The organism is Alloalcanivorax xenomutans, assembly GCF_900217905.1.
GTDB classification, from domain to species: Bacteria; Pseudomonadota; Gammaproteobacteria; order Pseudomonadales; family Alcanivoracaceae; genus Alloalcanivorax; species Alloalcanivorax xenomutans.
On the sequence record NZ_OBMO01000002.1, the window covers coordinates 124,922 to 182,592 of the forward strand.

A 57,671-nucleotide genomic window follows, 5' to 3' on the forward strand; every position below is an offset into this window, starting at 1 on the left:
TCTGACCTGCCCCCAGTCTTTAATCCAACTGCTCCCTAGTAATGTCCGTTACTTTTGAATCAGTTTTTCCAAGTCGGAGAGCGGAGGCAAACTCCAGGGGTGTCTGATACCCCAAGGATGAATGCGGTCGCCGCTCATTGTAGTCCAAGCGCCAGTTGCTGATCTTTTCGCGGGCATGAGCAAGATCCCGGAACCAATGTTCATTCAGACACTCATCCCGGAATTTTCCGTTAAAGCTCTCGACGTAACCATTCTGCATCGGCTTTCCAGGCTGGATCAGCTTCAGCTCAACGCCATGATGGTAAGCCCATTGATCCAATGCTCTGCCAGTAAATTCCGGCCCCTGATCGGTTCTGACGGCCTTTGGATAGCCTCTGAAGGCCGCTATGCCATCCAGGGTGCGGACCACCTGTTCGCCTGAGATTCCCATAGCAACGGGAATGTCGAGGCATTCCTTGGTGAAATCATCCACGATCGTCAGGCATTTGATCCTGCGCCCGTTGGTCAAGGAATCCATGACGAAATCCATAGACCACGTATGATTCGGCGCATCGGGCAGAACCAAGGGCTGCCGTTCGACCATCACCCCTTTACGGCGCTTGCGTTTGCGGACGGCCAAGCCTGCTTCCCAAAGTCGATAAACCTTTTTGTGATTCACCTCAGCACCCTCACGACGCAGCAACTGATGAACACGCCGGTACCCGAACCGGCGACGTTCGAACGCAATGGCTTTGATGCGCTCTGTCAGTTCACGCTCCTCGGGAGAACGCTGAGACTGATACCGCATCGTTGCGCGGGATAACCCGACGAGTGAACAGGCTTTGCGCTCGGATATCGTCGTCTCCGACAGCATGGTACGCACAGCCTCGCGCTTGTTCCCGACGGTCAGTACTTTCGGTTGAGAGCCGCCTTCAGAGCTTCTGTGTCCAGCATGGACTCGGCCAGCAGTTTCTTGAGCCGGGCGTTCTCTTCCTCCAGGGCCCTCAAACGACGGGCCTCAGAGACCTCCAAACCACCGTATTTCTTACGCCAGGTGTAGAAGGTTGCGTCCGAGATGTTGTACTTGCGACACAGCTCTTTGACCGGCAGGCCAGCCTCGGCTTCCTTCAGAATGGGAATGATCTGTTCTTCGGTGAATCGCTTCTTCATGTTCATCGTCCTCTCTGGTGATGAACATTACTAAGATCAGAATGGATTAGAAAGTTGGGGGCAGGTCAGCCAGCTCGAATATCCAATGAACGCGCCGGCGTTATACCCCTTTACTTGACTCCCTATGAGACTTGAAATAAAGCAGAAAAATCAGCCGCTTACAAACCCCACCGCAGACAGTCTCTTGATATCTTGACCAACGCTTCCTCCCAAACGCAAAAAGGCCGCCGACGCTCCCGCGCCGACGGCCTTTAACTAAGCCCTTACTAGCAACCTAAATCAAATCACTCCCACTCGATTATATTCTGCATATTTTTTTATTTAAAAATCAATAAGATACAAAAATAAAGATGTTCAATGCCATGAAAAATACCATTGGGAAATTTTCAATAAATGAATGCATGAGATACGGCATCGGCTAAGAAACTCGAAAACCGCTTTAAAGCTCCTCGCGATGAAATGCCCCGAACCTCAATCTGCATCCCAACTATCTGAACAGCATCCACTTGAACCCTCTCAAAGATTGTACAAGCCCCTGTCTCCTGCAGGGCGCCTCGGGGCTGCGCGGGGTACGCAAGCACTACCTTAGTAGCAGCAGCGGCTTTCGCAAACGCCAATGCCTCATAGACATCGGACTCGGAGATACGGAGCCTTCCTTTCTCAACGTGCCCTTTATATTTAGCGTCTAAAAGTATCCGCGGTCTCAATCCATCGGATTCGATCACACAGTCGGGATAGACTGATACGGGAGTAACTGCCCCGGTACTAGGTCTAGTCTTCGTCCCTAGCAGAAAACCTTTTTGTGACATTACAACTGAGGCGCCAAAACCCAAACGCGCTGCGACCGTTAGCAAATCCTCCCACACTCGCCACGTTGTTACCAAATACCCTGGGGCATGAGCTCTACCTTGCTGATAGCTGAGCCCCAAACCATCCAGCACATCCAGTGAGAGGCTGTGTAAGGGTTGCCAAGCTTGGTGCCTCGATGGAATTGGTCTACGTCGGCTCGTCGCTCCCCGTTGAGGGGAAAGCTCCTCAATTAGTCGCACCAAAGAGCCAACTACTGTCGGATCACGCACCTCGGGCAATAGGGCCTTAGCGGCACCCATGATATCAGCATTCCAACTATTCCATCGATCGAAACGAATCACCTCTTGCTCAAACCCTTCAGAGGAAGGAAGAACCAAATCCACCGGATCAGGATCGCCGTCAATATAGAAATCCACCTCTCTAACCCTGCGATAGCTGCGCAAAGGTCGTCGTTTTAGGTCTGCATACATCCCCGTGAGTGATCTAGCAACCAAAGTCGCAAGGTCGCGAGGTGTGCCACCCGATGCTAACAAGCGCTCCGACGCTAGCAGACGCCCATGGCGTGAAAGGGTGGAAAGAAAGAAAAAATCTTCGCGCCATCGAGCATCGAGCTCATCCAACCCAAGAAACTTAGGTGCCACCTCGAGTTCAAGAGAAGGTGCTAACCGAATAAGTCCCGCAAAATCAGTTGCTCTTGCCCCTTTTTCACTCACACTTATCGGGTTATATCCCAGCCCCAAGCTTAACGCTGCTCGATTCCCCGCATCCATCAGCATTGCTTTTGCTTCGGCACGACCAATGCCTATAGCCGCAGCTATTTTTTGTACGACCTCAACTGGCGAGCCGTACTCCACGAGAGATAGCCGCTTCCTAGCATACGCCACGACTACTCCTGCGCGAACGCACGTAAGGCCGAATAGATATCGGCCTCTGACAAATTGGAAGGGCCCTCGAGCATGAACCTCAGGTCATCAGCAAAGGTGGTTTCAGTGAGTCGGAATGGATTGAAAGATGGCCCATCCAAGGCATTCAATGCAGCTGCGATGCCTCTAATATCACCAAAGAAAACCTCCTCTACATGAGCTCTAACTTTTGACCAGCCAATGCAGAGGATACTAAGTACTTCATCTAAAGATAGCCCTTGAAGATCACCGTCTGACATTAAGACCCCGTGACCGATTTGGTACTCACCTCCCCGCCCTAGCGATATACGTTTGTTCACCGCTACCCAAGCACGTACTGATGCTTCCAATGCTTGATTAGCATGCTCAGGCTGGTCGGGAAGGTCATCCTCTGTATAGGCTGGTAACGCATAAAATGCCCGTAGCGCCGCCTCTTCAGGCTCAAGTCGTAGTGGTTCCCACCGCCGTAAAAAGGCCACATCTAACGGTTCTACAGAAGCATCAGCTTGATTCATTGCCGCTAAAATATACAAATCGGACGGCAGCGCATACTCAACGATCTCACCTGTATCAGGATCGAGCAGTTCAAAGTATTGGGTTTCAGCTCTCGCGACACCATTGGGGTCAAGACGCTTGTCTGACTCTATAGCTACAATTGCACCACCAAAAGCTTGAACTGCAGGCCCCCGATTAATTTCATCTATTATCAAGAGTGCCGCGCCATTTGGTGATTTTGCATGTTCGCTAGCCCTATAAAGAGTTCCCTTTACGATAGTAAAATCACCGTCACCCTCGGACTTATTAATTGCCGGAGTTATACCTGAAACAAAGTCACGATATTTAGTATTCTGATGAAAGACTGTACGAAACACCTTTCTATCAATTCTTTTTGGTGCAGGAATATCGCTTGAATCCGTGCCAGACGAAGGTGGTATAGGTATACCTCCGATAGGATTAAGCTTTGGCTTCCCATGTTTCATCGTGACTCCAAAACCTGTTTCGAATGCCAAAGCGACTTCAGCAAGTAGCTTAGACTTTCCTGTTCCTGGAGGCCCTGATATCAAAACGTTACGCGAACGCGCCAAGAGCTTCAATGCTTGCTTGCAGGCCTCACTTACCATTGCAATACCTATCTAGGCTGGAAAAGTCCCGATACCCAATCACAGCACGATTTGAAGGCCGACTCGCATCTATACAACCTAATATCTCATCGGCCACTACAGGGTCCCATACTCCTTTAGTACGCAAAGTCTTTTCCTCTGCATAATATGGCCACACTGTCCCATCATATAGCTGTATAAGAAGCAAGATGACACGATTACCTACCCCGCCTACAGGCAAGCGCTTCGTATCAAAACAACCGTACTCATGAACACGTGCTATGCGCCCTTCAGCAGGCCGGACATCAGTAGGTGGTTCAAAAAAGGACTCCTTCGATTCCTCATTCCCAACATCGTTTAGCCAAAAAAACCTGCCTTGAAACACGTCAATCTCGACAGTCGATCCTCGCTTTCGCTTTTGCTTAACGACGTTGGGGAACATCATCTTAATAATGGGTAGAAGCTTGCTGTATGAGCCGAACCGGAAATCTCGAGCACCGCCCCCCGAATCCGAGTCATTGGATTGGGCTAATATTTTCCTTATATCGCCAGGCACGATTTCTTTATACAAAATTCGGGCTACATCCTTTGATCCATTAGCCACCCCTTCTCTCTCCTTTTTTTTGGTCTTCATTCATTCGCACGAGTTCAGACGGGACATAAGCTATTGCCCCTAAATTCTGAGCATCAACAACCCGCTGGCTCCATAACTTGGCGTCTTCGGCAGTTCGTTTTGCAACAGTCGCCAGAACCGTATCACGAGTGATTGTCGACTTTGCTTCTGCCGGAAGCGGAGGCTGCCCGCGATCCAATATTGGAAAATCTTTCAATATCAGGTTCATATCCTGCAAGCTCAAGCCATAAGCTACTGCTATTTCAGCATCTATTTCAGCCCGAAGCTCAGCCACGCGCTTCCATACTTCATCTGAAGCCCCACTAAAATCGAGAGTTTGCAGCTCCCGCGAAGCATTTTCGAGCCTTTTCCATGGCAAACCACCTTTCGCAAGCTTCGGCATCGGGACGCTTTGAAGCAAAAAGTAATTCACTGTGGTAGTGAGAACTCGTCTGAGCATCCAGTCAAACACAAAGCTGTTCGCGATAGCCAACCATACATAAAGCCGATCTTCCGACGGATCTTCTGGAAATACAATAGTAGGAACCTTGTTCCCACAAACAACGCCTGGTGGTATTAATGCAGCCATGAGCGATCGCTCATTTGTCTGCCCAGCGATATCGCAAAAACCAACGCGCACTAGCCCCACTCGGTGCTGATTAGCTGAAGGTATATCGGCAGGAGATATCCAAAACTGAGGACGCAAGCGTGAGGCACCAATCGCGTAGGCTTCCCACTCGGCGCTCCGCCCGCTACCAGCCACATGACCTTTTACGCCAAAGCGGTGCGCTTGCACCATTCGCCCCTCCACAAGCGGGAGCGCCCCGTGTAAAGGACGGTCAGTAAACTTTGACCGTTCCTTTGTCATATCTACCTCTCGGCAAAACTTAGGTGCCCAACCATTACCTGGGCTCGTCCAAGAGATTCCCGCCTCCGTAATTTTGGTAAAAAGCCTCCATTCAGCTCCGCTACGAACCTCCGGAATACTCAAATCCTCTCGCGTAGCAGAGAGCGCAGCACGTCCAATTGTTGCTGTCCCTGTAACCTCCACACCATTAGGTGTGCCTCGCTCATGTAGAAGCTGGATCGGATCACGCTTTCTCTTGTCGGTACCAGATTTAACTAATGCTACAGCCAAGAATTTAAAGCGAGTATCTATCGCAAAGAATCGCGCCCTGTTATCGAGAATTGATATCGATATGCTTTGACAAGCATCAAATACTTTACGACGTATTCCTTGAGTTCCTTGCGAACGAATCAACCCGCCGGGCACTAAGGCGGAAACTATTCCTTGATCTTTGCAAAGACTAAAAAACAAGTCAGTGAAGGCAATATACAAGTCTGGATCACCACTACCGAGGATAGGGTAACGCTCGAGTAACCGGAGAGAATAAGTAGCAACCTTTTCACGTTGCACCGAGAACTTGTCTTCGTCCATGCTCTCAATATTCGCTCCGTAGTGGCGTTTTTGGCCCGAAGACTTGAGAAACTCATGCCGAGAGATCTTTACTTTTTCCCAAGGCGGATTTCCGATTACAGCGTCGAAACCACCTGGAGCCATAGACTCCCAAACTTCGGGCGGTGCCATCAAGCTATCGCCGCAGTACCAGTTGGACCGCATAGCCTTCAGAACAGACAGATCATCTGTAAAAACAGCGAGACTTAAAATGGCCCCACGCAACGAATTTTCAGATAAATCTGCTGCATATACGCAATTGGCCAACCAGTAAGCCGCTTTGGCTCGGTCCATACCACATACAGCATAGGTCAATGCTGCCAAGAGCATTCCCGCGCCACCCGCCGGGTCTATGACTTTGCTCTCATGTGTAAGCTTTGGGGCGGCTAGTTGAGCTAGTCTACTAGCTAGTCGGAAATCTGTATGGTATGCACCAGTTCTTTTCCGATCACCTTCATGCAACGACTCTCTTGCCAGCGCACTTAGTGCTAACGCTGGAGCGATAGGAGTACGTTCAATTGCGCTGACAACTCCAGCAGCCAAGCCCAACAGCTCACCTGTAGGGCATTGATTTTTCACTCCAAAAACTTCTTGAAACTTCCCTAGGTCAAATCCACCAAATCGTGAAGCTACCGCTTCCAATATCTGAAGCCGCAACTCATATCCTGAAGCTCCTCGCTCATACCCCATCGCCTCCAAAAGAGGCTTCTCTACTGCCGCCAAATACTCCATTTCCAACGGTTTTGGTGAGCTCATGCAAAACTTCCTACTAAGCCATCAGCAGAAATACTTTTCTTCGGTCTGAAATCCGCTTCACGTTCTTTAACCCGTTCTACCACCACAAGAAACTCGCTGACTTCCGAAGCTGTTTCGCTTGCAACCTTATTAGGGCGGTATCTCCCGATACTACCTAACGGGTACATCGTCGACTTGCCTGCCTTAGAAAGTTCCACCTTCATATCAGGCATTGATATATGTCCTTCACTACTATAGGAGAGAAGTATTTTTTCAGCCTTTAAGCTATTAACTAAATTTGAAAGCGCTTTTAAAGCTCTTGTTTTGTAGCAGAAGTCGGATGCGAGCTCTTTCCATGGCCTTAGACCCGCAACCCCTTCAACCTCGGGCCGATCACCTATCGCCAGAGTCTCTAGAATATGGTAATAGCTGGCGTACTGACGTTTAGTATAAGGCGGATCTAAGTACACAACGTCCTGCGATCTATTTGGAACGTCAAACACATCCCCAACTACGGCCTCAACACGCACCGTCTTTTCTTTGAGTTCGCGGCAACGAACCGCAATCTCCCCTTGCGACTGTGTGGTCCACTTGGAAAGAAAACAGCCGAAGGTCCCTGCTATATTAGCTACCCGATTCAAAGCTCCAAAAAGGTCAGCAATCAACAGCCTCTCTTCTAATTCATCAATACTACCTGAATCCCTCCATTCAGCTATAAGGTCTCGCATAGCATCGATACGCGCGGCATTTGTTTCTGTAAAATAACGTCTTTCTATACCACAAAAATCGTAAGACGCAGGGCTATATTCACGCCATATAAACCCTTTCTTCGGAGGCGCATTATTCAATCTATAAACCGCTGACTCATAACCACCTAGCCTTTTGAAGGCTGCTTGCTTTTTACTTATTAGTCGAGCACCGGCTGAAATCACAGCAGAATAAAGATTGTCATTAATTCTGACATTCCAGCCTAGCTTAGCAGCGGCCTCAGCCACTACTCCCGTGCCACAAAATGCATCCACAAAAAACGCCCCGTCTTTAGGTGGGGGCATATGATCTACAATCTGATCAATCAGCCGAGATTTTGATCCAAGGTATCGAAAGGTCATTTTACTCCCCTCACGTAAGACCTATGCTTCTCCTCACCCCAACTTCTCGCGACTGGAGTATTACTTTCATCAATTGCGATACCTTTTCGATCGCAATACTCGCTAAGCAACACTTCGAGCATGTTTACCATGCTGCGCTGCTCGCTGCTCGCAACCTTTTTCAATGCCCATTTAAAGCTGGGGGAAACACGTAAATTCAATGTCTCACTCTTGATTTCAGAAAACTTCATAGAGAGCCCCGCAAGTGTCTGTGCAATTGCGTTACTTTAGCAAACTTAGCTTTAAAACGCCATCCTGACGGGGCTTCAACCTTTCGTTTCTAGCGTCTGTTCAGCCTCGCTTATTCACAAATTCTTCAACCTCCCCTGACCTGCCCCCAGTCTTTAATCCAACTGCTCCCTAGTAATGTCCGTTACTTTTGAATCAGTTTTTCCAAGTCGGAGAGCGGAGGCAAACTCCAGGGGTGTCTGATACCCCAAGGATGAATGCGGTCGCCGCTCATTGTAGTCCAAGCGCCAGTTGCTGATCTTTTCGCGGGCATGAGCAAGATCCCGGAACCAATGTTCATTCAGACACTCATCCCGGAATTTTCCGTTAAAGCTCTCGACGTAACCATTCTGCATCGGCTTTCCAGGCTGGATCAGCTTCAGCTCAACGCCATGATGGTAAGCCCATTGATCCAATGCTCTGCCAGTAAATTCCGGCCCCTGATCGGTTCTGACGGCCTTTGGATAGCCTCTGAAGGCCGCTATGCCATCCAGGGTGCGGACCACCTGTTCGCCTGAGATTCCCATAGCAACGGGAATGTCGAGGCATTCCTTGGTGAAATCATCCACGATCGTCAGGCATTTGATCCTGCGCCCGTTGGTCAAGGAATCCATGACGAAATCCATAGACCACGTATGATTCGGCGCATCGGGCAGAACCAAGGGCTGCCGTTCGACCATCACCCCTTTACGGCGCTTGCGTTTGCGGACGGCCAAGCCTGCTTCCCAAAGTCGATAAACCTTTTTGTGATTCACCTCAGCACCCTCACGACGCAGCAACTGATGAACACGCCGGTACCCGAACCGGCGACGTTCGAACGCAATGGCTTTGATGCGCTCTGTCAGTTCACGCTCCTCGGGAGAACGCTGAGACTGATACCGCATCGTTGCGCGGGATAACCCGACGAGTGAACAGGCTTTGCGCTCGGATATCGTCGTCTCCGACAGCATGGTACGCACAGCCTCGCGCTTGTTCCCGACGGTCAGTACTTTCGGTTGAGAGCCGCCTTCAGAGCTTCTGTGTCCAGCATGGACTCGGCCAGCAGTTTCTTGAGCCGGGCGTTCTCTTCCTCCAGGGCCCTCAAACGACGGGCCTCAGAGACCTCCAAACCACCGTATTTCTTACGCCAGGTGTAGAAGGTTGCGTCCGAGATGTTGTACTTGCGACACAGCTCTTTGACCGGCAGGCCAGCCTCGGCTTCCTTCAGAATGGGAATGATCTGTTCTTCGGTGAATCGCTTCTTCATGTTCATCGTCCTCTCTGGTGATGAACATTACTAAGATCAGAATGGATTAGAAAGTTGGGGGCAGGTCAGATCCGCATCAAACGCGCAACTGGTGGGGCGAGGGACCGGCAATGAGATCAGGTGCTCCAGGCCACCGCGCGGACAGATCCGGGCGATCGCGGCACCGTCGAAGAGCACACTGAGCAGAAAGCCCTCCCGATCGATCGTCAGCCCGTCCGGTTTGCCCAGGTTCGCATCAATATGGAGCCATTCCCGGCGATCACGGACGCTCCCCGAATCGGGATCATAAGCGTAGGCATGGATGAGGCCTCGCCGTGAATCCGTCACATAGAGGGTTCGCCCGCCACGGCTCCACTGGAGGCCATTGATGAGCGTGAACCCGGAATCCATAACGCGCCATCGCAGGTCCGGCTCCAGGCAATAGAGATAGCCGCTCCCCTCACTCAGTTGTTCATCCATCAAGCCAACCCACAGGCGGCCGGCCGGATCCAGACGGGCATCATTCAATCTGTAGCCGTCCCGCGCGTGCGGCGCCGTGGCGACTCGCCGCACCACGCCGGATTTATCCACCGTTGCCACATCACAGCCAATCCCGATAATCAGTTCGCCAGCCTGATTCTCGGTGACGAAACCCAGTGGGCCAGGCATCGGTTGTCGGACGTTCTCGCCGGTCGCCGGACAGTACCTGTTGAGGGAGGCAGCCATCGTATCCACCCACAGCAAGCCGTCGCCGAAGCGGCTCCAGACCGGGCTCTCGCCCAGCATTGCCTGCCCCGGAAACGCCACCGATACGGCGCTCACGAACGAGGTTCCTCGTTGCCCACGGCAATGCGCGACCAGCGCGCGGCGACTTCGTCGGTGGTTGCAGCCCGGACCGCGCGCAAATCGCGAGGGTAATCCACACCCGCGGCTTCCATCGCCCTGGTGGCATGAAACTGACCGTTCGCGGCGCGCAATACCCAGCCGCCTTCCGTGCAGTTTCGGGACGCCAGGAACGCCACGCCGGGTGCGACCTCGGCGGGAAGCAATTCGTCCGGTTCATCCTCGATCCCCCACATGCGGGTTTTCGCCACCGGCGACACCGCATTGACGACGATGCCGTGTCGCCGGCCTTCGGACGCCAGCACGTTCATGATGCCGACCACGGCCATTTTCGCGGCAGCGTAGGACGCCAGCCCTTCCTGAACATACTGGGGATAGAGTGCCCTGCAGGAGGTGGTCAGGACGATACGGCCGTACCCCGCCGCCTTCATCGCGGGCCAGACAGCCTGAGCAAGCCACAGGGAAGCCTTGGCGGTAACCGCCATCATCCGATCAAAGGACTCTTCTTCCAGCACCTCGATCTTTTCGTAGGCGACCCATCCCGCATTGTGGATCAGGGCGTCCAGACGTCCTCCTCCGACGGCCAAAGCCCTGTGCAGCAGTTCAATGCACGCCTGCCGGGTATCGATGGTCCCCGGTAGGGCATGGACATCCAGCCCTTGCGAACGCAGTTTTGCCGCCACGTGCTCCCCCACCTTCAGGTCCCGTCCATGGCCGCCAGTGTCCGCACCGGAATCCTGGATCAGAACCTTCGCGCCCTGCTCGGCGATGCATCGAGCGTAGGCCAACCCAAGACCGCGCCCGGCTCCGGTGATGAGCACGACTTGCCCGTCAAAGTCCGTCATTGCTTACTCCCACAGCCTCTTGAGGATTCTCAAGGAGCTTAGGAGTCGCTGTTTGATATATCCAATACCATTAAAGTAGCCTGTTAATATATTGAAAGTATCAAGCGAAGAGCCCTCCGGAGGTGAACCATCACCACTACCGATCCCCCTCGCATCAGCCTGCGCACGCTTGAACAGTTTGTCGTGGTGGCGGAAGAGCTGCACTTTCACCGGGCGGCGGCGCGGCTGAACATGTCGCAGCCTCCCCTCACCCACGCCATCAGAAAGCTGGAAGACGAACTCGGCGTCATCCTGATCAAACGGGACAAACGCGTGCTTGGTTTGACCGACGCCGGCCGGACTTTTCTTGAACAGGCCCGTGAGACATTGCGCCAGGCGGAACAAGCGGTCACCGCCACACGGGATGTGGCGGCCGGCCGCACCGGAGTGGTGCGCCTCGGCTATGTAGGAAGTGCGCTCTATGGACGGTTGCCGACGGTCATTCGCCAGTTTCGTTCGACTTATCCAAAGGTGCGCCTGGAATTACGCGAAGCGACCACCGCCGCGCAGATCGCCGCGCTGCGAGACGGAGAGCTGGACGCGGGCGTTCTCATTCCACCTCTGACCAACGCCCAGGATATTGCTGTCACTCCATTTGACCACGACCGTCTGTGCCTGGCCCTTCCCCGGGACCACCCGCTGAGCCGGCGCTCCGACCTTGCCCTCACCGAACTGGCGGACGAACCGTTCGTACTCTGACCCAGCGTTGAGGGAAGCGGCTTTTATCTTCAAGTTGTCCATCTCTGCGCCGATGCCGGTTTCGTTCCCAGGGTCGCGCAGGAAGCACACGGCATGCACGCCGTGCTGTCCCTGGTGGCCGTCGGCGTTGGCGTCGCCATCGTGCCCGAAAGCATGAAGGGCTTTCGCGAAGACTGGATCCGCTACCACCCACTGCCGGCCCCCGGAGCCGCTTTCGAACTGGTACTGGCCACGCGCGATCCCTCGCCACCGGTGCGGGCCCTGGTCCGCTCCTTCGGGGCCTCCGGCTAATCCACCCCCAAACCAACGCGGGCTACTCGCCCTGCAAGGTCGCCACTATTCCGCGCGCGCCGCCGTGATCACGGTGCTCGCACAGATAAATCCCCTGCCAGGTTCCCAGGGCCAGGGTCCCATCATGGAGCGGCAATGACAGGGACGGCCCGATCAGCACGCTCTTGATGTGCGCGGGCATGTCGTCCGGCCCTTCCAGGGTGTGCTCGTAGTGCGGCGCGTCCTGCGGCACCATCACATTGAAATGGCGCTCCAGATCTCCGCGCACATCCGGGTCCGCGTTTTCGTTGACGGCCAGGGACGCGGAGGTGTGCTGGATGAACAAATGCAGCAGCCCCACCCGGTAACGCCCCAACTCCGGCAGTGCCTCGACCACTTCACGGGTGATCAGGTGAAAGCCCCGGGCACGGGGCTTCAGGGTGATCGTCTGCTGGTACCACATGGCTCATCCTCCCTGGTTGACGACATTGACCGGCTGTCCGTTCCGCCAGGCATGGATGTTCTCCACGACCTGGTCGACCATACGCTGACGGCATTCGGTGCTGACCCAGGCGCTGTGAGGGGTGACGATCAGATTCGGCACATCGCCACCGAGCAGAGGGTGATCCGCCGGTGGCGGCTCCTGGCTGAGCACGTCGAGGGCGGCACCGCCCAGATGCCCGGCCCGCAATGACCGCTCCAGTGCCGCTTCGTCCACCAATGGCCCGCGGGCGGTATTGATCAGGAAAGCACCGGGGCGCATGGCGGCCAGGAAATCATCATTAACCAGTCCCTGGGTGTCTTCGGTGAGTGGACAATGCAGACTGATAACGTCGGCGCGACGGAGAAACTCGGGCAGCGGCACCCGGTCCGGCGCCGGGCCCGCGCCGGGGCGCAGTGACGCGGCCACCAGCACGTCCATTCCCATTGCCCGGGCGATGGCCGCCACCTGCCGTCCCAAAGCGCCGTAGCCGATAATGCCGAGGGTACGGCCTGCCAGGTCCACCACCGGGTAGTCCATGCGACAGAACATGGTGGATTCGCTCCAGCGGCCCTGTTGGGCATCCCGGTCGTATCGATGCCATTGCGTGGCGAGGCCCAGCATCAGCGCCACCGCATGCTGTGCCACGGTGGCGGTGGAGTAGCCCACCACATTGCTGACCACGATGCCTTTTTCCCGCGCCGCGCCCAGATCCACGTTATTGGTGCCGGTGGCGGAGATACCGATAAACTTGAGGTCCGGACACGCGTCCATGGTGGCCCGGTCGATGACCACCTTGTTGGTCACCGCCACGGCGGCGCCGGCGAGACGTTCGGCCACCTGCTCCGGGGCGGTGCGGTCATGGAAGGTCCAGCCGGACAGCGCGGCCCGCAGCGCCGACAAATCCAGCTCGGAGGGCTTGATGGTTTCGATGTCGAGAAATACGCCTTGCATGGGAGATCCTTCGTTGTGAAACCGGACGGGCCCACTATGCTAACGGAATTGCTCAGAGAAATGGGCTTCGAGCCTTCCCAGGGACGCCCGGAGCGGCCACGGGTGGCGGCCAGCGCCTGCCTGCTGGGCCAGCCAGTGCGCTACGACGGCGGCCACAAATACCATGCCGGCGTGGCCAACACCCTGGCGGCCCGGGTTACCCTGGTGCCGCTGTGTCCGGAAACCGCCATCGGCCTGCCGGTGCCCCGTCCTCCCATCCAGGTGGTGCTTGTGGGCGAGGCGCAGCGCGTGCGCGGCCTGGCCACGCCGAACGATGATTTCAGTGATGCGCTGGCGGAGTACGCCGACAGTCTGGCGCCGGCACTGGATGGCATGGTGCTGAAGTCGCGCTCGCCCAGTTGTGGCTTTGGCACCACACCACTGCACAACGAGAGCGGCGCGGAAGTCGGTGTCACCAGCGGCGCTTTCGCCGCCCGGCTTCATGCCCGCCTACCGGCCTTGCCGCTGTGCAACGACAGCGATTTGGATGGCGAGGGCGCGCTGGCCAGTTTCCTGCTGCGGGTCCACTGCCATCATCACTGGCGCCAGGGAAGGTCTCTCGCCGATCTGCGACAGCGGACACAACACCTTGCCCGGGACCTGCGACAGCCGCTACAACGGTATTTACAGCGTTTTTCTTGAGATCGGCAGCCAGCGCCGCCACTCTTTCAAGATCCCCTTTCGTCAAGCGAGGCCTCCCCATGACACAGCACAGCGACCGACAACTCTGGATCAACGGCGCCTATCGGCCGGCCCGCAGCGGGGAATTCTTCGACACCCACAATCCCGCCACCGGCGAAATAATCTGTCGCGTGGCTCTGGCCGGCGCGGACGATGTGGATGACGCCGTGGACGCCGCCAAGGCCGGCCTTGAGCAATGGCGCAGCCAGAGCGGCGCCGCCCGTGGCCGCGTGCTGCACCGCGCCGCCGCTCTGCTGCGCGAACACCGCGACGAACTGGCGCGTCTGGAATCCCTGGACGCCGGCAAGCCGCTGGCGGAAACGCCGGAAGCGGATGTGGATTCCGCCGCCGATTGCCTGGAGTACTTCGCCGGCCAGGCATCCTCCCTGCAGGGGGAGTATCAGCAGGTGGAAGGCGGCTTCTTCTACACCCGCCCGGAACCACTGGGTATTTGCGCGGGTATTGGCGCCTGGAACTACCCGTTACAGATCGCCGCCTGGAAATCGGCACCAGCCCTGGCCGCCGGGAACGCCATGATCTTCAAACCAGCGGAGCTGACGCCGCTGTCGGCGCTGCGACTGGCGGAGCTGTTCAAGGAAGCGGGCCTGCCCGATGGCGTGTTCAATGTGGTGCAAGGCTTGGCCGAAACCGGCCAGGCACTGAGCCGGCACCCCGATATCGCAAAAATCTCGCTCACCGGAGAAGTGGGCACCGGCAAGGCGGTGATGCGCGATGCCGCCGGCACGCTGAAAGCCGTTACCCTGGAGCTGGGCGGCAAATCACCGCTAATCGTGTTCGAGGACGCCGACCTGGACAACGCGGTCTCCGGCGCCCTGCTCGGCAACTTCTACACCCAGGGCCAGATCTGCACCAACGGTACCCGGGTGTTCGTGCACCGCTCGGTGAAAGACGCCTTCGTGGAAAAACTGCTGGCGCGCACCCGTGCCTTGAAAGTCGGCGATCCACTGGACGTCGACACCCATGTCGGCCCGCTGATCAGCGAAGCCCACATGCGGACGGTGCTCGAGTATATCGAGACCGGTAAGCGCGAAGGGGGGCAGCTGCTGATCGGCGGAGGCCGGGTCACCGTGCCCGGTCTGGAAAACGGCCATTTCGTTGAGCCCACCATTTTCGACGGCCTCGACGACAGTATGACCATCGTACGCGAGGAAATTTTCGGCCCGGTGATGTCGCTGCTGACCTTCGATGACGAGGACGAGGTGATCCGGCGCGCCAACGACACCGTTTTCGGTCTGGCCGGTGGTGTGTTCACCGCCGATTTGAGCCGTGGCCATCGCATGGCCGATGCACTGCAGGCCGGGATCGTCTGGATCAATCACTACAACGTGACCCCCATCGAAATGCCGTTCGGTGGCATCAAACAATCCGGCATCGGCAAGGAAAACAGCCGCCGGGCCTTCGATCACTACACCCGGTTGAAAACCGTGTTCGTGGCCCAGGCTCCGGTGGACTCGCCTTACTGATCGCCGCCGGCCTCGCCGGGGCGCTCGGCCATGCCGGCGCGCTGTCGATCCCGCCAATCCTCATCGAAATACACCGGCACCCCGGCGGCGGGAAGGCTGCGCCCCAGGATAAGATCCGCCGCTTTTTCACCGATCATGATGGTGGGCGCGTTGAGATTGCCGTTGGTGACCGTGGGCATGATCGACGAATCCACCACCCGCAGATTCTCCATACCATGCACCCGGCACCGCGGATCGACCACGGCCATGGGATCGGTGCCCATGCGGCACGAACCCGCCGGGTGATAGGCGGTCTCCGCACTTTGCGCCAGCCAGTCGTCGATTTCATCGTCGCTGTTTACATCCGGTCCTGGCATCAATTCGCGGCCCCGATAAGGATCGAAGGCCGGCTGATTGAAAATCTCACGGGTAAAACGCAAGCCGGCTCGAAACGCTGCCTTGTCTTCTTCCTCGGCGAAATAGTTGAATTGAATGCGCGGCGGCGCTTCCGGATCCGCCGACATCAAAGTGACTTCGCCCCGGCTTTTCGGCTTATTGGCCCCCAAATGCACCTGGAAGCCATGTCCTTTCACCGCGCTTGAACCGTCGTAGGCGATGGCACCGGCGAGAAAATGATACTGAATATCCGGATATTGCAGACCGGCACGGCTGCGAATGTAGCCGTTGGACTCAAACTGATTGGAAGTGCCAAGACCACGCCGCAGGAACAGCCAGTTGGCGCCAATCCAGGCCTTGGCCAACGGATTGAGCCAGGCGTTGAGGGTAATTTTTTTCGTGCACTCCTGCTGCACCCAGACTTCCAGATGATCCTGCAAATTCTGTCCAACACCGGGCAGATCATGCACCACCGGAATCCCCTGCGCCTGCAACTGCGCCGCCGGGCCGATACCGGACAGCATCAGCAGCTTCGGCGAGTTGAAACTGCTGGCGGAGAGAATCACTTCCTTGCGAGCTCTCACCCGGCGGGTGGTGCCACCCTGCCGGTACTCCACGCCAATAGCCTTACGCCCTTCCAGAATCACCCTGGTGGTCAGCGCATGGGTTTCCACATCCAGATTGGCTCGCGCCATGGCCGGCTTGAGATAAGCCACCGCGGTGGAACAGCGAATACCGTCACGCACCGTCATGTCCATGCGGCCGAAGCCTTCCTGGCGATACCCGTTATAGTCTTCGGTATAGCCGTATCCAGCCTGCCTGCCCGCTTCGATGAAAGCCCGATACAGCGGGTTCTTCATGTTGTTGCCGTTGCAGGTGGTCAGGGGCCCCTCGTCGCCGCGGTACTCATCGGCGCCATAGACACACCCTTCCGCCCGCCGGAAATAGGGCAGAACATTTTGATAGTCCCAGCCTTCCGCGCCCAGGTCCGACCATTCCTCGAAATCGCCGGCGCAGCCACGCACATACACCAGACCATTGATGGACGACGAGCCGCCCAGCACCTTGCCACGGGCCTGATGAATACGCCGCCCTTTCAACCCCGGCTCCGGCTCCGAATGGAACCCCCAGTCGTAGCGTTTCATGTTCATCGGGATGGAAAAGGCGGTGGGCATGCGGATGAAGATGGAATTGTCCTTGCCACCGAATTCCAGCACCAGCACCTGATGCCGGCTGTCCTCGCTGAGACGGTTGGCCAGCACCGCGCCGGCGGACCCGGCGCCGACGATCACATAATCCGCTTCGCGATCAAACGTTACCTCGTTCATGGCTCCTCCCGGTATCAGCGAGTCATTGAGAACCGCCATCGGTGCCGGGTTCCGGCAACGTATTGGCGCCCATTTCACGACTGAGGTGCAGAAATTGCAGATGGCTTTCGAAATGATCGACAATGTCCTCGATCAGTTGCTCACGGGTATACCCCATGACGTCGTACCCAACGCCGCCTTCACGCAAATGGACTTCCAACCGGTAGTAAACCGATCGGGATGGCTGCGCGCGAATAGTGAATGACGGCATGGCGCAACGTCGCGGCCACAACTGATAGGTGAAGTTCTGTTCGCCACCCAGATCCACGTTGAGCTCCATATGACGAGGCGCCTCGTCGCTGGTCACCACGGCCACCGGATAGCCCTTTTCGGCCAATTCGCTTTCCACTGCCTCGAACGCTGGGCGCACGGTGCGTTCCAGGAACTGGTCCACCTGTTTTTGACTGGGGAAACTGATGGCCCGGGCCAGTCGGTGGCTCCAGGTGCTGTGCCCGGTGCGTGAACCGATCCGCGCGGAAAGATGACCGGCCAGGGCGTCGCGCATACTGGCGGATTTCACGCTTTCCAGTTTCAGTGCTTTATACAGACCGATCATCATCAGAAACAGTACGAAAGCGAACGGCAGTCCCATTACCACCACCGCGCTTTGCAGCGCACCCAGGCCACCGGTCACCAGCAGGGCCAAGGTAATCACTCCAATCACCGCCGCCCAGACGATACGCATCCAGGCCGGCGCATCATCGTTGGGGTCACGGATGTAACAGGTCAGATTGGAAAGCACCAGAGAGCCGGAGTCGCCGGAGGTGATGAAAAAGACGATGGCCAGCATTGTCATCACCACCGTGGTGATCTGCTGCCAGGGCAGGTTCTGCAGGAACAAATAAATTGCGGAACCCGGGTTGCTTACCGCGGATTGCGCGAAGTCATTGGCGCCGTTCATGACCATATCTATGGCACTGTTCCCCATGATCGACATCCACGCCATCATGAACGTCAACGGCAGGATCAGAGTGCCCGCGACAAAGGTCCGGATGGTGCGGCCACGGGAAATGCGCGCCAGGAACAACCCCACGAACGGTCCCCAGGCGATCCACCAGGCCCAGAAGAACAGGGTCCAGGTGTTGAGCCAGTCCACCGGCTGATCGAAGGCGTAGGTATCGAAAGACATGGCGACGAAATTGGCGAAGTAATCACCGACATTGGTTACCATGGCGTTCAGCAAAAACATGGTCTTGCCGGTGACCAGCACAAAGATCATCAGCAATACCGCCAGCAACATGTTGAACTCGGACAAACGGCGAATGCCTTTTTCCACCCCCGAGGCCGCGGAAATGGCGGCGAACAAGACAATCACCACCGCCAGCGCCGCCTGAGTGGCGACCCCTTCCGGTATACCGAACATGTGATTCAGCCCGTAGTTAAGCTGAATGATGCCGATCCCCAGACTGGTGGCCACGCCGAACACCGTCCCCAGTACCGCCGCGATGTCCACCGCATGTCCCAGCGAGCCATAAATACGCTTGCCAAAGATGGGATACAAAGCGGAGCGAACGGTCAGCGGCAGCCCGTGGCGATAGCTGAAAAACGCCAGGGCCATACCCACCAGCGTGTAAATGCCCCATCCCGACAGCCCCCAATGCAGATACGTAATCTGCATCGCCTGGCGAGCCGCTTCGATGCTGCCGCCCTCACCCACCGGCGGCTGGGTGAATTGCGTCAACGGCTCGACGATACAGTAAAAAATCAGGTCAATGCCGATACCGGCGGAGAACAGCATGGCGGCCCAGGTCACCACGTTGAATTCCGGTTCCGCGTGATCCGGCCCGAGTTTGATGTCACCGAAGCGGGACAGGGCGACGACAATGACGAAAACCAGATAAGCCACGACGGCGACGAAGTAAAACCAGCCGAAAGAACCGGAAATCCAGCCCAGGGCGCCATTTATGACGCGCCCGGCGGAAGCGGTGAAGAACATCGCCCAGAGGGCGAAGAGCACGATGCCGATAACGGATCCGTAGAATACCACCGGATTGATGCGGTCCCGGGGCAGATCCGTCTGAGCATCATCGGGCGGGCTAAGGTCAGCCATCTGACAGTCCTCCTCTGGCAAGCCAAAAAAAGTCCTTGATGCCTTACTTAACCTACTACATCCAAACCCCTATGCCGGTGTGAAAGATGTAAAAACCACGTCACCGTCCCTTTACCAAATCCACATCACCACAGCGGTGATTACCGCGAACAACACGCACAGCCCAAGGAAAGGCCACCACGGAAACCGTTGCTTCGGTTCTTCTTCCAACTGCTCATAAAGGTACTCACGCAGCAATCGGGTATTGCGCGTATTCGCTTTGAACACCGCGTCGAAGGCATCACCGACCACTGGCAGCAGGCCGCCGAGAAAGTCCACCAGGATGTTGCGCACCATGCGCCGTTTGACCTTGCCGCTGGCGCCCACTTTCTGTGCTTGCAGCAGCACATAGCCGGACAACAGCAAGCCCACCACATCGCCGATACCGGGAATCAGGCCGACAATGGCTTCCAGGCCGATACGAAAACGGGTGAAAGGAATACCGATACTGGAATCGGTCCAGGTGCTGAACCGGTCAAGCCGCTCCAGCACCGCCTGATAACGCTGACGTTCCTGTTCATCCATGCACTGATCTCCTTTCCAATCTATGGAGGCGATTATTCCAGATAAGTGTAGCCAGCCAGACCATCGCGAATATCGTTCAGAAAGACCTGCCGGCGTGATTCGTCCAGATGGGCGTCCCGGCACCGGTTCTCCAGGGTTTCCAATAACCGTTGCGGATCGAAATTGACGTAACGCAACACGGTGCTGACGGTATCCCCCTGAATCGCGTGGGCCAGTTCAATGTCGCCATTCTCCGTGACAGTGACATCCACCGAGTCGGTATCACCGAACAGGTTATGCATGTCACCAAGAATCTCCTGGTAAGCGCCAACCATGAAGATGCCAAGATGGCCATTCAGGGTCTCCGGCAGCGGCAGGCTGCTCTCCACGCCCTCGCCGTCCACGTACTGATCAATACGGCCATCCGAGTCACAGGTGATGTCCTGCAAGACCCCCCGGCGGGTGGCCGGCTGATCGAGCCCGGACAAAGGCAGCACCGGAAATACCTGATCGATACCCCAAACGTCCGGTACCGACTGGAACACGGAGAAGTTCACGAACAACTTATCCGCCAGACGCTCATTGAGCTGATCCAGCAACTCCCGCTGCTGCCGGCGGCGCGGATCCAGGCGCTGGCGCAAGCGCAGCAGCGCATTCACGTACAGCTGCTCGGCGCGGGCACGCTCAATGATGCCGAGGTCGCCATTGAGGTAACGCAGCTGCAGATCCTGCCAGGCACCCATCAGCTCAGGATACAGCTCCAGCAGGTTGCCTTCCCCACGTTCCAACTGGCCGTTCAGCCGCCACAGTTCATGCAGTTCCACACTGTCGTCGTCACCGGGCAGCTGCACCTCCGCCACGGTCTGGCGCTCTTCGTCCGTGATATTGAGCAGCAGCACCGCATGATGGGCGGTGAGCGCGCGGCCGGACTCGGAAATCACGTCGGGGTGAGGCAAGTCATGGGCGGCGCACTGTTCGGCCAGGGTATGGACAATGTGCCAGGCGTAATCGGCCACGCCATAGTTCATCGAGCAGTAGGAGCGCGAGTGCGTGCCTTCGTAGTCCACGCCAAGGCCGCCGCCCACGTCCACGGTATCCACCGGCGCGCCCAGGCCACGCAGTTCCACGTAGTAGCGGGCCGCCTCGCGCATGCCGGCCTTGATGTCCTGGATGTTGGCCACCTGTGAACCCAGGTGAAAATGGAGCATGCGCACACAGGACAGCTTGCCGGCGTCCCGGCAGTGCGCCACCGCCTCGATCAGTTGCGGCGCGCTCAGACCGAATTTGGATTTCTCACCCCCGGTGTTCTGCCAGTTGCCCTTGCCGATGTTCATCAGGCGCACGCGCAGGCCAATGATCGGCTCCACCCCGATCCGGTCCGCCTCTTCCAGCAACAGCGGCAGCTCCGAGAGCTTTTCCACCACGATATGCACTTTGAATCCCAGGGTCTGACCCATCAGCGCCAGGCGCAGATATTCACGGTCCTTGTAGCCGTTGCAGACCACCGTGTCACCGGGATTGGACAGCGCCAGCACCGCCAGCAGCTCGGGCTTGGAGCCGGCTTCCAGACCGACCCGGTCGCCGTCTTCACGGGCGCGGATGATCTCATGCACCACCCGGCGCTGCTGGTTCACCTTGATTGGATATACCGGCGTGTACTCCCCCCGGTATTGCAGATCCTCGATGGCGGCCGCGAAGGCGCCGGACAAACGCCGCACCCGGTCCTTGAGAATGCCGGAAAACCGGGCCAGCACCGGAGGCCGCAACCCGGCCTGCCGGCAGGCCTCCAGCACCGTTTCCAACGGCGCTTCCGCGCCTTCATCGCCCTGCGGCCGCACGCACAGGCGCCCCCGGTCATCGATGCGGAAATAGCCATCCCCCCAGCGATCCACATTGTAGATGGCGTCAAAGGGGCGTTCCGGGGTGGTGCTCATAGGCTGGTGATCCTTGGTGTAGAGGATGAGGGCAGCCCCAATTATGGGCCATCATGGAGGGGTGGCAAATCCTTGCTTGGGTGTGATTTGGCGGGCAGCGGCTTCGCGCCCCCCGCGGGAAGCCGCCCTGGCAGCGATTGAATGATTTCCCGTAGGCGCGAGGGCCGAGGGCCAGTACAATCGGCGCCGTTCCCATTTACTGTTTTTCTCCACCATCCATCAGCGGGAAGAGTCCTATGAGTGCCCAAGACGGCAATTGGTTCATCGAGCATTTCGACTCCGCCGGCGTGGCCTTCGGCCTGCGGCTCAAACAAAAGCTGGAAGCGGTGCAAACCCCCTACCAGCACATCGAAATGTGGGAAACCGACACCTTCGGCTATCTGATGACCATCGACGGCGCCACCATGCTGAGCAGCCGCGACAACTTCCTCTACCACGAAATGATGGCGCACCCGGCCCTGTTCGCGCACGCGGCACCGCGCCGGGTCTTGATCATCGGCGGCGGCGATTGCGGCACCTTGCGCGAGGTACTGCGCCATGGCGGTGTGGAAAAAGCGGTGCAGATCGACATCGACGAACAGGTCACCCGCTTCTCCGAGAAGTACTTCCCGGAATTGTGCGGGTCCAACGACGACCCTCGCGCCGAGTTGCGCTTTGAGGACGGTGTCAAATTCATGCAGGACTGCGAGCCCGGCCAGTTCGATGTCATCATCGTCGATTCCACCGATCCGGTGGGCCCCGCGGAAGGGCTGTTCAAGGCGGAATTCTTCCGTCACTGCCACCGCGTGCTCGCCGATGGCGGGGTATTGGTACAGCAGTCGGAATCACCGCTGCTGCACAGCGACACCATCATTCGCGACCTGCACGTGAACATGCGCGAGGCTGGCTTTGATCACACCCAGACCCTGCCGTTCCCTCAGCCGGTCTATCCCAGCGGCTGGTGGAGCTGCACTCTGGCCGGCAAGGGCTGTGACGTAGGCGCCTTCCGCGAGGCGGACGCCGCCGGCAAGGACTTCGACACCCGCTATTACAGCGACGCCATCCATCGTGGTGCCCTGACCCTGCCGCCATTCATGAGCGCCGCCATCGGCGCCTGATCCCGCCACGGCTCAACCACGGCGCCCCCGGGAAGAAGGCTTCTCCAGGGGCGTCGAATCACGGAAGCAATGACCGATTCCCGCCCGACACCGGGCGCCAGCGCCCCGCTCTGGGGGCTGGCGCTACTGACCTTCAGCGGCACCCTGGCGATGCACATCTTCGTGCCGGCCCTGGCTTTGGCTGGCGACGACCTCAATGCCTCCGCCAGCGCCATGCAGATGACCGTCAGCCTTTATATTCTCGGCCTCGCCGTGGGGCAGCTGGTCTATGGGCCGCTGTCCGACCACTTCGGCCGCCGGCCGGTGCTGATGGTGGGCCTGGGCCTGTACACCCTGGCCGGACTGGCCGCGGCCCTGGCCCCGGAAGCCAAGGCGCTGATCGCCGCGCGTCTGTTTCAGGCCCTGGGCGGTTGCGCCGGCCTGACGCTGGCGCGGGCCATCGTCCGCGACACCACCGCCCCCCGGGAGGCGGCGCAACGGCTGGCGATGATGAATCTGATGGTAACCCTGGGCCCGGGCATCGCCCCGATTCTCGGCGGGCTGCTGGCCAACGAATTGGGCTGGCGCTGGATTTTCTATCTGCTGGTGGGACTGGGCGTGGCCAACGTGCTGTTCACCTGGCGGCTGCTGCCGGAGACCCGACCGCGCGACAGTGGCGGCGGCAACGTCAAAACCCTGGTCCGGGATTATCAAGCGCTGCTGCGCTCACCGGCGTTCCTGGGCTTCGCCCTCGGCGGCGGCTGCGCCACCACGTCAGTCTACGCGTTTATCAGCGCGGCGCCGTTTGTGTTCGTGGACCAGTTGCAGGTGCCGGCGGAACACGTGGGGCTATATCTGGCCCTGTTGGTGTCCGGCATGTCCATGGGCAATGTGTTCGCCAGCCGTCTGCTGGCGCGGTTCCCCATGCGCACGGTGCTGATGCGCGCCAATCAGGTCAGTGTGCTGGCGGCGTTCGTGTTTCTCGGTGCCGTGCTCAGCGAGCATCTGTCACTGACCGTCTTGTTGCTGTCCCTGTTCGTGTTCGCCACCGGCCTCGGTATCGCCGCGCCGGCCACGCTCACCGAAGCGATCAGCGTGATGCCCAGCGTCACCGGTTCCGCCTCCGGCCTGTACGGCTTTACCCAAATGGCCATCGGCGCACTCTGCTCGGCACTGGCGGTGCTCGGCGACGACCCGGCCCTGGCCGCCGCGGTGGTCCTCGCCAGTGCCGGCGTCATCGGCCAGATCGCGTTTCATGTCGCGCTGAGAAGCAGTGAATAGTGAATAGTGAATAGTGAATAGTGAATAGTGAATAGTGAATAGCATCAAAATCGGACAAACTGCTTATCCGCAAGCTGTATTTGCGAATAAGCAGGCTCTGTTTTTCTGTTAACTATTCACTGTTAACTGTTAATTTTTACTTAGCTCTTCTTCCACCCAATCCAGACGGTCCTGGCCGAAGAACATTTCATCGCCGACAAACATGGTCGGGGCGCCGAAGATGCCGCGGGACACGGCTTCTTCCGTGGTCTTTTTCAGCGCGTCCTTAACTTCCGGCTGCTGGGCCCGGGCCGCCCACTCCTCTGGATCAAGACCGGCTTCCCGGAGGGTCGCGCCGAGCACGTCCAGCTCATCCAGTTTGCGTTCCCGCAGCCACATCCCTTCGAACAGTGCGCGCAGCATGGTGTCCCATTGCGGCGTGTTCAAGGCGGCGGTGAGCAGGCGCATGCAATTCAGCGTATTCACCGGGAAATGCGGGTTCTGCTTGAGGGGCACACCATAACGCCGGGCATAGCGCTGCATATCCTTTCGGGTGTACAGGCCCTTGAGCGGAACCGCCGCCGGGGAGACGTTACCGGTGGCCTTGAATACCCCGCCAAGCAACATCGGGCGGTACACCAGTTCGGCGCCATGACGTTCGGCGATTCCGGGTAATTGGGTCCAGGCCAGATAGGTGGTGGGGCTGCCCACGTCGAAGAAGAATTCCACGGTTTTGCTCATCTCAAAAGGTCTCCATCCAGGGTCTCAGATCCAGCTCATGGGTCCAGGTATCACGGGGCTGTTGATGCAGCGTCCAGTAGGCGTCGGCGATGTGCTCGGGGTTGAGGATACCGTCCTGCTCCTTGAGCGCGTAACGCTGGGGAAAGTTGTCACGGATAAAGGCGGTATCGATGGCGCCATCGATGATGCTGTGCGCCACATGGATGCCCTCCGGTCCCAGCTCCCGCGCCATGCTTTGGGCCAGTGCGCGCAGCGCGAACTTGGCGCCGGCAAAAGCGGAGAAGCCTCGACCACCGCGCAGCGACGCGGTGGCACCGGTAAAGATGATGGTCCCGCGCCCTCGGGGCACCATCACCCGCGCCGCCTCACGCCCGGCCAGGAAACCGGCGAACGCCGCCATCTCCCAGACCTTGCGGTAGACCCGGGCGGTGGTGTCACGGATCGGGAAGTTGACGTTGGCGCCAATGTTGAACACCAATACCTCCAGAGGTCCCACCTCCTGTTCGATGGTATCCACCAGGGCCACCGCCTGCTCTTCATCACGGGCGTCGGAGCCAAAGGCGCGGGCCTCTCCGCCCTCCGCTTCGATCCGTGCCACCAGATCCGCCAGGGATTCCTTCTTGCGGCGGCTGACACAGGCCACATAACCCTCGCGGGCGAAGCGCCGGGCGATGGCACCGCCGGTAGCATCACCGGCCCCCACCACCAGCATCGCGGGTTTACTCATTACTCTCTCCCAATTGCGCCACGGCCGGCCCATCGCACCGCGATCAACGCATGCACCGCGATCAACGCATGCACCACGATCAACATAACGGCACCGACCATCGACATTGAAGGTTCCAAAAAGGAACTCAATAGTCCATTCTTTTTCAGAACCTGTCAAACCCCTATACTGCGGCGTCATTAGGGAGAAACTTATGCGCTGGCAAGATCTGGATCAGGAGCCCTGCTCCATGGCCCGCACCCTGGCGGTGATCGGCGACCGCTGGACGCTGTTGATATTGCGGGATTGTTTTCTCGGTGTGCGCCGGTTCGAGCGCTTCCAGGAACGGCTGGGCGTCACCCGGCATGTGCTCAGCGACCGGCTGCGCAAGCTGGTGGCAGCCGGTGTACTGGAGAAGCGGGCTTACCAGGAACGGCCCCCGCGGGAAGAGTATCGCCTCACTGCCATGGGGCTGGAACTGCACCCGGCGATCATTCACCTGGTGCAATGGGGCGACCGCTGGCTGTCCGATGACCATGGCGCCCCGCTGCAGCATATTCACCGCGGCCGCGGACACCGTTTCCAGGCTCAGCTCACCTGCGCCGATTGCGGCGAAGTGGTGGGACCGCGGGATGTCACCGTGGCGGCCAACCCGGCCCTGGCGCAACGGCTGGAACTGCCCGACGAAGGCCGGTCACCGGACACCGCCTGGCAGCAGGGTGGATGACCGGGGGACCGGGCGGAGGTCATAAAAAAGGGAGCCCGAGGCTCCCTTTTCCTGAGTGGCCACAACCCGAAATCAGCCACCCACCTGTACCGCTACGGCCCAAGCCACGACTCCCAGAATGACGATGAGCAGCACTCGTCGTCGTACCAGGGGCCAGTTGACGTGCCACATGGTCGAGTCCCCCTTCATTTTTGGCTACCCCGCGACAGCGGGGAGCTAAAAAGGTACAAGTGGGATATAGGTCACACAATACGAACAAAGGAGGAACAGTAAGCACCGCATTAAGAATGAGTGGACAACTGTTCCATAACCGCCATGACCTTCTGTCGCAACCAGCTATGGCCGGGGTCGGCGCTTTGGTCCCGGTGCCAGTACAGATGTAACTCCAGCCCGGGAATGTCCACCGGCAGGAACTCGGTGTGCGCCCCTTTCGGCGCCAGGCGGCGGGCCAGCAGTTCCGGCAAGGTCAGCAGCAGATCGGATCCCATCACCGTGGACAACGCGGCCTGGTGATGCTGGCAGCGTAGCCGGATGTGGCGCCGGTAGCCCAGCCGGGACAACCCGAAATCCTCCATCCCCGGGCCCTCGCGGCGGGACGACACCAGCACGTGCTGGGCGGCCAGATAGGCGGGCAGGTCGAGATTCCCGGCCAGCGGATGACCTTCGCGCATCAGCACCACCAAGGGCCCCTGCATGACCCGCCGGTGCTGCACCGACTCCGGTAACGGCAGCAGAATATCGGTGGCCAGATCGAGGCGGCCACTGGCCAGCTCCGTGGCCAGTTGCCGGCGCGGCACCGTCATCGACTGCAAACGGATGCCCGGGGCCTCGTCCACCAAAGCGGAGATCAGCGGCGGCAACAGGCATCCTTCCAGACCATCCCGCAACCCGAGCACGAAAGTGCGCTCCGCCTCACCAAGATCGAAGCCCCCTTCATGACTGAGGCAACGCTGCAAGCCCCCCAGCGCATGACGCACCGGCGTCACCATGGCCCGGGCCCGGCTGGTGGGCACCATCCGCGCCCCCTGCCGCACGAACAACGGATCCTCCAGACGCTCCCGCAAACGCGCCAGGGCGTGGCTCACCGCCGGCTGGGTGAGGTTGAGCACCCGCGCCGCCCGGGTCAGGGACCCTTCCGTGTAAATAGCATCGAAGACCACGAACAGGTTCAGATCGAAGCGCGAAACATGCATGGGTTTTATCCGGAATTATTTCAAATATTCATTCGATTTATTGAAAACCGATACCTAGCATGAGGTCAATGGTTGCTGTGTTCGCTGGCACCGGCGCCCGCGGACCCCGGGAGAATACGCAATGCCTGTGATTTATCTGATCCGCCACGGCCAGGCCAGCTTTGGCGCGGAGAATTATGACGCCCTGTCCGATAACGGCTGGGAACAAAGCCGGATCCTCGGCCGCCATCTGAGCGAGCAGGACCTGGGCGCCCCCCAGGCGGTATGCGGCTCGCTGCGCCGGCACCGGGAAACCGCCGAAGCGACACTGGAACAAATGGCTCTGCCGAAGGAATGGCAGACCGATCAGGGTTTCGACGAGTACGACCATAAGAGTCTGCTGCATGTGCATTGGCCAGAGTCCGCCGATCATCAGGCACTGTCCGCCTGGCTGGCCGAGCAGCCCAATCCCCGGCGCGCCTTCCAGGCTCGCTTCGAGGAGGCCCTGCAACGCTGGCAGCGCAACGAAGACGACTACAAGGAAACCTGGCCGGCATTCCGTGAGCGGGTTCTGGCGTCGCTTTACAGCCTGGCCAATGGCCTGGAACGCGGCGATTCCGCCCTGGTGTTCACCTCTGGCGGCGCCATCAGCGTGGCCATACAGCACCTGCTTGAACTGGCCGACGACGCCTTGATCACCTTCAATCGCGGCCTGGTCAACACCAGCGTCACCCGTCTGCTGGTCAATGCCGGCCGCCTGCGCCTGGCCACGCTCAACGAACACCTGCACCTGCGCGGCGAACTGCTGACTTATCGCTGAGAACATCCCCACCGAAAGGCCCGCCGGGACTGGCGGGCCCCCGCCAGCGGCAGGCACTATTACCGCGGAAGACGGAGCCGCCCGTTCGGACCGAGTCGCCCACCACCGCATCAAGGATTTATCATGCCGCACCGTAAAACCATTCTGATTACCGGCGCCAGTTCCGGACTGGGCATGGGCATGGCCCGGCGTTTCGCCGCCATGGGCCGCGACCTGGCTCTCTGCGCCCGGCGCCTGGATAAACTGGAAGCCCTGAAAAACGAGCTGGAACAGGCACACCCGACCATCACCGTGGCGATCCGGCCACTGGACGTGAACGACTACGAGCAGGTCTTTGACGTATTCCGCGCCTTCAAGGCGGAGCTGGGTCGGTTGGATCGGATCATTGTCAACGCCGGCATCGGCAAGGGACAACCGCTGGGCACCGGTCATTTCCAAGCCAATCGCCAAACCGCCGAGACCAACTTCGTCGCCGCCCTGGCCCAATGCGAGGCGGCCATGGAAATCTTCCGCGAACAGAACAGTGGCCACCTGGTGGTGGTGTCTTCCATGAGCGCCTTGCGCGGCCTGCGTAAAAACATCAATACCTACTCCGCCACCAAGGCCGGCGTGGCCGCGTTGGCCGAGGGCCTGCGCATGGAAATGCTCGGCAAGCCGATCAAAGTGAGCACGATCTATCCCGGCTACATCCGCACCGACATCAACGCCCAAGTGAAAAATGCCCCATTCATCGTCGATCTGGAAACCGGCTGCCGGCAATTAGTGGAAGCCATCGAAAAAGAACCGGCCAAGGCCTATGTGCCACGCTGGCCCTGGGCGCCGATCGGTTTTGCCATGAAGGTGTTGCCGTTGTCGGTGGTCAAACGGATGACATAAAGCGACAGCCTCTAGAGTGGTGGCCATGGATGGTGGTCATAAAAAAAGGGCGCCCGCGGGCGCCCTTTTTCATCCGGAAGGTGATCGATCAGCTTTTGACGAACTCCGGGTAAGCTTCCATACCGCAGTCCACCAGATCCATGCCTTCGTACTCTTCTTCCTCGGTGACACGAACCCCCATCACCGCCTTGAGGATGCCCCAGACGATCAGGCTGGCGACGAACACCCAGATGAAGATGGTCAGGGCGCCAATGATCTGGCCAGAGAAACTCACATCACCGTTGGTGACCGGCACCAGCAGCAGGCCCAGCAGACCCACCACGCCGTGCACCGAGATGGCGCCCACCGGGTCGTCGATTTTCAGCTTGTCCAGGGTGACGATGCTGAACACCACCAGCACACCACCGAGCGCACCAAAGAGGGTCGCCAGCAGCGGCGTTGGCGTGGACGGCTCGGCGGTGATCGCCACCAGACCGGCCAGGGCGCCGTTGAGCAACATGGTCAGGTCGGACTTGCCGAACAGGATACGGGCCACGATCAGGGCGGCGATGGCACCACCGGCGGCGGCGGCGTTGGTGTTCATGAACACTACGGCCACGGAGTGTGCGTTGGCGGCGTCACCCAGTTTCAGCACGGAACCGCCGTTGAAGCCGAACCAACCCATCCACAGGATGAAGGTCCCCAGGGTCGCCAGCGGCAGATTGGCACCGGGGATCGCGTTGATCTGACCGTTGGCGCCGTACTTGCCTTTACGCGGACCGAGCAGCAGCACCCCGGCCAGAGCGGCGGCGGCGCCGGCCATGTGCACGATGCCGGAACCAGCGAAGTCGGAGAAGCCCAGGTCGCCCAGGTTGTACATACCGAGGACGTCGGCACCGCCCCAGGTCCAGGATCCTTCCAGCGGATAGATCACACCGGTCATGACCACGGCGAACAGCAGGAACGCCCACAACTTCATCCGCTCAGCCACGGCACCGGAAACGATGGACATGGCGGTGGCCACGAACACCACCTGGAAGAAGAAGTCGGACGCGCCGGAGTAAACGGAGTCACCGTCGAAGCCGTTCTCCGCGGAAGCGGACAATACACCGGCCAGATCAAAGTCGGTGATGCCTTTCAGGAAGATGCCACCGTCGTACATGATGGCGTAGCCGCACACCATGTACATGGTGCAGGCGATGGCGAACAGCGCCACGTTCTTGGTCAGAATTTCAGTGGTGTTCTTGGCGCGTACCAGGCCCGCCTCCAGCATGGCGAAGCCCGCGGCCATCCACATCACCAGTGCGCCGCAGATCACGAAATAAAACGTATCGATGGCGTACTGCAATTCAAAGATTTGGTTTTCCACGTTGCAACCCTCCGAGAAATAAAAACGTGTCCAAAAGCCTTGGCATGGGTCGATTCAGCACACGTTCTAAAACTTCTTAAATGGCATCCTCACCGGTTTCACCGGTACGAATGCGAATGGCCTGCTCCAGATTGGTGACGAAGATCTTGCCGTCACCGATCTTGCCGGTGTTGGCGGCCTTGGTGACTGCTTCGATCACCTGGTCCAGGCTGCCATCGGCAATGGCCACTTCGATTTTCACCTTGGGGAGGAAGTCGACGACGTATTCCGCACCACGATAGAGCTCGGTGTGCCCCTTTTGGCGACCGAAACCCTTGACCTCGGTAACGGTGATGCCCTGAACGCCGATCTCGGACAGTGCTTCACGCACATCATCCAATTTGAACGGCTTGATAATGGCTGTAACCAGTTTCATTGCTATCTCCTCAACGCTCTTAACGCGTCCGGTAACGTCCGTTTCGTTTCAGGCCCCTCTTTGGTTCCCGATCCATCCACTTGCGCGAACGCTCTGACCCATCTTGTGCACGACCCATGCCAGTTTTAAAAAGTCACGCTTTCTCAAAGGGTTACATCGCCGACGCAGGTCGCGATCCGACTCCGCTGCGGTATAATAGTGCACCGATTTGGAGCGCGTTCCATTTTGGGGCACGGCAGCCAGTGCCGCACAACCCGACTTGGAGTGATACCATCACGCCGACTGAACGCATAGTGGAGCCTACGGCCATGCAAAGCCAACCCTTTATCGATCGACTGATGGCCGACATTCAGCGGCGCCTGCCCGGAGATCCGGGGCGGCTGCGCGACGATGTGGAGCACAGTATAAGGGCAGTGCTGGGAGAAGCACTGGCGCGGCTGGATCTGATCAGCCGGGAGGAATTCGATGTGCAGCAACGGGTGCTGGAACGCACCCGCGAGAAGCTGGAAGCGCTGGAAAAGCAGGTGGCGGCGCTGGAGCGCGCCGCGCAATCAGACGAGCAATAGCGGTTACCCCAGCGTCGCCGGGGTAACGATATTGAAGGAAGACTGGAACTGATCGAGCATGCCGAACAGAGCCGCCACCTTCGCCTGATCCCCGGCCACCGCCAGCCGGCCGTCCTGCATGCACTGCGGCAACGTCAGTTTGCCCAGCCCGACCTGATCCAGGTCGGCCTTGCCCATTGTGACGCTGGCGTCAGCGTTATCATGACGGTGCCCTTCCAGATAGGTGAGCACGCCATTGCGCACGGTCAAGGCGAAGTCCTGGTCCAGATCCGGGAAGTGCCAATTCAGCGTCATCGGTTGTGACACGGCCTTTTCGCTGTCCAGCCGGATCGCCAGCAAGGAAAAGAAAAACGCCGGAGTCAGCGCCCGCACCAGATCCGGCGCCTGCCCGCCCGGCACCCGCTTGACGCCCTTGCGCAGCTCCTGGGCACCGGTGAGGTAGGCGTTGCGCCAGGTGGTGTTCTCGCACTGATAACCCAGTTGCTCCAGGGTATCGGCCTGCAATTCCCGGGCGGCGGCGTTGTCCGGATCGGCGAACACCACCTGGTTGACGATCTCCGCCACCCAGCGATATTCACCGCGCTCGAACTCTGCTCTGGCTTTTTCCAATACCGCTTCGGCACCGCCCATCCACTCGATGGTACGGCGGGCGCTTGCCACTGGCGGCAGCGGATTCAGGTGCGCCGGATTGGCGTCGTAGAACCCCATGTAGCGCTGGTACACAGCACGCACGTTATGACTCACCGAGCCGTAATAATCACGGGCATGCCAGCGTTGCGCCAACGGTTGTGGCAGGCTCTTGATGTGCTCGGCGATGTCCATCGGCGTCAGCCCGTGATTGAGCAGGCGCAGGGTTTCGTCGTTGAGGAAAGCGTACATATCCCGCTGATCGGCCAGGTACTCACGGATATTGTCCGCGCCCCAGGTGGGCCAATGGTGCTGGGCGAACAGCACATCACTGCGATCCCCGTAGCGGGCCAGGGTCTGGCCGAGATAGTAGGACCAGATGCGCGGATCACGGACCAGCGCGCCACGGATGGTGAGAATGTTGTGCATGCACTGGCAGGCGTTCTCGGCCACGCACAGTGCCCGCCATTGCGGAAAATACAGGTTCATTTCGGCCGGGGCTTCGGTGCCCGGGGTCAGTTGGAATTCGATTTCCACACCGTCAATGGTGTGGGTTTCAAACGCCTCGCTGATTTCATCGGTGGGCGCGATCAGAGTCACGGTGCCCCGGGACGTGCCCTTGCCCAGCCCCGCGTCCACCTGACCGCGCGGCCCCTTCGGCAGCAAGCCACCATACATGTACTGCGCACGGCGGCGCATGGCCGGGCCGGCGTAGACGTTTTCGCTGACCGTCTCTTCCATGAACCCTTCCGGGGCGTACACCCGCACCTTGCCGGAGCGCACCTCCTCTTCGCTGATCACCCCTTTCACGCCGCCGAAATGATCCACGTGGCTATGGGTGTAAATCACCGCCACCACCGGGCGTTGCGGACGGTGCTGGTAATACAGTTCCAGTCCCGCCTTGGCGACCTCGGCGCTGACCAGCGGATCCATGATGATCAAACCGCTGTCGCCTTCGATGATGTTCATGTTGGAAAGATCGAAACCACGCACCTGGTAGATGCGCTCGCACACCTGGAACAGACCGGTGTGGTTATTCAGACGCGCCAGCCGCCACAGGCTGGGGTTTACCGTATCCGGCGCTTCCTCGCTTTCCTGGAAATCATAGGCGCGGAAATCCCACACCACCCGGCCATCCTCGCGACGCACCTCGTCGCCATCGAAAGTGGCGATAAAACCACGCCGGGCATTTTCGAAATCGGTTCTGTCCTCGAACGGCAGGCGGTCCCGCCAACCATGATTGCAGGCGATGGTAGCGGGCTGGGCGGGCTTGGATTGATCACACATGAGGATTCTCCGGGCTGGGCAGGGGTGCGCCCTGTTGTACGCCGGCGCCCGCAATGTTACAAATGCATAACATTCATTAAATCAATGCATTTATCGCATTCATGAATCTGCGCCGGCTGGAACAACTGGTGGCCCTGGCCGAGGAGCGCTCCTTCGTCAAAGCCGCGGAACGCACCCACCTGAGCCAACCCGCCCTGACCCGTGGCATCCAGAACCTGGAACACGAGCTGGGTATCCGCCTGTTCGACCGCACTCCCCAGGGCGTGGTCCCCACCGCCGCCGGCCAGCAACTGATCAATCGTGCCCGGCGGGTGTTGTTCGAAGCCCGCGGTCTGCGCCGGGACGCCGCCCTGATCCGCAATCACGAGATGGGCGAGGTCCGCTTCGGCGCCGGCTCCTACCCTTCCGCCATTCTGCTGCCGGACGTGCTCGGCACCCTGATGAGCGAATACCCGCATTTGCAAATCAAAGTGGAAGTGAACGACTGGGCCACCCTGCTGCGTAAAGTGGAAACGGAGGAACTGGATTTCGCCGTGGTGGAACGGCGTACCGTGCCCCACGACTCCGCCCTGGAAAGCCAGCCCCTGTCGAAGGAGGCCGCCGGCTGGTATGTGCGCCGGGGGCACCCCCTGGCGGATGGAAGAGCGGTGGCCACGCGCGATCTCGGCGACTATCCACTGGTGTCCGTGCCGTTGCCGGAAACCGCCCGCAACCGTCTGAAACGGAGGCTGGGCCAGTCCCCCGGAGAAGCCCTGGCCCTCAGCCTCGAATGCAACGATCTGGTGACCCTGCGCGAGGTGGTGACCCGGACCGATGCCGTGCTCAGCGCCACGCCCTCGGTCTGCCGCGCCCAGGTGGCGGCGGGGCGGCTGGTACGGCTGAACATTCAGGACAGTCATCAGGAAGTGGAACTGGCGGTGGCGCGCCTGGCCAACCGCACCCTGTCGCCGGCGGCGCACAAGGCACTGTCACTGATCCAGGCCTGGGCGGACCAGCACTGACTCGCTCCGGGCCTTTTTCCTACGCGCGCCGACGACAATATCGCACTCACCGTCACCACCCTGGCTGACAGTCTTTCCGGGCCCGTTGCCCTACCCTCGATGGCATGAACATTACCAGCCTGCTCAGCCGCGCCAGCCGGGGCATCGATGCCGTTCCGGTAACGGTGGAAACCCATCTGGCGCCGGGATTGCCCGGTTTCACCATTGTCGGCCTGCCGGATACCGCGGTCCGGGAGAGCCGCGACCGGGTCCGCTCGGCGCTGGTCACCAGCGGCTTCGAATTTCCGCAACGGCGCATCACCGTCAATCTGGCACCGGCGGACCTGCCCAAGGACGGCGGTCGTTTCGACTTGCCCATCGCCCTGGGCATCCTGCTGGCCAGCGGCCAGTTGGGACGGGTGGACTTCAATGGCCACGAATTCATTGGCGAGCTGGCGCTGTCCGGCCGTCTCAATCCGGTGCCGGCGCTGTTGCCCGCCGCGCTGGCCTGCGCCGATGCCGGTCATACCCTGGTGGTGCCGGCGGAAAATGCCGACGAGGCGGCACTGGCTGGCGCCCGTACCCTGGCGGTGACCAGCCTCAATGATCTCTGCGCCCATCTGCGCGGCGCCACGCCCTTGCCTTGCCACCCCGCCCCGGACATCGACCGTCAATCGGCCCCGCATCATCCCTGCCTGGCCGATGTGCGGGGTCAGATCAGTGGCAAGCGCGTGCTGGAAATCGCCGCCGCCGGCGGCCATTCCCTGCTACTGTGCGGCCCTCCAGGGGCCGGTAAAAGTCTGCTGGCGTCACGGCTGCCGGGCCTGCTGCCGCCACTGGACCGGGACCAGGCTCTGGAGGTGGCGGCCGTTTACTCACTGCGCGCCAGCCGGCCAGCGGAGCACTTTCTGCAACGCCCCTACCGCAGCCCCCATCACACCACCTCCGCCATTGCCCTGGTGGGCGGCGGCAGCCGCCCACGGCCGGGGGAAATTTCCCTGGCCCATCATGGCGTGCTGTTCCTTGATGAGTTGCCGGAATTCGAACGGCGCGTGCTGGAAGTCTTGCGGGAACCGCTGGAGACCGGCGAGGTGCACATCGCCCGCACCGCCCAGCAACTGACGTTCCCTGCCCGCTTCCAGCTAGTGGCGGCGATGAACCCCTGCCCCTGCGGCTATCTTGGCGATCCCGAACGCGGCTGTGGCTACCGCTGTGAAAAGGCCCGCCGCTATCAGGCGCGCCTGTCCGGGCCGCTGCTGGATCGCATTGATCTGCACCTGGACCTGCCGCCGCTGCCGGCGGCGGAACTGCTGCAAGGGCAGCCCGGAGAGAGCAGTGAACGGGTACGCCAGCGAGTGATCGCCGCCCGCCAGCGGCAGCAGCAACGCCAGAGCCGGCTCAACCGGGACCTGCCCGCCGACACGCTGGAAGCGATACTGGCGCCGCACCGCGCCTGGCTGATCGAGACCATGGAACGGCTTGGCCTGTCCGCCCGCGCGCTGCACCGCAGCTTGCGGGTGGCCCGCACCATTGCCGATCTGGCGGGCGCGGACCGGGTGGACCGCGCTCACCTGAGCGAGGCGCTCAGCTATCGGCGGAACCAGGAAAGCTGACGCCGCCGGCGCGGCGCAACGGCCGCCGCCAGGTTTCCGCCAGGATCACGCCGGCCAGGGTCAGCCCGCCGCCGATCAGATGCGCCCAGGTCAGCTGTTCGCGCAACAATACTGAAGCGATCACCGCGGTGAGCAGAGGCATCAGATTGAAGAACAGGCTCATGCGGCTGGGATCGAGCCGGGCGATCCCCTGCATCCACAACAAGGGCGCCACCATGGAGGCCAGTACCCCGGCATAGATCACTAGCGGCACGGCCTCGACACTGGCTCCCTGTTGGGGTGACAGCAACAGCAGCGGGAACAGCGCCACCAGCGCCACCAGCACCTGCAGGTACAGCAGCAGCATGGCCGGCAAGGGCGGCTGCCAGCGTTTCAGTAACACGCCATAGACCGCGTAAGCGAAGGTCGCCAGCACCATCAGGGCATCACCCTGGTTAATGCCCCGGGCAACCAGAGTGGCGAAGTCACCGGAAGAGACCACCAGCACCACGCCGCCCAGGGAGATCACCGCGCCCACCAGTGCCCCCAGAGTCAGGGGCAGGCCCAGCAATACCGTGGATAAACCCAATGCCATCAAGGGCATCAGCGACAGGATGATGCCCATGTTGGTGGCGCTGGTGAGGGTGGCGGCATAGTAGGCCAGGGTCTGGTACACCGCCATGCCCAGCAAACCGAGCACGATGATACGGGGAATCAGCGGTTTCACCTGATGACGGTACCGCCACAGTCGCGGCGCCATCAGCGGCGTCAGCAATGCCCCCGCCAGCACCCAGCGATAAAAGCCGATTTCCGCCGGGAACAGCACGCCCACCGCCAACTTGTTGACCACATTGTTGCCGGACCAGATCAGTACCGCCGCCAACGGAAGCAAATACGCCATACCAGGGGCCTCCCTTTTTCGAGGCGCCATTATGGCGCTGTCTGAAATAAGCCTTATACTCCTATCCAGACAACCCACAGGGGATTTCGGACATGACAGCGCCCCATTATCTGCCACTGCCGGATTTCACCACGCTGCCGTCGCCGGTGTACTTCCGCTACGACGAATTCCCGGCCGGCAGTGAGTCGCTGGAGCACCGCCATGACTGGGGCCAGCTCAACTACACCACCCAGGGCATCATGCATTTGCGGGTGGAGGGAAAGCGGTTTTTGTCGCCGCCTCAGTATGCCGTATGGATTCCGCCCGGCGCGGCCCATGGCAGTTACAACCCGAATGCCGTGATCTACCGCTCGGTGTATATCGACTCGACGCTGTGCGGGGATCTGCCGACCCAGGCCTGCACGGTGGCGATCACCGACATCCTCAAGGCCATCCTGGTGGATTTCGCCCGGCGCGGCGTGCACGAGCCGGAGCACGAGAGCGATCAGCGGCTGGCGCGGGTGATGCTGGACCAGCTCAGCCTCAGTGCTCAGGGAGTCCCCTACTTCCTCCCCTACACGGATCACCCGGTGCTCGGCAGGGTCCTGGAGGCGCTGCGGGACAACCCCGCGGATAATCGCACCCAGGTGCAATGGGCGCGGCAGGCCAACATGACCGAACGCACCCTGGCCCGCCTGTGTCACCGGGAATTGGGCATGCCGCTGGGGGAGTGGCGCCAGCGGTTGCGTTACCTGCTAGCGCTGGAGGCCCTGGAGCAAGAACACAGCGTCCACGCCATCGCCTATGATCTGGGCTACAGCAACCCGTCCGCGTTCATCGCCATGTTCCGGCGTCTGGCCGGCACCACCCCGGAACAATACCGGCGGCAAGCCGGGCGAGGATAACGGGACATCAAAGCGTATTACACAGGTGGCCGCCATCCACCGGAATCGCCGCGCCGCTCATGTAGGAAGAGGCGTCGGAGGCAAGCAGCAGCAACGGACCGGCCAGCTCGTCGATCTGGCCCAGGCGATGGTAGGGGATGCGTTTGATCAGCTTGCCACCATGGGGGCCCTGGAAAAACTCCCGGTTGATGTCGGTTTCAATGTAACCCGGGCAGATGGCGTTGCAGCGAATGTTGTAGCGGGCGTAATCCAGAGCGATGGATTTGGTCAGCTGCACCACGCCGGCCTTGGACACGGTGTACGGGGACAGCATGGCGCCCACCCGCAAGCCGAGGATGGAAGCGATATTGATAATGTTGCCGGGGCGCTCGTCCCGGCGCCATTGCTGGATGGCGAACTTGCTCACCGCCCAGACGCCGTTGAGGTTGGTGTCCACCACCGCGTTCCAGTCTTCCTCGGAGAGGGTGTCGGTGGCGCCTTCCCGGGTGATCCCGGCGTTGTTCACCACCACGTCCAGGGCCGGCATGTTCTCGAAAGCCCGCGCCACATTGGAGTGATCGGACACGTCCATTTCCACCACCCGGGCGTCACGCCCCAGGGCGCGGACTTTTTCCGCGGTGGCTTCGAGTTTGTCCACCCGCCGTGCCGCCAGCACCAGATCGGCACCGTGCTCGGCCAGCACTTCGGCGAAACGGGCGCCAAAACCGCTGGAAGCACCGGTGATAAGAACGCGTTTGTTAGTGATATCGAACATGGTTGTCTCCCAAACCTGTCTATAAAAAACCAAGCAAAAACGGACCGCAGGAACCCGATCTCGGAGGACTAAGGGCCCGAAAGAGGGCATTGATTGTGCCGGTTTCCAGTGTCTGGAGTGAAGTCTGTCGCGGCCTGTTACATCTTGGCCGATGGGGCGAGGGCGGAAACTTACAGGTTACCCAGATAGTCGCTGGGCGGACGGCCGGTCCAGCGGCGGAAAGCCCGGGTGAAGTTGCTGGGTTCGGCGTAACCCAGCTTCTGTGCCACTTGCTGCACGGTGAGGTTGGCCTGGAGATAACGTACCGCGCGGGCCATGCGCACTTCTTCCAGCAGATAGCGGTAGCTCACGCCCAGCGCGGCGAGATAGCGGCGCAGGGTCCGTGAGGTCAGGTGGAACCCGGTGGCCAGTTGCTCGAGGCTCGGCAAGGCACCTTCCGCCTGCATCAGACGGGCGCGCACCCGCGAGGCCCAGTCCTGATCCGCCTCCAGCCGTTGCAGTTCCTCCTCGCACCGCTGGGCGGCCATTTGCCGGGAGGATGCGTCCGCCATCGGCAGAGCCTCCCTCAACAGGGCCGCCGGAAAACTGAGCACGGCGGTATCAGCGCCGAAGCGAACGGTCATGCCCAGCAGCTCCTGATACCGCGCGGCGTAGTCCGGCGACGCATAGGGCAGGGTCAGAGCCGCACCCTGAAAACGATCGCCAAGCAAATAACGCAATCCGGCCACCAGCGCGGCGGTGACCACTTCCAGATAGGGGCGGCGAATCTCACCCAGATCGTAGCTTTCCATCAGGGCGAAACGCACCCACGGCTCTTCCACATCGAGACGCGGCAGACACAGGCGGGTACGCGTGCGGAAATAGCGCTCCAACAATTGCAGCGCATCCCCCAGGTCACGGCTGCTGATGGCGGCGTAGCCCAGCAGGCCATGAGCGGTAACGGTAAGCTGCTGCCCCAGGCTCAGAGCGATGGCGGGATCGCCGGACAGCTCCCGGGCGCTGGCCATGACACGGCGGAACTGATCGAATCTCAACGCCGGCTCGGCACTGTACACCTGAGGCTCCGACAAGCCGGCGTGTGCCAATAAACGGGACGGGTCGAGCCCCGCTTCGCGGGCCAGCTCCACCAGATTACGCACATAGTTAACCGGGATCGGCGAACGATCACTGGCCAGTGCGGGGTCGTTGTGTAGCGTCCTGTTCATAACCTCAAGCATACACCTGTGCTCAACCGTGTCCGAAAATGACAAGTGGCGGTCCAGGCCGCCCCCTCGATGGCAACCGTAACCCGGACTCCCCCTGCACTATGCGCCGTTACCACGGGAAACCCAAACCCGTCCCCGGCCGCTGTTCCGCCCCTTGGGAACACAGGAGCCCCACTAACAGCGGCGCGGATGGCGGATGGGGCGCAATTGTGGCGGTGATCAACGATGGCGGGCGGCCAATCAACCCCCCGGTACGGCAGGCTCTCGAATAAGCTGCGCGCCGCACCCGCGGTCCCGGAGGCCCGCGGCTACGGCGCGCGACGGGCATGAACCCGATCTCCAATCTAACCTTGTCGCGGCCCGCCCTCGTCGTCCGATCCGACGAACCCGGCTGGCACCGTGCTCAACCCGGCGGGCCCAGCCGCTTCTGCTCCGCTTCGGTGAGCGGGCGCCACTCTCCCGGCGCCAGAGCCGGGTCCAGTACCACGTCGCCGACCGCCTCCCGATGCAATGCCACCACGCGGTTACCCACCGCCGCCAGCATCCGTTTGACCTGGTGATAACGCCCCTCACTGATGGTCAGGCGCAAACACAGAGCATCCACCACCTCCACGTGTGCCTGCCGGGTGGGGCGGGGATCATCGCGCAACACCACGCCCGCCGACAACGCATCAACCTGAGTCCGGGTCACTGGTTCGGCGGTGGTGACCCGGTAACGCTTGTTGCAATGGTGTTGTGGCGAGGTGATGCGGTGGGACCAGTGGCCATCACTGGTGAGCAACACCAGTCCGGTGGTGTCCAGATCCAGCCGGCCGGCGGCATGCAACCCGGCGCGCTGGTCACCGGGCAGCAGATCCAGAACGGTGCGGTGGCCCGGGTCGTCGGTGGAACAGACCACGCCCACCGGCTTGTGCAGCATCAAATAACGATGCCCTTCCAGTCTCAGCGGCCGTCCTTCCCAGAGCACCCGCATATCCGTTTGCAGACGCCGCTCCGGTTTGGCGGGCAGCTCGCCGCCGGCACCGTCGAACACCTGAATGGCGCCGGAGCGGATCAGGGTTTTGACTTGTTTGCGGGTGAGCCCGGTGGCGTGGGCAACGAAGTAGTCGAGACGCATGGCGGGCAGTATAGCGCCTTCGTCATCAGGCGTCGGCGGACACTGTTTCATGCCGCCGTGGCTGCTATGATACGCGCCTTCGTTTACCCCTGGAGCCATCATGACCTCGTTGAATCCTCGCCAACGGGAAGCGGTCCATTACGCCGACGGCCCACTGCTGGTGCTGGCCGGAGCGGGGTCTGGCAAGACCAGCGTGATCACCCGCAAGATCGCCTGGCTGATCCAGGAGCGGGGCGTGCCGGCCCGGCGCATCGCCGCCGTGACCTTCACCAACAAGGCGGCCCGGGAAATGAAGGAACGGGTGCAAAGCCTGGTCCAGGGCGGCCAGAGCCGGGGCCTGATCGTCTCCACTTTCCACAACCTGGGTCTGCGCATTCTCAAAAGCGAACTCAAGGCCTGCGGCCTGCGTTCCGGCTTCTCCATTCTCGACCAGACCGATAGCCGTGAGATCCTCAAGGAAATCCTGCTTCAAGGGGAATCCGAGCGGGACCTGAACGCGGTGGAAGCGGTGCACAAATGCCTGTCGGACTGGAAGAACGAGCTGGTCTCCCCCGAGGAAGCGGTGAGCCAGGCCCAGACCGAGGAAGAAGTACGCGCGGCCATGGCCTACAGCGGCTACAACCGCATGCTGCGCGCCTGCAACGCGGTGGATTTCGATGACCTGATCATGATGCCGGTGCAGCTGTTCCGCGAACAGCCACGGATTCTGGAGAAGTGGCGTCATCGCCTGCAATACCTGTTGGTGGACGAATATCAGGACACCAACGGCGCCCAGTACGAGCTGGTGCGCATGCTGACCCTGCCGGAAGGCCGCTTCACCGTGGTCGGCGATGACGACCAGTCAATCTACGCCTGGCGCGGCGCCCGCCCGGAAAACCTGGATCAGTTGCAGCAGGACTGGCCGGCCCTGAAAGTGGTGAAGCTGGAACAGAATTACCGCTCCACCGGCCGCATCCTCAAGGCCGCCAACACGGTGATCGCCAACAATCCCCACGTGTTCGAGAAAAGCCTGTGGTCGGACTACGGCTACGGCGAACCAATACGGGTGGCGGCGCTGCGCGACGAGGACGGGGAAACCGACTGGATCGCCGGCGATCTGTTTCACCGCCGCCTGCAGCGGGGGCTGCACTGGAAGGACTTCGCCATTCTCTATCGCGGCAACTTCCAGTCCCGCATCCTGGAAATGAAGCTGCAATCGCTGTCGATTCCCTACAAGGTCTCCGGCGGCACCAGTTTCTTCTCGCGCAGCGAGATCAAGGATCTGATGTGCTATCTGCGCTTGCTGGTGAATCCGGACGACGACAACGCCTTTTTGCGCATCATCAATACGCCCCGCCGGGAGGTGGGCCCGGCCACCCTGGAAAAGCTGGCGGCCTGGGCGGGCCGGCGCGATCAGGGCCTGTATCACGTCTGCGGCGACCTTGGTCTGAGCGAGGCCATGCCACCGAAGGCGGCGGAGAAACTGCGGGAGTTCAAACAGTGGCTTGATGGCAAGCGTGAACATTGCTTCCGGCACAATAGCCTGCAGGCGGTGAAGGAACTGATCACCGAAATGGACTACGAAGGCTGGATCATGCAAAACGCCTCCAGCCCGCGCATCGGTGAAAAGCGCATCGAAAACGTCTGGCAGTTGGTGCGCAATATCGAGCGCATGCTGGAAAAGCAGGAAGAAGAGGACGACGGGTCCAGCGACCTTGAAGCGGTAATCGGCAAGCTGGTACTGATGGACATGCTGGAGCAGCAGGACGAGGAAGACGACTCCGACCGGGTCCAGTTGATGACCCTGCATGCTTCAAAAGGGCTGGAGTTTCCCCATGTTTACATGATGGGCGTGGAGGAGGAGCTGCTTCCCCACCGCACCAGCATCGAGGAAGACAATATCGTCGAGGAACGCCGCCTGATGTACGTGGGCATCACCCGGGCGCGGGAAACCCTCACCCTGACCCAGGCGCGCACCCGCAAACAGTATGGCGAGAAGGTGGATACCACACCGAGCCGTTTTATCGACGAACTGCCGCCGGACGATCTGGAATATATCGGAGAAGGCGCCCCCCGCGATGAGGAACGGGACAACGAGATGGCCGAAGCCAGCCTGGCCAATCTCAAGGCGCTGCTGGAGTAACAGGGTTCCGGAAAGCCCACGAACCGGGCCATGAAACCGCTGGAGCTTTATCCGGGCGGCGAGCCGCTGCAAGCGAATCCTTTGCCGCCAAGGCCCATTCGCTGGCAAACCAGCGTCCCACAGGCTCTGCTACGAAGCCGCTGTGGGAGCTGCCTTGGCAGCGAATGGCGTATCCGCCGAAACTACTGGCTGTTCTCGACGATGTATTCCACCGCGTTGCGGATTTCCTCTTCGGAGCAATCCATGCACATGCCTTTGGGCGGCATGGCATTGAAGCCTTCGAAAGCGTGCTTGACCAGGGTGTCCATGCCCTTTTCGATATGGCTGGCCCACTGACCCGCATCACCGAACTTGGGCGCGCCGGCGGCGCCGGTGGCGTGACAGGCGGCACAGCCGGTATCGTACACGGCCTGGCCGGAACGGGGTTCACCGCTCCCTTCCGCGGCGGCCACCGCGCTGCCGCACTCTTCGCCTTCCACGCACACGGACCCCACCGGTTTGATCCGCTCGGCGGTGGCACGGTCACCCAGAACCGAGCGCTCGCCCAGAGGATACGGGGAAATGTCCTTGGTGCTGGCGGCCATTACAGCGCCGGCGAACAGGGTGGCCAGTACAATCAGGCCAGCAGTCAGCATTTTTTTCACGGTTCCACCTCGGTTATTGGTATGTCCCGAAACACAGCTTTGAATAACGCCCGGCTGCCCCTCGGGGCCGGGACTCATTCAGAGACGTGCCGGCTCTGTTTGTTATTGCGGGCGCGATTATACCCTCAGAAATCGCGGGGATAAAATCAGTACCTTGGGAGTAGCTATCTGGAGGCAAAATGGGCATCCAGCAGGCGGGATGGAAATAGGCTGAACAGGCCCTAGCTCAGGATAACTGGATTCGTGGCAGCAACAGGGTAAAACGGCTGCCCTCGCCGGGAGCGCTGGCCACCTTGATATCGCCACCGTGACGCTCCGTCACCACCTTGACGAAGCGCAGCCCCAGGCCGGCCCCGCGAGTACGGGCCCCGCCGCTGGTGCTGGCGCGACTGAAACGGTCGAACAGCTTGTCCTGGAACGCCTCCGGAATGCCCACGCCGCGATCCCGCACCTCACAGGTCACCTGCCCCCCTTGAGTAAACAGGCGCACATCCACCGAGTTGCCTTCATAGCTGTACTTGACCGCATTAGTGAGCAAATTCACCACCAGCCGTTCCAGTAGCTCGTTATTGCCCTTTACCCAGACCTCCTCGGTCTCGTCATAGGCGAACCGCAAGGTGATATCCCGGGCCTGGGCCTGGATCTGCACCTGATCGATGGCGGATTCCACCACATCGAGCATGTCCAGCTCCATCATCTCCACCGAATCCACTCCCTCGACCCGGGCCAGTTGCAGGAACTGCTCGGCGATGTTCAGGTTACGTTCGGCGTAATGCTCCACGTTGTCCAGGAAGTCCGACAACCGCTCCCCGTCCGGGCCATGCCGCATCTTGCCCACCAACGCCAGCACCGACACCATCGGCGAACGCAGATCATGGGACAGGAAATCAAGCATCTCGGTCCGGGTGCGCATGGCCTGCTTGACGTCGGAAATGTCCTTGAGACTGATGATCAGCATGCGCCCCGGCTGGTCGCCGGCGTGTACCAGAATCATATCCAGATAAAGATCCATGCCACGGCGGTTACGGCATTCTTTCTGCACCCGGCCATCCGCCAGCGCTTCCTGAAGCAGCGTGCGCCAACCGCGATCACCGGTGAATTCCAGTTCGCGGCCAATATCCGCCAGCCCCAGGGTGTCCTGGGCCACGCCCTCGATACTGAGCAGATAGGACGCCTGCGGATTCATGAACACCACGCCGCCACAGGCATCGGTGATCAGCACTCCTTCGCTCATCTGCGCCAGACCAACCTGGAAGAAGCGGGTCAGGGCCTGCTGGCGGTGCTCCTCCCGGCGCAATCGCTCGATATGCTTCTCCAGCACCTCGTAGCGGGGCCCGATACCGGCCTGATGGGTTTCGGTACGCGCCAGCATGGCGCGAATCCAGTAATCATAAGTGTCCGCATCCAGAGCCTGGCGCCACACCACGGTCAGTTCATAACGTTTGCCGTCATGGCGGAACGGATAGCGGCGGGACAGCTGCCCCCGCCAGGCCGTGGCTTCCAGTTGCTCGCCGCCGGACACCGGGGCGCCGGCCTGGGCCTGCAGCCGCCAGGCCCGCACCGGCAGCACCTGATCCAGCATGCGCAGCATCCGCGACAGCGGCGCCGGCTCGGTGAGACGGCGGTTCAGATCACTGTATTCCGCCAAGCGCTCCAGAGCATTACGCATATACGCCATGGAGTACTCCAGGCGCCGCCAGGTCCACAGCGGATAAGCCACCACCGCGGCGATGGCCGAGGCCGCCGGCGGAAACCAGATCTGCCAGACCGCCAAAAGCGCGTAGCAGATTCCCAGCGTGAACAGCAGGGAGCCGAGAATCAGCGGAATACTCCAGCGCGGCAAGAAGAACGGCAGCAGCAGCGGTGCCAGTAAGGCCAGCAACACGCCGAGGGCTATGGCCCAGGGCCGGCTCATGCCTGAAATCATGCGCTCATGGCGCAGACCATCGAAGATATTGGCGTTGATCTCGACGCCTGCCATCAGGTCCCCCTGCCCGGCCATGGGGGTCGGCAGCATATCGCCCAGCCCCGCGGCGGTGGCGCCGATGAACACGAACTGGTCCTTGATCAATTGGTCCGGAACCCGGCCCTCCAGCACATCCACCGCGGAGACGTGCGGATAGCTTCCCGCGCCGCCGGCGAACGGGATGTAACGGGGGTATTTGCGAACATTGGCCAGACCGACGAAATCGTCGTTTTCGCCGGCGGGAAAGCGGTCCTCGGGGATCAGGCCCTCGCCTTCCAGCATCGCCTGGGTAATGTGCGGCCACCAGGGTTGTCCGATCCCGGAACGCAGGTAGACCGAACGGGCCACCCCGTCACCATCCAGCTCCAGATCCACATGGCCGAGCCCCCGGGCGGCGCGGGCGAAGGGCCCCGCCGGCAATACCTCGATCAGTTGCCCGCCGGAGCGCAGTTGCTCCACATGCACCGGCAGATAAACATTGCCGTTCTCGGACAGCGCCCGGACCAGCGCCTGATCCGCCGCCGGACGTGACCGGTCCGGCTCCGACAGGATCAGATCCATCAACACCCCACGGGCACCCTGTTTGGAGAGTTGATCAATCAGACGGGCATGGATGCTGCGATCCCAGGGCCAGCGCCCCACTTCCCGCAGGCTGTACTCATCGATGCCGACAATAAGGATGTCGCCGGAGGGCTCCATCGGCAGCCGCGGCAGCAGGGTGTCGTAGACGTAACGATTGAGGAAAGACAGACCGCCACTGATGGACAGCAGGGTACACAGGCTCGCCACCACCAACAGCACGGACATGTGCTCAACCAGATAACGGCGCTGGTGGCTATCGAACCCTCTACTCATGAACCCCGAACCTCTTCCCTTGGATACCGCCGGGCGCCTTTGTTATGGCATCAAACCGGAGTTATCACTATCCCGATCCACGCCTTTCATTTCCAATGTTTTTTTACGCGACGAAGGCGGCAAAAAGAAGAAGCGCATCGAGAATGAAGGTGGCCGCCCTGGACGGTGGCCACCGGGACATGGAGGGTCAAAGCGCGAGCAGCAAACCGGCACCGCCGATGAACAGAAGAGCGTCCCAGGGCCAGGCGCCTTTACTCACCGTGGCGTCCAGCAAGTGTTCCTGGCCACGCAATCCCCGCGCATCAATCGCCCTTACCAGCAGTTGATAATCACCGGCCTCGGGTTTGGCGCGCCATTGCGGCTCGCTGACCTGCTCACTTTGCAGCAGGACACCATCGGCATCGAACAGCTCCACCGAATAGGCTTCGGCGCCTTCCACCGGCGGCCACTCCGCGCGCAGGCTGCGACCACCGGCTTTCAATGTCACCCGCGGAGCCGGCAGCAATTTAACCGGCTGGGCCGGCGCCTGGCCGTCCCGCGCCACCGTGCCATAGCCGGCGGGCACCGGCGTGGCGCTGCGGGCGGCGGCAACCTCCACCTCGCCTTTCACCACCTCGCTGAGGGTGACGGCGTCATTAGTGACGCGAACGTGATACTCGGTACCGCGAACCGCGGTCATCACGCCGGGGGTATAGACACGGAACACCCGGGCATCGGTATCCCGGGGCGTGACCGTGTTGCGGATGGCCCCCCGTTCCAGTTCCAGCTCCGTGGGCTCGTTGCCAACATCAACGAAACGCCGGTAATGATTCACCTTGAGCACGGTGTCGGGCTTTACCGCCACTTCGGAATTATCGGCGAAACGCACTACCACACTGCCGGCCTCGCCGGTCTCGATGGTGTCACCGAAGGCAATCTCCGCGCCGTTTTCCACCGGTTCCGGATCGTTATCGCCGACCCGCAGCCAGACCTGGCCATTGACCCGTTCGGCACGGGCGGGCATCGGTTGCTCCTTGAGCCAGGCGAGCGGGATCAGAATGACCTTGCCCGGAGACATGCGATAGGGATCATCCACCGCGCTGTTCGCCGCCAGTTGGCGCCAGCAAAATACCGGGTCCTGAGCGAAACGCTCACACAGATTCCACAGAGTGTCGCCGGGACGAACGGTGTATTGCCAGTGATCGGCAGTGGCATCGGCTTGCGCCGTGGCGGCCAGCAGGCACAGCACCACGGCGGTCAACCAGCGGGAAAGCATAGGCGTTTATTCTTCCATTGGTTCCAGCCGGTAACCGTGCTGATACACCGTCTTGATGCGATAGCCACGTTCGGGACGGATTTGCAGGCTGCGGCGGATGCGGCTGATATGAACGTCCACCGTACGGGACTCAATCGGCGTCATGATGCCCCACACCTTTTCCAACAGGTGTGCCCGGGACATCAGTTTGCCTACGTTCTGGAACAGGTAACACGCCAGTTCGTAGTCCTTGTCGGTGAGTTTGACGGCTTCGTCGTCGAGAAAGATCTGTCGCCGGGCCCGGTCGATGGTCCAGGGTCCAACGTTGAGGGTTCCTTGATCGTCCATGTCGGCAACACCCGCTCGCCGCCCCAGGGCAGTGAGTCGGGCCAGCAGCTCCGCTTGTTTAACTGGCTTAACCATATAGTCGTCGGCTCCCTGGGTCAGCGCGCCCACGATGGAAGACTCGTCATCGCGTTGAGTGGCGAACAGGACAGGCGTGCGATTGCCACTGGCACGCACTTCCTCGAGAACGGCGTAACCACTCATATCAGGCACTTCCCAATCGAGTACCAGGAGGTCGAAGGTGTCCCGTCGCAGCAAGCTCATGAACTCGCGACCGCTGGACAGGTGCATACACGTGTGGCCTGCTTCGCGCAGCCAGTGTGTCACCAGCTCGGCCTGGGCCTGGTCGTCTTCTAGGTAGGCGATACGCACCGTTTTTTCTCCATCCTAATGTCGCAAGAGGTTACCGAATCCACTCCGGTATCGCGGGAAAAGATTGTAAAATGCCGACCCGTCGAGCCTCGCTGAAACCCAGGAAAAACGTGCTTTTCACGCCTCTCCCCCCGGGTATAGCCGATGTCCGCATCACCCCCTGACGCGGCACCCTGAAGGGACGGAATCATGGCTCCGTCCACAAGCCGGATGATTATACGCGCCTTGCCGTTCATTCCCAATCGTGGACTCGTCGACGCTGAACCGCTATCATGCGCGTCCGCGCCCCCGGGGTGCCATCAAAAGTGCCGTGAAAATCGTTTTCCGCCCGTAGCTCAGCTGGATAGAGCGCTGCCCTCCGGAGGCAGAGGTCAGAGGTTCGAATCCTCTCGGGCGGGCCATATAAAACACAAAAGCCCGCCCTGCGCGGGCTTTTGTGTTTTATCGGGTCTGCTCGAGGGCCTTGATTCGAAGCTCCGTTCGACACTCAACGGCCTCACCGTCGAGTGGACGCCCAACGGGCGCCCGAAGGGGACGCTCCAACGGAGCGTATCAATCCTCTCGGGCCATTCGCTGCCAAGGCAGCTTCCCACAGCGGCTTCGTAGCAGCTACCTGGGCGGCAATTCATGCCTCAGGGAACAACGGAGCGCATCAACCCTCCTCCAGCAACCGTAGCGGGTGCTTGCCATCCACCATGCCCATGAACGGCGGCATGATGGAATAGCCGATCAGCGACCGAAGCTCCGGTGACAATTCACGCACCACTTCCCTGGACAGCTCCAGCAGAAAGTTCTCCTGTTGCCGCAAATAGGCCTCGCAATACTGGCAGGTCACCGCCAGACGGGGCTTGTCGGAACGGTTTTCTCCACCACCGTGCCAGGTGGTCCCCAGGAAAAACAGCACCGAGCCAGCCGGCATGACCGCGGGGATCGCTTCTTCCCACCGCCCCCTGCGGTCCTGCCCCCAGGCATGGCTGCCCGGGATCACCACGGTGGCGCCATTATCCTCGGTGAAGTCATCGATCGCCCAGATTGTCGCCGCGCCCAACGGCGGCCGTGGTCGCGGCACTTTGTAGAAACTATCATCCGCATGCAGAAGCTGCGGCGCCTCCCCGGGCAGGATGTTGATGATCTGGGCCTGACTGATGAGGTAATTGGGCAGGAACAGTTTGTCCATCAATCCCAGGATACGAGGGTGATCCGCCAGATGATCCAGAACCCGGGTCTTGGAGAAAACGTCGTAGACCCGTTGTGTCCGGGCCCCCTCGAAGGTATTCCTGCCGGTCTTGTCCAATAACGGGGTTATCCGCGAGCGAATATCGCTCAGCGTGTCCCGATCCAGCACGCCCTCGATGATGACGTAGCCATCACGCATCAGGGTGTCGAAGTCCCGATCGATCTCCGGCGAGCTACGCTCGGCGGATGGCCGCAAGGCCTTGTGGCGAGCGGCCAGATCACTGTCCAGCACGCTCAAATTGGCGATCTTGCGTGGCATGAGCTCCTCCCTTTTGTTGTTGTGATGGCTCTTTCAGCATTGACTTGAATTCGATTCAATGCCGATCCAGGGCCCCACGGAGCAGGCCCTGAGCGAACAGATCTGGAATCTGGTTCGTCAGGCAGTCCGTGACGAGGACTTGTAACCGCACCCTACAACGCCGCCCAAGCCCGCTTGAGGTGATAGCTTTCGTCACCAAACAGCAACCCGAGGGCGGTCAGCCGCTTGAAATAGTGGCCAACATCCAGCTCGTCGGTCATGCCGATCCCACCGTGCAACTGCACCGCCTGCTGCCCCACATAACGGCCGGACTGGCACAACTGCGCTTTCAGCAGTGCGCTGTCCCGAGCATGCGACGGCGACTGGTCCCAACGGCTCGCGGTGGCCTCCAGAAGATGCTCCAGATTCTTCATGGCGATGTACATATCGACCATGCGGTGCTGCAGCACCTGGAAAGAGGCGATCGGGACACCGAACTGCCGGCGCGTGCGGGTATAGTCCAGGGTACGGCGCAACAGCGTCTGCATCGCCCCCACCGCCTCCGCCGCCATCATCATGATCCCCTGCTCCAGCACCTGGCGCAGCACTTCAGCGCCACGCCCATTCCGGGTCAAACGCCGGGAGTCATCGACGTCCACGGCGGCCAGGGTCAAACGGGCGCCGCGATGACCATCCATGGTCGGGAAACCGGTCACCTGAAGCTCATCCGCATGGACCAGAAACAATTCCACCACCGGCCCGGCATCGTCCTCGAAGGCCTGCGCCGACACCACGAAATGGGATGCCAGGTCACCGCCGACCACCGCTACCTTTTCGCCTTCCAGACGCCAGCCACCGTCAATACGGCGGGCGCTGGTGGCGAGATGCTCGGGATTGCCACGGCTGATGCTTTCCTCCCAGGCCAGCACCGGCATGGCGTTGCCGGCGACCAGTTCGGGCAACAGGCTGTCGGCGGCGTCCTGGTTGTCCGCCAGGGCAATGGCCTGACCGCCCAGCCCCACCACACTCATGTAGGGCTCCACCACCAGTGCGCTGCCGAAGCGCCGCATCAGTCCCAGCGTATCGGAGATATCCCCGCCGAGGCCGCCATGGCGCTCGGCGAAAGGCAGACCGAGCCAGCCCAGTTCGGCGAACTGTTGCCAGTGCTCCCGGTTGTACCCCGGTTCCTGCTCCACCCAGGCGCGGCGCTGGTGAAAGTCGTAATGGGCACCGAGAAATTTATCAACGCTGTCTTCCAGCATGACGCGGGTTTCGTCGTTAAGAAAAGCCATGTCGCGTCCCTCAGCCCAACAACATCTTGGCAATGATGTTGCGTTGAATTTCGTTACTGCCGCCAAAGATAGTGGCGGCCCGGTTGTTAAGATATTTGGGCATCACGGTGAGCGCCTGCTCCGGCCCTTCAGGCGCGACCCCGGCGCCGACGGTCAGCGCCGCCAGTTGCAAAGTCAGTGTCGGGCTTCCTTCCACTTCCACCGCCAGTTCGGTAATGCGTTGCAGTGTTTCCATGGCGGTGATCTTGATCATCGAACTCATCGGCCCCGACTCAGGCGAGCCCTTTTCCATCGCGGCGAAGCGGCTCTCGGTGGCGTCAAGAGCAGCGACTTCCAGATAAAGGCGAGTGAAGCGCTGCTGAAACACCGGGTCGTCACGCATAATACCGCCAAAGCCGTCGCCGAGTTCGGCGGCCCGCTCCCGGATCCGGTTCAGCTCCATACCGAACGTGGCGGCAAAAGACGCGCTGCCGCCACGTTCGTGCTCGAGCAGATATTTGGCCACCGTCCAGCCCTGATTCTCCTCTCCCAGACAGCAATCCAGCGGCACCTCGACGTTGTCGAAGAACACATCGCACTGTTCAGGAAAGCCGTCCAGACCAATGATCGGCCGGATTTCCAGGCCCGGACGATCGAGACGATCAATCAGAAAGAAGCTGATGCCTTGTTGTGGCTTTCCTTCGTTGCTGGTGCGCACCAACAGAAACATGCGGTTGGCATGGTGGGCGTAGGTGGTCCAGGTCTTGCTGCCGTTGATAACGTAGTGGTCATCGCGGCGCTCGGCTCGACAGGCGAGCGAGGCCAGATCGGAGCCGGCATTGGGTTCGGAATACCCCTGGGCCCAGAAATCCTCACCGGAGGCGATGCCTGGCAGAAAACGGCGTTTCTGTTCGTCGGTGCCGAACTTCATGATCGCCGGGCCAACCATGCCCAGACCTTGAGGCAGCAATCGCGGCACACCGGCAATCCGGCACTCCTCCTCGAAGATGCGCTTTTGTTCGCGGCTCCATCCCGGCCCGCCGTACTGCTCTGGCCAGGACGCCGCGGACCAGCCGCGCGCGTGCAGTTTGCGGTGCCAGCGCATGCACTGTTCGAACGGCGGAAAAAAACTGGTCATCTTGCGGCCGGCTTCCCGAATCGATTCATCCGCCTCTTGTTCTATGAAGGCACGGACCTCCTGACGAAAAGCCTGAAGATCCACTGACTTGGTTTCCATGGTTTACTCCGGCAAGGGGCGCCACCCGCGGGCGCGCCCCGGCTTGATCAAAGACCGTAGGTGCTGACGTCCACCTTGGAGAACGTTTCCCGCCAATACAGATCGGCCAACGCCTCGGCGTTGTCCACGCCGTCCACCAGCTTGACCCATTTGGCCAGCAGCGGCCGGAACTCATCGACCATTTCCTGAGCGTTGTCGATGTTATGGCGTTCCACGTAATTCTTGACGATGGTATCGACGTCCTTACGCACGAAGGCACGGGTGGCCGCCACCAGTGCCTCGCTCGGCTGGTGCACGGTAATGCCGTTGTCACTCGCGTCCCGCACTTCCTTTGCCGCGCCGAGCTGGTAATCCCAACTGCCCTTGGCGGAAATAACCGTGGACGCTTTCAGGACCTGGGAACGCTCCTCTTCACTGAGCGATTTCCAAACGGATTTATTGACGTTGTTCACACCCACCGCCGCGTACATGCCGCCGGGCACGCCCACGGTCACATCCTTGACCACCTCACGCAGGTTGAAGATATCCAGCTCCACGGTGGAACTCATGGTGCAATCGATCACTCCCTGGCTGAGCCCTTCGTAAGCGTCGCTGATGGACAGCGTCACGGGCGTGGCATTCATGGTCTCCGCCCAACGGGCCCACAAGGCGCCGGCGCTGCGCAGGCGCGCACCTTTCAGCTGTTCCTCGGTGGCGATCGGCTTGGTGCACAGCAAGGCATAGGGCGGCGTCGACATGCTGCCATTGAAGACCTGATTCTGGTCCGCCATTTCCTTTTGACAGCCATCACAATGGTGGAAGACATACTCGGACATGGCGCCCACGTAAGCAGGCCCCACGTGGCTGTCGGGAACGCCCTGCAGCTCATCCACCATGGTCAGTTCGGTAATCAGATTGGTATAGGGAAATTCAGAAGGGAAATAGGAAATCAGCAGGAACCCCGAATCCGCCATACCATCACGTACGCCCGCGGACGTTTCCTTAAAGCTGAGCAGAGACATGGGAAACACCCGTGCCTTGAGGTCACCGCCGGACAATTCCTCAAGCCGCTTGGCGTAGGCTTCACCAGCGTTGGCGCCAATCGATTTGGGCGGATAGCCCATGGCGTAGGTCAGGGTTCGGGCTTCGGCGACACCGAAGGTGATGGCTCCCGCGCACAGGGTCAGCGCGGCGATGGCAGCGCGTCGTGGCTGTATCGTCATTATTATTCTCCTAGCATTTTCAAATCCGAAGCAGGCCAGCTCCGGTCATGGCGGCCAGGCCAACAGACCAGGCCGATGCGGCTTGGAGCCTGTTTAAGCAGGTTCTCACAAGCCGTATTCGCTCACGTCCACTTTGGAATAGGTCTCCCGCCAGTAGATCTCCGCCAGTTCTTCCGGGCTGCTGACCTCTTTTACCAGCTTGACCCATTTCGACAGGATCGGCTGGAACGCCTTGATGCTTTGCTCGGCGTTATCAACTCCCGAACGGGACTGATAATTGCGGGCGATGGTCTTCATGTCCTCGACGATGAAGCGGTGCGATGCTTGTTGCAGGTCCCCGGCCGGTTCATGCACTTTGATCTCTTGCTTTGGCGCGGCCTCGAGTTCCCTGGCGGCCCCCACCTGGTAGTCCCAACTGATGATCGCTCCGAAAGTGGCTGAAGCACGAAGCACCTGCTCGCGTTGCGCTTCACTCAAACCCTGCCAGACTTTCCGATTGAAGTTGTTGACACCGGTGCCGCCAAAGACGCCGCCAGGAACGCCGGCGGTGACATCACTGACCACTTCGGAAAGGCGAAAGATATCCAGGTCCACGCTGGAGCTGATGGAGCAATCCAGAACGCCCTGATTGAGCGCTTCATAGGCATCGCTGACGGAGATGGTCACCGGTGTTCCTCCCACCGCTTGTGCCCAACGCGCCCATTGAGGGCCGGCACTACGTAACCGCTTGCCTTTGATATCGGCGAGACTGGTCACTTCCTTGTTGCATAACATCATGTAGGGCGCGCTGGCGGATGCGCCAGTGAACACCTGGTTTTGCGCGGCGAATTCCTCGACACATTCCGGGCAATGGTGGAACAGATACTCCGACATGGCACCGACATAGGCCAGACCGGCATGGCTCGGGGCCACATCGTCCAGCTCCAGCAACATGGTCAGTTCCGCGATCAGATTGGTGTTGGGAAATTCCGAGGGAAAATAGGAAAACAACACGAATCCAGAGTCCGCCATACCATCGCGGATACCGGGTGAGGCTTCACTGAAACTCAGCAAGGACATCGGAAAGACCTTGACGCTGAGATCACCGCCAGAAAGCTCTTTAAGTGCGTCGGCATAGGCCAGTGCCGAGTCGGAGCCGATGGAGTTGGGCGGATAGCCGGTGGCATAGCTGATGGTACGGGCGAACGCCGATGTACCGCCAAGTACGCCGACCATGAAGACCGTGGCAATAACAATACGTTGCAGCAAAGCGCGTGGTGCCATGATGTTGCTCTCCCTATGGCGGCGGGTCTGGAGCCGCCCTCCGCCGATTGTTTGTGTTGCGCTGCCCATGGCGGACGTCCTTGGGGTCAGCCGATACGACGCCCCTGACCACTCCAATGAGCCTCCTTGAGTTTGTATTTCAGAATCTTGCCGGCGCCGGACAGCGGCATCTCATCCACGAACTCGAAGCTGCGGGGGCACTTGTAGTTGGCGATCAATGTCTTGCAGTGAGCAACGATATCCGCTTCGGCGGCCTCCGCTCCCGCGGCCAGAACAATGACCGCGTGAACCCGTTCACCCCACTTTTCATCCGGCACCCCGATCACCGCGCATTGGGCAATGGCGGGCATGCGTAGCAAGGCGTCTTCCACTTCCACCGAATAAACGTTCTCACCGCCGGTCACCACCATGTCCTTGATCCGGTCCACCAGGAAAACGTAGCCGGCGTCATCCATGTAGCCGGCATCGCCGGTATGCATCCATCCTCGGCGTAATGCCTCCTCGGTCTGCTCCGGCTTATTCCAGTAGCCCCGCATCACCATCGGGCCACGGGCGACAATCTCGCCCACCTGGCCGCGTGGCACCTCGTTATCCTCACTGTCGACCACGCGCACCTCCGCCATATGCGCCGGCAACCCGGCCGCCATTAACTTATCGGCGTAAGCGGCGTCGCTATGGCAATAATCCGGGAGAATGCAGACCACCGGTGAGAGTTCGGTCATACCGTAGAGCTGCAGGAAGGACGCCTCCGGCCAGGCGGTCATGGCCTTCTTCAACAGCGTGCTGTCGATGGGTGACGCGCCATACATCATGCAGCGCAGCGAAGAGAGATCGAATTTCGGAAAGCGCGGGTGCGCTAGCACGGCGCGCATCATGGTCGGCACCAGGAAGGTTTCCACCACTCGTTCCCGCTGAATGGCGCTCATGACCGCCACCTCTTCGAACCGGGGCACGATCACGTGGGTGCCCAGCCGCAGTGTCAACTGCAGGATCAGCCCCACTCCGGCCACATGGAAGAAGGGGGCCGAATGTAATCCCACCACACCATCACCACGGCAAGCGGGCATCACCGCGCCGATGGAGCAGGTGTACAGATTGGCGTGACTGAGCATCACCCCTTTAGGCGCCCCGGTGGTGCCGCCGGTATAAAGAATGCACGCCAATTGGTCGCCGCTGCGTCCGGCATCGTCCACCGGCTCCGCTCCAGCCATTAATTCAGCAAGATTCAACATGCCCTCGGGGCAGGCCTTCTCGCCGATGTACACGACGGTTTCAAGCGATTTTGACAGAGCCCGTACTTCCTCGATCAAGGGTACGAACTCATCATCGACGAACAGAACCCGGGTATCGCAATCATCCAGTGAATAGGCGATTTCAACCGGGCTCCAGCGAATATTGACGGTGTTGAAGACGCCGCCTGCCCAAAGCACGCCGAACACGAATGTCACGTAACGGTCCGAGTTCAGAGCCAGGATGCCGGCCCGTTCCCCTTCTTTCAGCCCCAGCCCTTTCAATACCGACGCCAGCGTCGCTACCTGGCGCACCAGATCCCGGTACGTTGAACGGCGATCGGCGAAGACCAGGGCCTCCCGCCCGGGGCACTCGCGCAAAGCCTTGTGTAACGGCTGTGTCAGATACATGGCCCCTCCACTTCAGCTCGCGTACTGCTCACGAAGCGTGCGTTTGAGTAGTTTCCCCGCGGTGTTTTTCGGCAAAGCCTCGACGAAATGAACCGCCTTGGGCACCTTGAACGGCGCCAGATGCTGACGAGCATGATCAATCAGAGCGGCGGCATCGGCGCTTTTGCCTTCCTTCACCACCACCACGGCGACAATCGATTCGATCCATTTTTCGTGGGGCACGCCAATAACAGCCACTTCCGCCACTGATTCGTGACCGTACAAGGCTTCCTCAACATCGCGGCTGGCCACCAGCACGCCGCCGGTATTCACCACGTCCTTGATACGATCGACGATATACAGATAGCCCTGCTCGTCCTGGTAAGCCAGATCGCCGGAATGGAACCAGCCGCCCTTGAAGGCTTCCGCGGTCTCCTCGGGCTTGTCCCAATAGGCCACCATCAAATGGGGAGAACGATGCACGATCTCGCCTTGTTCTCCCGGTTTGCAGTCCTCCAGGGTGCCGGGCTTGACCACCCGGGTCTCCACCGAGGTCAGGGGACGGCCGCAGGAGCTGGGCCGGTCGGCATGCTCATGGGGGCCCAGAACCGTCGCCATTGGCGCGATTTCGCTTTGACCATAGCAGTTGAACAAGCGCCCTTGGGGCAGCCGCTCAGCCAATTCATGGACGATCGGCTCCGGCATAATGGACGCGCCGTAGTACAGGTTTTCCAAGGTGCTCAGATCCCGGCGATCGAAATCCGCGTGACGCAACAGACCGATCCACACCGTTGGCGGAGAGAAGAACGAGGTAATCTTCTGCTCTTCGATTAGTGCCAGAACCTGCTCCGCCACCGGCGCATCAATGAGATAGTTGAACGCTCCGCACAGCAGGCCCGGCATCAAGAACACATGCATCTGCGCCGAGTGATACAGAGGCAGTGCCGCCAGGCTGCGGTCCTTGCCACTGATATCCAGATGTAACAGGCAGGATTGGTATTCCGCCATGAGAGACCGATGGGTATGCATGGCTCCCTTGGGAT

Annotated in this window: 48 protein-coding genes, 1 tRNA gene and 1 pseudogene (1 of these 50 cut by a window edge); 14 read left to right on the forward strand and 36 right to left on the reverse strand. The window is 60.3% G+C overall.

The genetic code is table 11. The features are described from left to right. Positions 1–19: 19 nt before the first annotated feature. From CRO06_RS02205 to CRO06_RS02250, 9 genes are all read right to left on the reverse strand, one after another. Positions 20–1,149 (reverse strand): IS3 family transposase gene (locus CRO06_RS02205; RefSeq protein WP_097057700.1). Its coding sequence is split into 2 segments (ribosomal slippage): positions 20–891 and positions 891–1,149, totalling 1,131 coding nucleotides; the frame shifts between segments, so codons are not numbered across the junction. Positions 1,150–1,535: 386 nt separating this feature from the next. Then, positions 1,536–2,813 carry an McrC family protein gene (locus tag CRO06_RS02210; RefSeq protein WP_244902756.1) on the reverse strand — a complete coding sequence of 426 codons (1,278 nt, stop codon included), beginning with the start codon at positions 2,811–2,813 and terminating at the stop codon, positions 1,536–1,538. Between the two features lie 32 nt (positions 2,814–2,845). Further along, a complete protein-coding gene (locus CRO06_RS02215; protein ID WP_097057644.1) occupies positions 2,846–3,982 on the reverse strand; it encodes an AAA family ATPase in 1,137 nt (378 codons plus the stop codon). Positions 3,983–4,557: 575 nt separating this feature from the next. Beyond that, complete coding sequence (locus CRO06_RS02225) at positions 4,558–6,786, reverse strand: Eco57I restriction-modification methylase domain-containing protein (protein ID WP_097057646.1); 2,229 nt, start codon at positions 6,784–6,786, stop codon at positions 4,558–4,560. Next, on the reverse strand, positions 6,783–7,874 hold the full coding sequence (locus tag CRO06_RS02230; RefSeq protein ID WP_097057647.1) for a DNA adenine methylase: 1,092 nt from the start codon (positions 7,872–7,874) through the stop codon (positions 6,783–6,785). Before CRO06_RS02230 ends, CRO06_RS02225 begins: the two co-directional genes overlap by 4 nt. Then, positions 7,871–8,104, reverse strand: a complete 234-nt coding sequence (locus tag CRO06_RS02235; RefSeq protein WP_097057648.1) for a hypothetical protein — start codon at positions 8,102–8,104, stop codon at positions 7,871–7,873. Before CRO06_RS02235 ends, CRO06_RS02230 begins: the two co-directional genes overlap by 4 nt. Before the next feature lie 153 nt (positions 8,105–8,257). After that, positions 8,258–9,387, reverse strand: a protein-coding gene (locus CRO06_RS02240) for an IS3 family transposase (RefSeq protein WP_097057700.1) whose coding sequence is annotated in 2 segments (ribosomal slippage) — positions 8,258–9,129 and positions 9,129–9,387 — 1,131 coding nt in all. Because the reading frame shifts where the segments join, the coding sequence is not laid out codon by codon here. A 36-nt stretch (positions 9,388–9,423) separates the two neighbouring features. Continuing rightward, positions 9,424–10,188, reverse strand: a complete 765-nt coding sequence (locus CRO06_RS02245) for an SMP-30/gluconolactonase/LRE family protein (RefSeq protein WP_218839855.1) — start codon at positions 10,186–10,188, stop codon at positions 9,424–9,426. Continuing rightward, positions 10,185–11,054 carry an SDR family NAD(P)-dependent oxidoreductase gene (locus CRO06_RS02250; RefSeq protein ID WP_097057649.1) on the reverse strand — a complete coding sequence of 290 codons (870 nt, stop codon included), beginning with the start codon at positions 11,052–11,054 and terminating at the stop codon, positions 10,185–10,187. The genes CRO06_RS02245 and CRO06_RS02250 overlap by 4 nt, the downstream gene beginning before the upstream one ends. A 159-nt stretch (positions 11,055–11,213) precedes the next feature. Here CRO06_RS02250 and CRO06_RS20120 point away from each other — a divergent pair. Continuing rightward, positions 11,214–12,083 (forward strand): annotated as a pseudogene (locus CRO06_RS20120) (LysR substrate-binding domain-containing protein). Between the two features lie 22 nt (positions 12,084–12,105). Here the strand turns inward: CRO06_RS20120 and CRO06_RS02260 are convergent. Further along, positions 12,106–12,525 (reverse strand): secondary thiamine-phosphate synthase enzyme YjbQ, encoded by a 420-nt coding sequence (locus CRO06_RS02260; protein WP_097057650.1) that lies wholly within the window; start codon positions 12,523–12,525, stop codon positions 12,106–12,108. A gap of 3 nt (positions 12,526–12,528) precedes the next feature. Continuing rightward, positions 12,529–13,497 carry a D-2-hydroxyacid dehydrogenase gene (locus CRO06_RS02265; protein ID WP_022995137.1) on the reverse strand — a complete coding sequence of 323 codons (969 nt, stop codon included), beginning with the start codon at positions 13,495–13,497 and terminating at the stop codon, positions 12,529–12,531. 36 nt (positions 13,498–13,533) lie between these two features. Between CRO06_RS02265 and CRO06_RS02270 the strand changes: the two genes are divergently transcribed. Next, positions 13,534–14,178, forward strand: a complete 645-nt coding sequence (locus CRO06_RS02270; protein ID WP_218839857.1) for a 2-thiouracil desulfurase family protein — start codon at positions 13,534–13,536, stop codon at positions 14,176–14,178. 59 nt (positions 14,179–14,237) lie between these two features. Next, complete coding sequence (gene betB / locus CRO06_RS02275) at positions 14,238–15,701, forward strand: betaine-aldehyde dehydrogenase (RefSeq protein WP_026948300.1); 1,464 nt, start codon at positions 14,238–14,240, stop codon at positions 15,699–15,701. Here the strand turns inward: betB and betA are convergent. The 4 genes from betA to speA form a co-directional block, all read right to left on the reverse strand. Further along, entirely contained in the window at positions 15,695–17,404 is a 1,710-nt protein-coding gene (gene betA, locus CRO06_RS02280; protein WP_097057652.1) for a choline dehydrogenase, read from the reverse strand. The two genes, betB and betA, sit on opposite strands and share 7 nt — an antisense overlap. 22 nt (positions 17,405–17,426) lie before the next feature. After that, positions 17,427–19,493 carry a choline BCCT transporter BetT gene (gene betT / locus CRO06_RS02285; RefSeq protein WP_022995133.1) on the reverse strand — a complete coding sequence of 689 codons (2,067 nt, stop codon included), beginning with the start codon at positions 19,491–19,493 and terminating at the stop codon, positions 17,427–17,429. Positions 19,494–19,604: 111 nt separating this feature from the next. Continuing rightward, the gene (locus CRO06_RS02290) at positions 19,605–20,057 is read right to left on the reverse strand and encodes a DUF4112 domain-containing protein (RefSeq protein ID WP_022995132.1); all 453 of its coding nucleotides are present in this window, start codon (positions 20,055–20,057) and stop codon (positions 19,605–19,607) included. A gap of 32 nt (positions 20,058–20,089) precedes the next feature. Next, positions 20,090–21,970, reverse strand: coding sequence for a biosynthetic arginine decarboxylase (speA, locus tag CRO06_RS02295; protein ID WP_097057653.1), 1,881 nt, complete (start codon positions 21,968–21,970; stop codon positions 20,090–20,092). 236 nt (positions 21,971–22,206) lie between these two features. Here speA and speE point away from each other — a divergent pair, with 236 nt between their 5' ends. Further along, positions 22,207–23,067 carry a polyamine aminopropyltransferase gene (gene speE, locus CRO06_RS02300; RefSeq protein ID WP_097057654.1) on the forward strand — a complete coding sequence of 287 codons (861 nt, stop codon included), beginning with the start codon at positions 22,207–22,209 and terminating at the stop codon, positions 23,065–23,067. A gap of 69 nt (positions 23,068–23,136) precedes the next feature. Continuing rightward, a complete protein-coding gene (locus CRO06_RS02305) occupies positions 23,137–24,327 on the forward strand; it encodes a multidrug effflux MFS transporter (protein WP_055100413.1) in 1,191 nt (396 codons plus the stop codon). Positions 24,328–24,456: 129 nt separating this feature from the next. Here the strand turns inward: CRO06_RS02305 and CRO06_RS02310 are convergent, their stop codons facing one another. After that, positions 24,457–25,047: a 2-hydroxychromene-2-carboxylate isomerase gene (locus tag CRO06_RS02310; protein WP_026948303.1), complete on the reverse strand. Its 591-nt coding sequence runs from the start codon at positions 25,045–25,047 to the stop codon at positions 24,457–24,459. A gap of 1 nt (position 25,048) precedes the next feature. Then, positions 25,049–25,774 carry an SDR family oxidoreductase gene (locus CRO06_RS02315; RefSeq protein ID WP_026948304.1) on the reverse strand — a complete coding sequence of 242 codons (726 nt, stop codon included), beginning with the start codon at positions 25,772–25,774 and terminating at the stop codon, positions 25,049–25,051. Between the two features lie 193 nt (positions 25,775–25,967). On the opposite strand from CRO06_RS02315, the gene CRO06_RS02320 reads away from it, so the two are divergent. After that, complete coding sequence (locus CRO06_RS02320; RefSeq protein WP_055100412.1) at positions 25,968–26,480, forward strand: winged helix-turn-helix transcriptional regulator; 513 nt, start codon at positions 25,968–25,970, stop codon at positions 26,478–26,480. Between the two features lie 281 nt (positions 26,481–26,761). Here the strand turns inward: CRO06_RS02320 and CRO06_RS02325 are convergent, their stop codons facing one another. Next, a complete protein-coding gene (locus CRO06_RS02325; RefSeq protein WP_022995124.1) occupies positions 26,762–27,673 on the reverse strand; it encodes a LysR family transcriptional regulator in 912 nt (303 codons plus the stop codon). A 121-nt stretch (positions 27,674–27,794) separates the two neighbouring features. Between CRO06_RS02325 and CRO06_RS02330 the strand changes: the two genes are divergently transcribed. Continuing rightward, positions 27,795–28,472, forward strand: a complete 678-nt coding sequence (locus tag CRO06_RS02330) for a histidine phosphatase family protein (RefSeq protein WP_097057655.1) — start codon at positions 27,795–27,797, stop codon at positions 28,470–28,472. Positions 28,473–28,595: 123 nt separating this feature from the next. Beyond that, complete coding sequence (locus tag CRO06_RS02335) at positions 28,596–29,348, forward strand: SDR family oxidoreductase (protein ID WP_097057656.1); 753 nt, start codon at positions 28,596–28,598, stop codon at positions 29,346–29,348. Between the two features lie 88 nt (positions 29,349–29,436). Here CRO06_RS02335 and CRO06_RS02340 read toward each other — a convergent pair whose 3' ends face one another. Beyond that, positions 29,437–30,696, reverse strand: coding sequence for an ammonium transporter (locus CRO06_RS02340; protein ID WP_097057657.1), 1,260 nt, complete (start codon positions 30,694–30,696; stop codon positions 29,437–29,439). Between the two features lie 76 nt (positions 30,697–30,772). After that, the gene (glnK, locus tag CRO06_RS02345) at positions 30,773–31,111 is read right to left on the reverse strand and encodes a P-II family nitrogen regulator (protein WP_014996495.1); all 339 of its coding nucleotides are present in this window, start codon (positions 31,109–31,111) and stop codon (positions 30,773–30,775) included. 308 nt (positions 31,112–31,419) lie between these two features. Between glnK and CRO06_RS02350 the strand changes: the two genes are divergently transcribed. After that, positions 31,420–31,677 (forward strand): accessory factor UbiK family protein, encoded by a 258-nt coding sequence (locus CRO06_RS02350; RefSeq protein ID WP_022994776.1) that lies wholly within the window; start codon positions 31,420–31,422, stop codon positions 31,675–31,677. A 3-nt stretch (positions 31,678–31,680) separates the two neighbouring features. Here the strand turns inward: CRO06_RS02350 and CRO06_RS02355 are convergent, their stop codons facing one another. After that, positions 31,681–33,591: an alkyl/aryl-sulfatase gene (locus CRO06_RS02355; RefSeq protein WP_097057658.1), complete on the reverse strand. Its 1,911-nt coding sequence runs from the start codon at positions 33,589–33,591 to the stop codon at positions 31,681–31,683. A gap of 101 nt (positions 33,592–33,692) precedes the next feature. On the opposite strand from CRO06_RS02355, the gene CRO06_RS02360 reads away from it, so the two are divergent. Both CRO06_RS02360 and CRO06_RS02365 read left to right on the forward strand, forming a co-directional pair. Further along, positions 33,693–34,592 carry a LysR family transcriptional regulator gene (locus CRO06_RS02360; protein WP_063141139.1) on the forward strand — a complete coding sequence of 300 codons (900 nt, stop codon included), beginning with the start codon at positions 33,693–33,695 and terminating at the stop codon, positions 34,590–34,592. A 104-nt stretch (positions 34,593–34,696) separates the two neighbouring features. After that, the gene (locus tag CRO06_RS02365) at positions 34,697–36,184 is read left to right on the forward strand and encodes a YifB family Mg chelatase-like AAA ATPase (protein WP_097057659.1); all 1,488 of its coding nucleotides are present in this window, start codon (positions 34,697–34,699) and stop codon (positions 36,182–36,184) included. Here CRO06_RS02365 and CRO06_RS02370 read toward each other — a convergent pair. Next, on the reverse strand, positions 36,156–37,064 hold the full coding sequence (locus CRO06_RS02370; RefSeq protein ID WP_097057660.1) for a DMT family transporter: 909 nt from the start codon (positions 37,062–37,064) through the stop codon (positions 36,156–36,158). The two genes, CRO06_RS02365 and CRO06_RS02370, sit on opposite strands and share 29 nt — an antisense overlap. 92 nt (positions 37,065–37,156) lie before the next feature. Here CRO06_RS02370 and CRO06_RS02375 point away from each other — a divergent pair, with 92 nt between their 5' ends. Continuing rightward, positions 37,157–37,948: an AraC family transcriptional regulator gene (locus CRO06_RS02375; protein WP_022994771.1), complete on the forward strand. Its 792-nt coding sequence runs from the start codon at positions 37,157–37,159 to the stop codon at positions 37,946–37,948. A gap of 7 nt (positions 37,949–37,955) precedes the next feature. Here CRO06_RS02375 and CRO06_RS02380 read toward each other — a convergent pair whose 3' ends face one another. From CRO06_RS02380 to CRO06_RS02390, 3 genes are all read right to left on the reverse strand, one after another. Further along, positions 37,956–38,702, reverse strand: a complete 747-nt coding sequence (locus CRO06_RS02380) for an SDR family NAD(P)-dependent oxidoreductase (protein ID WP_097057661.1) — start codon at positions 38,700–38,702, stop codon at positions 37,956–37,958. 170 nt (positions 38,703–38,872) lie between these two features. Continuing rightward, the gene (locus tag CRO06_RS02385; protein WP_097057662.1) at positions 38,873–39,907 is read right to left on the reverse strand and encodes an AraC family transcriptional regulator; all 1,035 of its coding nucleotides are present in this window, start codon (positions 39,905–39,907) and stop codon (positions 38,873–38,875) included. A gap of 403 nt (positions 39,908–40,310) precedes the next feature. After that, entirely contained in the window at positions 40,311–41,075 is a 765-nt protein-coding gene (locus CRO06_RS02390; protein ID WP_218839858.1) for a pseudouridine synthase, read from the reverse strand. 49 nt (positions 41,076–41,124) lie between these two features. Between CRO06_RS02390 and rep the strand changes: the two genes are divergently transcribed. Further along, on the forward strand, positions 41,125–43,146 hold the full coding sequence (rep, locus tag CRO06_RS02395; protein WP_022994767.1) for a DNA helicase Rep: 2,022 nt from the start codon (positions 41,125–41,127) through the stop codon (positions 43,144–43,146). 182 nt (positions 43,147–43,328) lie between these two features. Here rep and CRO06_RS02400 read toward each other — a convergent pair whose 3' ends face one another. The 4 genes from CRO06_RS02400 to CRO06_RS02415 form a co-directional block, all read right to left on the reverse strand. After that, positions 43,329–43,781, reverse strand: a complete 453-nt coding sequence (locus CRO06_RS02400; RefSeq protein WP_022994766.1) for a c-type cytochrome — start codon at positions 43,779–43,781, stop codon at positions 43,329–43,331. A 235-nt stretch (positions 43,782–44,016) separates the two neighbouring features. Continuing rightward, a complete protein-coding gene (locus tag CRO06_RS02405) occupies positions 44,017–46,611 on the reverse strand; it encodes a CHASE2 domain-containing protein (protein ID WP_026948315.1) in 2,595 nt (864 codons plus the stop codon). Between the two features lie 187 nt (positions 46,612–46,798). Next, positions 46,799–47,866: a FecR family protein gene (locus CRO06_RS02410; protein WP_022994764.1), complete on the reverse strand. Its 1,068-nt coding sequence runs from the start codon at positions 47,864–47,866 to the stop codon at positions 46,799–46,801. 6 nt (positions 47,867–47,872) lie between these two features. Beyond that, the gene (locus CRO06_RS02415; RefSeq protein ID WP_014996509.1) at positions 47,873–48,562 is read right to left on the reverse strand and encodes a response regulator transcription factor; all 690 of its coding nucleotides are present in this window, start codon (positions 48,560–48,562) and stop codon (positions 47,873–47,875) included. 324 nt (positions 48,563–48,886) lie between these two features. On the opposite strand from CRO06_RS02415, the gene CRO06_RS02420 reads away from it, so the two are divergent. Next, positions 48,887–48,963 (forward strand) — tRNA-Arg (locus CRO06_RS02420). Between the two features lie 251 nt (positions 48,964–49,214). Here CRO06_RS02420 and CRO06_RS02425 read toward each other — a convergent pair. From CRO06_RS02425 to CRO06_RS02455, 7 genes are all read right to left on the reverse strand, one after another. Then, positions 49,215–50,057, reverse strand: a complete 843-nt coding sequence (locus CRO06_RS02425; RefSeq protein WP_097057663.1) for a phytanoyl-CoA dioxygenase family protein — start codon at positions 50,055–50,057, stop codon at positions 49,215–49,217. A gap of 152 nt (positions 50,058–50,209) precedes the next feature. Continuing rightward, entirely contained in the window at positions 50,210–51,328 is a 1,119-nt protein-coding gene (locus CRO06_RS02430) for an acyl-CoA dehydrogenase family protein (RefSeq protein WP_097057664.1), read from the reverse strand. Positions 51,329–51,338: 10 nt separating this feature from the next. Beyond that, positions 51,339–52,544, reverse strand: coding sequence for an acyl-CoA dehydrogenase family protein (locus CRO06_RS02435; RefSeq protein ID WP_082439283.1), 1,206 nt, complete (start codon positions 52,542–52,544; stop codon positions 51,339–51,341). Positions 52,545–52,591: 47 nt separating this feature from the next. Then, on the reverse strand, positions 52,592–53,746 hold the full coding sequence (locus CRO06_RS02440) for a C4-dicarboxylate TRAP transporter substrate-binding protein (RefSeq protein ID WP_051414095.1): 1,155 nt from the start codon (positions 53,744–53,746) through the stop codon (positions 52,592–52,594). 105 nt (positions 53,747–53,851) lie between these two features. After that, positions 53,852–55,009, reverse strand: coding sequence for a C4-dicarboxylate TRAP transporter substrate-binding protein (locus CRO06_RS02445; RefSeq protein WP_097057665.1), 1,158 nt, complete (start codon positions 55,007–55,009; stop codon positions 53,852–53,854). Between the two features lie 86 nt (positions 55,010–55,095). Further along, the gene (locus CRO06_RS02450) at positions 55,096–56,649 is read right to left on the reverse strand and encodes a long-chain-fatty-acid--CoA ligase (protein ID WP_097057666.1); all 1,554 of its coding nucleotides are present in this window, start codon (positions 56,647–56,649) and stop codon (positions 55,096–55,098) included. 12 nt (positions 56,650–56,661) lie between these two features. Continuing rightward, positions 56,662–57,671: the 3' portion of a fatty acyl-CoA synthetase gene (locus tag CRO06_RS02455; RefSeq protein ID WP_022994757.1), read on the reverse strand. It continues 562 nt past the right edge of the window; the window shows 1,010 of its 1,572 coding nt (coding positions 563–1,572); its start codon lies beyond the right edge, outside the window; it ends in the stop codon at positions 56,662–56,664.

What these genes read in the sequence shown, in the direction of transcription:
- CRO06_RS02390 (WP_218839858.1), bottom strand. Translation starts at nt 41,075, where the DNA reads ATGAAACAGTGTCCGCCGACGCCTGATGACGAAGGCGCTATACTGCCC.
- CRO06_RS02445 (WP_097057665.1), bottom strand. Translation starts at nt 55,009, where the DNA reads ATGGCACCACGCGCTTTGCTGCAACGTATTGTTATTGCCACGGTCTTC.
- CRO06_RS02250 (WP_097057649.1), bottom strand. Translation starts at nt 11,054, where the DNA reads ATGACGGACTTTGACGGGCAAGTCGTGCTCATCACCGGAGCCGGGCGC.
- CRO06_RS02230 (WP_097057647.1), bottom strand. Translation starts at nt 7,874, where the DNA reads ATGACCTTTCGATACCTTGGATCAAAATCTCGGCTGATTGATCAGATT.
- CRO06_RS02335 (WP_097057656.1), top strand. Translation starts at nt 28,596, where the DNA reads ATGCCGCACCGTAAAACCATTCTGATTACCGGCGCCAGTTCCGGACTG.
- CRO06_RS02320 (WP_055100412.1), top strand. Translation starts at nt 25,968, where the DNA reads ATGCGCTGGCAAGATCTGGATCAGGAGCCCTGCTCCATGGCCCGCACC.
- CRO06_RS02315 (WP_026948304.1), bottom strand. Translation starts at nt 25,774, where the DNA reads ATGAGTAAACCCGCGATGCTGGTGGTGGGGGCCGGTGATGCTACCGGC.
- CRO06_RS02380 (WP_097057661.1), bottom strand. Translation starts at nt 38,702, where the DNA reads ATGTTCGATATCACTAACAAACGCGTTCTTATCACCGGTGCTTCCAGC.
- CRO06_RS02310 (WP_026948303.1), bottom strand. Translation starts at nt 25,047, where the DNA reads ATGAGCAAAACCGTGGAATTCTTCTTCGACGTGGGCAGCCCCACCACC.
- CRO06_RS02435 (WP_082439283.1), bottom strand. Translation starts at nt 52,544, where the DNA reads ATGGAAACCAAGTCAGTGGATCTTCAGGCTTTTCGTCAGGAGGTCCGT.
- speA (WP_097057653.1), bottom strand. Translation starts at nt 21,970, where the DNA reads ATGAGCACCACCCCGGAACGCCCCTTTGACGCCATCTACAATGTGGAT.
- CRO06_RS02270 (WP_218839857.1), top strand. Translation starts at nt 13,534, where the DNA reads ATGCTAACGGAATTGCTCAGAGAAATGGGCTTCGAGCCTTCCCAGGGA.
- CRO06_RS02305 (WP_055100413.1), top strand. Translation starts at nt 23,137, where the DNA reads ATGACCGATTCCCGCCCGACACCGGGCGCCAGCGCCCCGCTCTGGGGG.
- CRO06_RS02355 (WP_097057658.1), bottom strand. Translation starts at nt 33,591, where the DNA reads ATGTGTGATCAATCCAAGCCCGCCCAGCCCGCTACCATCGCCTGCAAT.
- CRO06_RS02360 (WP_063141139.1), top strand. Translation starts at nt 33,693, where the DNA reads ATGAATCTGCGCCGGCTGGAACAACTGGTGGCCCTGGCCGAGGAGCGC.
- rep (WP_022994767.1), top strand. Translation starts at nt 41,125, where the DNA reads ATGACCTCGTTGAATCCTCGCCAACGGGAAGCGGTCCATTACGCCGAC.
- CRO06_RS02430 (WP_097057664.1), bottom strand. Translation starts at nt 51,328, where the DNA reads ATGGCTTTTCTTAACGACGAAACCCGCGTCATGCTGGAAGACAGCGTT.
- CRO06_RS02385 (WP_097057662.1), bottom strand. Translation starts at nt 39,907, where the DNA reads ATGAACAGGACGCTACACAACGACCCCGCACTGGCCAGTGATCGTTCG.
- CRO06_RS02225 (WP_097057646.1), bottom strand. Translation starts at nt 6,786, where the DNA reads ATGAGCTCACCAAAACCGTTGGAAATGGAGTATTTGGCGGCAGTAGAG.
- speE (WP_097057654.1), top strand. Translation starts at nt 22,207, where the DNA reads ATGAGTGCCCAAGACGGCAATTGGTTCATCGAGCATTTCGACTCCGCC.
- CRO06_RS02215 (WP_097057644.1), bottom strand. Translation starts at nt 3,982, where the DNA reads ATGGTAAGTGAGGCCTGCAAGCAAGCATTGAAGCTCTTGGCGCGTTCG.
- CRO06_RS02325 (WP_022995124.1), bottom strand. Translation starts at nt 27,673, where the DNA reads ATGCATGTTTCGCGCTTCGATCTGAACCTGTTCGTGGTCTTCGATGCT.
- CRO06_RS02290 (WP_022995132.1), bottom strand. Translation starts at nt 20,057, where the DNA reads ATGGATGAACAGGAACGTCAGCGTTATCAGGCGGTGCTGGAGCGGCTT.
- glnK (WP_014996495.1), bottom strand. Translation starts at nt 31,111, where the DNA reads ATGAAACTGGTTACAGCCATTATCAAGCCGTTCAAATTGGATGATGTG.
- CRO06_RS02425 (WP_097057663.1), bottom strand. Translation starts at nt 50,057, where the DNA reads ATGCCACGCAAGATCGCCAATTTGAGCGTGCTGGACAGTGATCTGGCC.
- CRO06_RS02330 (WP_097057655.1), top strand. Translation starts at nt 27,795, where the DNA reads ATGCCTGTGATTTATCTGATCCGCCACGGCCAGGCCAGCTTTGGCGCG.
- betT (WP_022995133.1), bottom strand. Translation starts at nt 19,493, where the DNA reads ATGGCTGACCTTAGCCCGCCCGATGATGCTCAGACGGATCTGCCCCGG.
- CRO06_RS02410 (WP_022994764.1), bottom strand. Translation starts at nt 47,866, where the DNA reads ATGCTTTCCCGCTGGTTGACCGCCGTGGTGCTGTGCCTGCTGGCCGCC.
- betA (WP_097057652.1), bottom strand. Translation starts at nt 17,404, where the DNA reads ATGAACGAGGTAACGTTTGATCGCGAAGCGGATTATGTGATCGTCGGC.
- CRO06_RS02440 (WP_051414095.1), bottom strand. Translation starts at nt 53,746, where the DNA reads ATGACGATACAGCCACGACGCGCTGCCATCGCCGCGCTGACCCTGTGC.
- CRO06_RS02350 (WP_022994776.1), top strand. Translation starts at nt 31,420, where the DNA reads ATGCAAAGCCAACCCTTTATCGATCGACTGATGGCCGACATTCAGCGG.
- CRO06_RS02365 (WP_097057659.1), top strand. Translation starts at nt 34,697, where the DNA reads ATGAACATTACCAGCCTGCTCAGCCGCGCCAGCCGGGGCATCGATGCC.
- CRO06_RS02265 (WP_022995137.1), bottom strand. Translation starts at nt 13,497, where the DNA reads ATGCAAGGCGTATTTCTCGACATCGAAACCATCAAGCCCTCCGAGCTG.
- CRO06_RS02260 (WP_097057650.1), bottom strand. Translation starts at nt 12,525, where the DNA reads ATGTGGTACCAGCAGACGATCACCCTGAAGCCCCGTGCCCGGGGCTTT.
- betB (WP_026948300.1), top strand. Translation starts at nt 14,238, where the DNA reads ATGACACAGCACAGCGACCGACAACTCTGGATCAACGGCGCCTATCGG.
- CRO06_RS02400 (WP_022994766.1), bottom strand. Translation starts at nt 43,781, where the DNA reads ATGCTGACTGCTGGCCTGATTGTACTGGCCACCCTGTTCGCCGGCGCT.
- CRO06_RS02375 (WP_022994771.1), top strand. Translation starts at nt 37,157, where the DNA reads ATGACAGCGCCCCATTATCTGCCACTGCCGGATTTCACCACGCTGCCG.
- CRO06_RS02450 (WP_097057666.1), bottom strand. Translation starts at nt 56,649, where the DNA reads ATGTATCTGACACAGCCGTTACACAAGGCTTTGCGCGAGTGCCCCGGG.
- CRO06_RS02235 (WP_097057648.1), bottom strand. Translation starts at nt 8,104, where the DNA reads ATGAAGTTTTCTGAAATCAAGAGTGAGACATTGAATTTACGTGTTTCC.
- CRO06_RS02405 (WP_026948315.1), bottom strand. Translation starts at nt 46,611, where the DNA reads ATGAGTAGAGGGTTCGATAGCCACCAGCGCCGTTATCTGGTTGAGCAC.
- CRO06_RS02370 (WP_097057660.1), bottom strand. Translation starts at nt 37,064, where the DNA reads ATGGCGTATTTGCTTCCGTTGGCGGCGGTACTGATCTGGTCCGGCAAC.